47 protein-coding genes, 1 tRNA gene and 1 riboswitch (1 of these 49 running past the window's edge) are annotated in these 57,671 nt (G+C 59.2%); of the genes, 28 read left to right on the top strand and 20 right to left on the bottom strand.

Going from position 1 to position 57,671, the window contains the following annotated elements:
- The 3 genes in view from HK23_RS05315 to HK23_RS05305 are tightly spaced (at most 3 nt apart) and all read left to right on the top strand, a layout consistent with a single transcriptional unit that may run on beyond the window.
- A protein-coding gene (locus tag HK23_RS05315; protein ID WP_063906890.1) for a paraquat-inducible protein A crosses the window boundary here: on the top strand, positions 1 to 1,140 show its 3' portion. Its footprint begins 342 nt before the window's first position; 1,140 of the gene's 1,482 nt are visible here — the last part of the coding sequence; its start codon lies off the left edge, out of view; its stop codon occupies positions 1,138 to 1,140.
- Positions 1,137 to 2,840: a PqiB family protein gene (locus tag HK23_RS05310; protein WP_179193807.1), complete on the top strand. Its 1,704-nt coding sequence runs from the start codon at positions 1,137 to 1,139 to the stop codon at positions 2,838 to 2,840. The genes HK23_RS05315 and HK23_RS05310 overlap by 4 nt, the downstream gene beginning before the upstream one ends.
- Before the next feature lie 3 nt (positions 2,841 to 2,843).
- On the top strand, positions 2,844 to 3,551 hold the full coding sequence (locus tag HK23_RS05305; RefSeq protein ID WP_086653172.1) for a PqiC family protein: 708 nt from the start codon (positions 2,844 to 2,846) through the stop codon (positions 3,549 to 3,551).
- A 97-nt stretch (positions 3,552 to 3,648) separates the two neighbouring features.
- Here the strand turns inward: HK23_RS05305 and purF are convergent, their stop codons facing one another.
- The 5 genes from purF to metH all read right to left on the bottom strand — a co-directional run bounded on the left by purF (position 3,649) and on the right by metH (position 11,442).
- Complete coding sequence (purF, locus tag HK23_RS05300; RefSeq protein WP_063906889.1) at positions 3,649 to 5,127, bottom strand: amidophosphoribosyltransferase; 1,479 nt, start codon at positions 5,125 to 5,127, stop codon at positions 3,649 to 3,651.
- A gap of 46 nt (positions 5,128 to 5,173) precedes the next feature.
- The gene (locus tag HK23_RS05295) at positions 5,174 to 5,698 is read right to left on the bottom strand and encodes a CvpA family protein (RefSeq protein WP_063906888.1); all 525 of its coding nucleotides are present in this window, start codon (positions 5,696 to 5,698) and stop codon (positions 5,174 to 5,176) included.
- 15 nt (positions 5,699 to 5,713) lie between these two features.
- The gene (locus tag HK23_RS14505) at positions 5,714 to 6,154 is read right to left on the bottom strand and encodes a phosphoribosyl-ATP pyrophosphatase (RefSeq protein WP_179193806.1); all 441 of its coding nucleotides are present in this window, start codon (positions 6,152 to 6,154) and stop codon (positions 5,714 to 5,716) included.
- Positions 6,151 to 7,848, bottom strand: a complete 1,698-nt coding sequence (locus HK23_RS05285) for a Na/Pi cotransporter family protein (RefSeq protein WP_063906886.1) — start codon at positions 7,846 to 7,848, stop codon at positions 6,151 to 6,153. The genes HK23_RS14505 and HK23_RS05285 overlap by 4 nt, the downstream gene beginning before the upstream one ends.
- 87 nt (positions 7,849 to 7,935) lie before the next feature.
- Positions 7,936 to 11,442, bottom strand: coding sequence for a methionine synthase (metH, locus tag HK23_RS05280; protein ID WP_086653237.1), 3,507 nt, complete (start codon positions 11,440 to 11,442; stop codon positions 7,936 to 7,938).
- Between the two features lie 88 nt (positions 11,443 to 11,530).
- On the opposite strand from metH, the gene HK23_RS05275 reads away from it, so the two are divergent.
- From HK23_RS05275 to HK23_RS05245, 7 genes are all read left to right on the top strand, one after another.
- A complete protein-coding gene (locus tag HK23_RS05275) occupies positions 11,531 to 11,953 on the top strand; it encodes a hypothetical protein (RefSeq protein WP_143217490.1) in 423 nt (140 codons plus the stop codon).
- 141 nt (positions 11,954 to 12,094) lie between these two features.
- Entirely contained in the window at positions 12,095 to 14,350 is a 2,256-nt protein-coding gene (locus HK23_RS05270; RefSeq protein ID WP_086653170.1) for a peptidase domain-containing ABC transporter, read from the top strand.
- A gap of 3 nt (positions 14,351 to 14,353) precedes the next feature.
- Positions 14,354 to 15,808 (top strand): HlyD family type I secretion periplasmic adaptor subunit, encoded by a 1,455-nt coding sequence (locus HK23_RS05265; protein WP_086653169.1) that lies wholly within the window; start codon positions 14,354 to 14,356, stop codon positions 15,806 to 15,808.
- Between the two features lie 45 nt (positions 15,809 to 15,853).
- Complete coding sequence (locus tag HK23_RS05260; protein ID WP_086653168.1) at positions 15,854 to 17,641, top strand: tetratricopeptide repeat protein; 1,788 nt, start codon at positions 15,854 to 15,856, stop codon at positions 17,639 to 17,641.
- Between the two features lie 49 nt (positions 17,642 to 17,690).
- Complete coding sequence (locus HK23_RS05255; protein ID WP_086653167.1) at positions 17,691 to 20,786, top strand: glycosyltransferase; 3,096 nt, start codon at positions 17,691 to 17,693, stop codon at positions 20,784 to 20,786.
- A gap of 86 nt (positions 20,787 to 20,872) precedes the next feature.
- On the top strand, positions 20,873 to 22,120 hold the full coding sequence (locus HK23_RS05250) for a hypothetical protein (protein ID WP_086653166.1): 1,248 nt from the start codon (positions 20,873 to 20,875) through the stop codon (positions 22,118 to 22,120).
- A gap of 72 nt (positions 22,121 to 22,192) precedes the next feature.
- Complete coding sequence (locus HK23_RS05245) at positions 22,193 to 23,671, top strand: glycosyltransferase family 4 protein (RefSeq protein ID WP_086653165.1); 1,479 nt, start codon at positions 22,193 to 22,195, stop codon at positions 23,669 to 23,671.
- Between the two features lie 25 nt (positions 23,672 to 23,696).
- On the opposite strand, the gene HK23_RS05240 is transcribed toward HK23_RS05245, so the two are convergent.
- From HK23_RS05240 to HK23_RS05225, 4 genes are read right to left on the bottom strand one after another with little or no spacing between them, the layout of a single operon-like run.
- Positions 23,697 to 24,290, bottom strand: coding sequence for a PqiC family protein (locus tag HK23_RS05240; protein WP_063906881.1), 594 nt, complete (start codon positions 24,288 to 24,290; stop codon positions 23,697 to 23,699).
- Positions 24,287 to 25,243 carry an MlaD family protein gene (locus HK23_RS05235; RefSeq protein WP_086653164.1) on the bottom strand — a complete coding sequence of 319 codons (957 nt, stop codon included), beginning with the start codon at positions 25,241 to 25,243 and terminating at the stop codon, positions 24,287 to 24,289. The genes HK23_RS05240 and HK23_RS05235 overlap by 4 nt, the downstream gene beginning before the upstream one ends.
- A gap of 6 nt (positions 25,244 to 25,249) precedes the next feature.
- Positions 25,250 to 26,032 (bottom strand): ABC transporter ATP-binding protein, encoded by a 783-nt coding sequence (locus tag HK23_RS05230; RefSeq protein WP_086653163.1) that lies wholly within the window; start codon positions 26,030 to 26,032, stop codon positions 25,250 to 25,252.
- 2 nt (positions 26,033 to 26,034) lie between these two features.
- The gene (locus HK23_RS05225; protein ID WP_086653236.1) at positions 26,035 to 27,204 is read right to left on the bottom strand and encodes an ABC transporter permease; all 1,170 of its coding nucleotides are present in this window, start codon (positions 27,202 to 27,204) and stop codon (positions 26,035 to 26,037) included.
- Between the two features lie 218 nt (positions 27,205 to 27,422).
- Here HK23_RS05225 and truB point away from each other — a divergent pair, with 218 nt between their 5' ends.
- The 4 genes from truB to HK23_RS05205 all read left to right on the top strand — a co-directional run bounded on the left by truB (position 27,423) and on the right by HK23_RS05205 (position 32,545).
- Positions 27,423 to 28,340 (top strand): tRNA pseudouridine(55) synthase TruB, encoded by a 918-nt coding sequence (gene truB / locus HK23_RS05220; RefSeq protein ID WP_063906879.1) that lies wholly within the window; start codon positions 27,423 to 27,425, stop codon positions 28,338 to 28,340.
- Positions 28,341 to 28,364: 24 nt separating this feature from the next.
- Positions 28,365 to 28,634 (top strand): 30S ribosomal protein S15, encoded by a 270-nt coding sequence (gene rpsO, locus HK23_RS05215; protein WP_025825010.1) that lies wholly within the window; start codon positions 28,365 to 28,367, stop codon positions 28,632 to 28,634.
- Positions 28,635 to 28,940: 306 nt separating this feature from the next.
- A complete protein-coding gene (gene pnp, locus HK23_RS05210) occupies positions 28,941 to 31,091 on the top strand; it encodes a polyribonucleotide nucleotidyltransferase (RefSeq protein ID WP_086653162.1) in 2,151 nt (716 codons plus the stop codon).
- 35 nt (positions 31,092 to 31,126) lie between these two features.
- The gene (locus HK23_RS05205; RefSeq protein WP_086653161.1) at positions 31,127 to 32,545 is read left to right on the top strand and encodes an NAD(P)H-dependent flavin oxidoreductase; all 1,419 of its coding nucleotides are present in this window, start codon (positions 31,127 to 31,129) and stop codon (positions 32,543 to 32,545) included.
- 141 nt (positions 32,546 to 32,686) lie between these two features.
- Here HK23_RS05205 and HK23_RS05200 read toward each other — a convergent pair whose 3' ends face one another.
- Positions 32,687 to 32,872, bottom strand: coding sequence for a YqaE/Pmp3 family membrane protein (locus HK23_RS05200; RefSeq protein ID WP_062142215.1), 186 nt, complete (start codon positions 32,870 to 32,872; stop codon positions 32,687 to 32,689).
- Between the two features lie 209 nt (positions 32,873 to 33,081).
- Here HK23_RS05200 and gyrA point away from each other — a divergent pair, with 209 nt between their 5' ends.
- The 4 genes from gyrA to HK23_RS05180 all read left to right on the top strand — a co-directional run bounded on the left by gyrA (position 33,082) and on the right by HK23_RS05180 (position 37,411).
- Positions 33,082 to 35,928 carry a DNA gyrase subunit A gene (gene gyrA / locus HK23_RS05195; protein WP_086653160.1) on the top strand — a complete coding sequence of 949 codons (2,847 nt, stop codon included), beginning with the start codon at positions 33,082 to 33,084 and terminating at the stop codon, positions 35,926 to 35,928.
- Complete coding sequence (gene coaD / locus HK23_RS05190; RefSeq protein WP_063906875.1) at positions 35,925 to 36,458, top strand: pantetheine-phosphate adenylyltransferase; 534 nt, start codon at positions 35,925 to 35,927, stop codon at positions 36,456 to 36,458. Before gyrA ends, coaD begins: the two co-directional genes overlap by 4 nt.
- A 43-nt stretch (positions 36,459 to 36,501) precedes the next feature.
- Complete coding sequence (locus tag HK23_RS05185; RefSeq protein WP_063906874.1) at positions 36,502 to 36,996, top strand: peptidylprolyl isomerase; 495 nt, start codon at positions 36,502 to 36,504, stop codon at positions 36,994 to 36,996.
- A gap of 339 nt (positions 36,997 to 37,335) precedes the next feature.
- Positions 37,336 to 37,411 (top strand) — tRNA-Lys (locus HK23_RS05180).
- A gap of 80 nt (positions 37,412 to 37,491) precedes the next feature.
- On the opposite strand, the gene HK23_RS05175 is transcribed toward HK23_RS05180, so the two are convergent.
- Together HK23_RS05175 and HK23_RS14500 are read right to left on the bottom strand one after the other, a co-directional pair.
- Positions 37,492 to 38,415, bottom strand: coding sequence for a LysR family transcriptional regulator (locus HK23_RS05175; protein WP_086653159.1), 924 nt, complete (start codon positions 38,413 to 38,415; stop codon positions 37,492 to 37,494).
- A 138-nt stretch (positions 38,416 to 38,553) separates the two neighbouring features.
- A complete protein-coding gene (locus tag HK23_RS14500; protein ID WP_156508315.1) occupies positions 38,554 to 38,709 on the bottom strand; it encodes a hypothetical protein in 156 nt (51 codons plus the stop codon).
- A gap of 199 nt (positions 38,710 to 38,908) precedes the next feature.
- Here HK23_RS14500 and HK23_RS05170 point away from each other — a divergent pair, with 199 nt between their 5' ends.
- The 6 genes from HK23_RS05170 (at position 38,909) to gcvP (ending at position 47,723) form a co-directional block, all read left to right on the top strand.
- Entirely contained in the window at positions 38,909 to 41,278 is a 2,370-nt protein-coding gene (locus HK23_RS05170) for a hypothetical protein (RefSeq protein ID WP_218777691.1), read from the top strand.
- 157 nt (positions 41,279 to 41,435) lie between these two features.
- Positions 41,436 to 41,900: an adenosylmethionine decarboxylase gene (speD, locus tag HK23_RS05165; protein WP_025825026.1), complete on the top strand. Its 465-nt coding sequence runs from the start codon at positions 41,436 to 41,438 to the stop codon at positions 41,898 to 41,900.
- A 96-nt stretch (positions 41,901 to 41,996) separates the two neighbouring features.
- Positions 41,997 to 42,869, top strand: coding sequence for a polyamine aminopropyltransferase (gene speE / locus HK23_RS05160; RefSeq protein ID WP_086653157.1), 873 nt, complete (start codon positions 41,997 to 41,999; stop codon positions 42,867 to 42,869).
- Between the two features lie 61 nt (positions 42,870 to 42,930).
- A riboswitch (glycine riboswitch) is annotated at positions 42,931 to 43,020 on the top strand.
- Between the two features lie 170 nt (positions 43,021 to 43,190).
- A complete protein-coding gene (gcvT, locus tag HK23_RS05155; RefSeq protein WP_086653156.1) occupies positions 43,191 to 44,324 on the top strand; it encodes a glycine cleavage system aminomethyltransferase GcvT in 1,134 nt (377 codons plus the stop codon).
- A 57-nt stretch (positions 44,325 to 44,381) separates the two neighbouring features.
- A complete protein-coding gene (gene gcvH / locus HK23_RS05150; protein ID WP_063906870.1) occupies positions 44,382 to 44,747 on the top strand; it encodes a glycine cleavage system protein GcvH in 366 nt (121 codons plus the stop codon).
- A 57-nt stretch (positions 44,748 to 44,804) separates the two neighbouring features.
- Positions 44,805 to 47,723, top strand: a complete 2,919-nt coding sequence (gene gcvP, locus HK23_RS05145) for an aminomethyl-transferring glycine dehydrogenase (protein WP_086653155.1) — start codon at positions 44,805 to 44,807, stop codon at positions 47,721 to 47,723.
- Between the two features lie 82 nt (positions 47,724 to 47,805).
- On the opposite strand, the gene HK23_RS05140 is transcribed toward gcvP, so the two are convergent.
- From HK23_RS05140 to HK23_RS05105, 8 genes are all read right to left on the bottom strand, one after another.
- Complete coding sequence (locus HK23_RS05140) at positions 47,806 to 48,759, bottom strand: alpha/beta hydrolase (protein WP_086653154.1); 954 nt, start codon at positions 48,757 to 48,759, stop codon at positions 47,806 to 47,808.
- Positions 48,760 to 48,926: 167 nt separating this feature from the next.
- Complete coding sequence (locus HK23_RS05135; RefSeq protein ID WP_256940082.1) at positions 48,927 to 50,048, bottom strand: metallophosphoesterase; 1,122 nt, start codon at positions 50,046 to 50,048, stop codon at positions 48,927 to 48,929.
- Positions 50,049 to 50,090: 42 nt separating this feature from the next.
- Positions 50,091 to 50,660 (bottom strand): TetR/AcrR family transcriptional regulator, encoded by a 570-nt coding sequence (locus tag HK23_RS05130; protein WP_086653153.1) that lies wholly within the window; start codon positions 50,658 to 50,660, stop codon positions 50,091 to 50,093.
- Positions 50,661 to 50,665: 5 nt separating this feature from the next.
- On the bottom strand, positions 50,666 to 51,130 hold the full coding sequence (locus HK23_RS05125) for a nuclear transport factor 2 family protein (RefSeq protein WP_086653152.1): 465 nt from the start codon (positions 51,128 to 51,130) through the stop codon (positions 50,666 to 50,668).
- Between the two features lie 136 nt (positions 51,131 to 51,266).
- Entirely contained in the window at positions 51,267 to 52,034 is a 768-nt protein-coding gene (locus tag HK23_RS05120; protein WP_086653151.1) for a CHAP domain-containing protein, read from the bottom strand.
- Positions 52,035 to 52,337: 303 nt separating this feature from the next.
- Positions 52,338 to 52,688: a RidA family protein gene (locus HK23_RS05115; protein ID WP_063906866.1), complete on the bottom strand. Its 351-nt coding sequence runs from the start codon at positions 52,686 to 52,688 to the stop codon at positions 52,338 to 52,340.
- 84 nt (positions 52,689 to 52,772) lie between these two features.
- Positions 52,773 to 53,414 carry a nucleotidyltransferase family protein gene (locus HK23_RS05110; protein ID WP_086653150.1) on the bottom strand — a complete coding sequence of 214 codons (642 nt, stop codon included), beginning with the start codon at positions 53,412 to 53,414 and terminating at the stop codon, positions 52,773 to 52,775.
- A complete protein-coding gene (locus tag HK23_RS05105; protein ID WP_086653234.1) occupies positions 53,408 to 54,502 on the bottom strand; it encodes an XdhC family protein in 1,095 nt (364 codons plus the stop codon). The genes HK23_RS05110 and HK23_RS05105 overlap by 7 nt, the downstream gene beginning before the upstream one ends.
- Before the next feature lie 162 nt (positions 54,503 to 54,664).
- Here HK23_RS05105 and HK23_RS05100 point away from each other — a divergent pair, with 162 nt between their 5' ends.
- The 4 genes from HK23_RS05100 to HK23_RS05085 all read left to right on the top strand — a co-directional run bounded on the left by HK23_RS05100 (position 54,665) and on the right by HK23_RS05085 (position 57,468).
- Positions 54,665 to 55,078 (top strand): host attachment protein, encoded by a 414-nt coding sequence (locus HK23_RS05100; RefSeq protein ID WP_086653149.1) that lies wholly within the window; start codon positions 54,665 to 54,667, stop codon positions 55,076 to 55,078.
- Between the two features lie 156 nt (positions 55,079 to 55,234).
- The gene (locus HK23_RS05095; protein ID WP_086653148.1) at positions 55,235 to 55,909 is read left to right on the top strand and encodes an MBL fold metallo-hydrolase; all 675 of its coding nucleotides are present in this window, start codon (positions 55,235 to 55,237) and stop codon (positions 55,907 to 55,909) included.
- Positions 55,910 to 55,943: 34 nt separating this feature from the next.
- Positions 55,944 to 56,423, top strand: a complete 480-nt coding sequence (locus HK23_RS05090) for a DUF192 domain-containing protein (protein WP_062142198.1) — start codon at positions 55,944 to 55,946, stop codon at positions 56,421 to 56,423.
- 64 nt (positions 56,424 to 56,487) lie between these two features.
- Positions 56,488 to 57,468, top strand: coding sequence for an NAD-dependent epimerase/dehydratase family protein (locus HK23_RS05085; protein ID WP_063906863.1), 981 nt, complete (start codon positions 56,488 to 56,490; stop codon positions 57,466 to 57,468).
- Positions 57,469 to 57,671 lie beyond the last annotated feature (203 nt).

Here is a 57,671-nt window from a genome sequence, read left to right as displayed (position 1 = left end):
GAACTTTTGCATGAAGGCTGGGGCGAGGTGGGCGTGCTGGTGGCCATTGCCACCATTCTGGCCCCCGGTATCGTCATTGCCATGATGGGCATGATTTTGACCGCCGCCCTCCGGCCCAGTTTGCCCGCCTGGGTGCCGCATTTGATGAAGTGGTATGAGGCGCTCCGCCCATGGTCCATGGTGGAAGTGTATATTCTGGGCGTGTTTGTGGCCTACACCAAGCTGGTGGATCTGGCGTTTGTGGAGGTTGGGGCTGCCGTTTATCTGGTGGCTGGCCTGATGGTCTCCATGGCAGCCACGGACGCCACGCTGGATACGGAAATTATCTGGCGGCACCGGAAGATTGATGCCTTCATGCGCCCCATGCGTGGCCCGCGCCTGCCGCTCACCTTTGTGGCCGTAGGCGAGGATGACCTGCTGCTGCCGTCTGCCAACCGCGTCTCCTGCCTTTCCTGCGGGCTGGTGCTGGAGTTTGACCACCCGGTGCATCCCACGGAGCCTTCCGGCTATTGTCCCCGCTGTGGGCATGTCGTGCGGCATCGCAAGGCCAACAGCATGAGCCGTACCGTGGCGCTGCTTGTTTCGGCCATTGTTTTTTATCTGCCGGCCAATATTTATCCGGTCATGACCGTGATCCGCATGGGGGCCGGGACTGGCCACACCATTGTGGAAGGCGCGATAGAGCTGTGGGTGGACGGGATGATCCCGCTTTCCCTGCTTGTCATCTTTGCCAGTGTGACGGTGCCCGTGCTTAAAGTCATCGGCCTGTCTTATATGGTAGAGGCTACGCGGCGGAAGTCGCACAGGCATCTGCCATTCAGGTCCAAAGTGTATCGTATTATTGATATTATTGGCCGCTGGTCGATGATTGACGTATTTATGGTCTCTATTCTTGTCGCAATGGTACGTTTTAACCATATGGCAAGTATTACAGCCAACGGTGGTATGGTCTGCTTTGCCGCTGTTGTGGTGCTGACAATTTTTGCGGTCCACACATTTGACCCGCGTCTGATGTGGGATGCCGCAGGTAAAAATGGTGATGCGGCTTATGCCCGCACCTCAGGCAAAGGCCGGCGGCGTGGTCACACAGCCGTGCAGGCCAGTGCGTATCAGGATAACATGGAGCCGGACAGGGCGTGAACGGACAGAATCATTATCAGTCACCCGACGAGAATGACAGCACAATGCCAGATGCTGTCGTGCGTCGTATCCGGTTTTCCATCATCTGGATTATTCCCGTCCTCTCAGTGCTGATTGCGGGCTTTCTGATCTGGAAAAGCTTTGCCAATAACGGGCCGGAAATCACCGTTGTGTTTGACACAGCCGATGGTCTGACAAGTGGCCAGACGCAGGTGAAGAACAAGGCCGTGGTGCTGGGCACGGTGGAAGGCATCTCTCTGACGGATGACCTGCGGCATGTGAACGTGCGTATCCGCATGAATGCCGGGTCCGGCCCCATGCTGACGGACAAGGCGCGCTTCTGGGTGGTGCGTCCGCGCATCAACGGCGCCAGCATCACCGGGCTCGAAACCCTGATGTCCGGCGCATACATTGCGTTTGACCCCGGTCTGGAAGGGAGCGACCCGACCACAGCCCAGCGCAAGACGGAGTTCCGTGGTCTGGAAGCTCCTCCGGGGGTGCGGTCTGACCAGCCGGGGCGGACCTATACGCTCATTACGCCCACCATCGGTTCCATCGGGCAGGGCGCCCCCGTTTTCTTCCGCGATGTGGATGTGGGGGAAGTGCTGGGCTACACCATGCCGCCGGGCGGCCGCGGGCCGATCCTGATCCAGCTTTTTGTGCGTGAGCCGTATGACCACTATCTGTATCCGGATACCCGGTTCTGGAACGTGTCTGGCGTGCAGGTCGGCTTTGGGGCTGGTGGTCTGAAGGTGCAGATGCAGTCTCTGCAGGCATTGTTCTCCGGTGGTGTGGCCTTTGGCCTGCCGCGGGATAAGGACAGAACGCCGCATGATGAAGCCCCGGCGGATACCGTCTTCAAACTCTATGACAGTCAGGCCGATGCCGAGAGTGCGGGCTATCATGAGCGCGTGCCGCTGGCGACTTACGTGACCTCCTCCGTCAAGGGGCTGGCCCCGGGCAGTCAGGTCACCATGTTCGGCATTCAGATTGGCAGCGTGACCAGCGTGAAGCTGGATCTGGACCAGAAGGCTGGTCATCCGCGTGTCCGTATTGGCATGCAGATCCAGCCGGAACGCGTGCTGGCTGCCGACGAAATTCGTCATGGCGCTCTGACAGACATGTTCAAGACGCTGGTGGCCAACGGCCTGCGGGCCTCCACCGACAGCGCAAGCCTGCTGACGGGCGAGACCATGATCTCGCTGAACTTTGTGAAAAACCCGCCGCCAGCCACCACCACCATGGAAGGGCCGACGCTGGTTATCCCCAGTCAGGCCGGTGGCATGAGCGGGATTATGGACTCTCTCTCCACCGTGGCGTCTCGTCTGGCCGATATGCCGTTTGAACAGATTGGGGTGAATGCCAACAACCTGCTGGCCAATGCAGACAAGACGCTGACCAGCCCGGAAGTGAAGCAGTCTCTTTCCAGCCTGAAAGAGTCTCTCAAGAACCTTCAGGCCATGAGCACGCAGTTGCGGAGTGGGATGGGGCCGCTGATGCAGCGTCTGCCGGAAATGACCAACCAGCTTGATCAGACCCTGCAGAACGCCAACCACCTGCTGGCAGGCTATGGCGGAAACAGTGATTTCCACCGTAATCTTCAGGCCATGGTGATCCAGCTTGGGCAGGCAGCGCGGTCTCTGCGGTTCCTGTCCGAGTTCCTGACCAACCACCCCACTGCGCTGATATCGGGACGGTAAAGCATGACGCTCTCTTCTTCCTCACGCCGCCTTCAGGCTTCTCTCCCTCGTCGTAGCCTGTTGCTGGGGGCTGCCGGACTGGGTGTGATGGCAACGACGCTCACGGCCTGCTCCAGCGGGGCAGGGCCGACGCTTTACACGCTTTCCGTTGTGCCGGGGCAGCCTGCGCCGGGTGGTCCGCGCTTTGTGGAGGTGCGTCAGCCTACCATTGCTTCCGGGCTGGACCGTGATCGCATTGTGACGGCAGATACCGGCTACAAACTGACGGTTTCCCCGAATGACGCGTGGGGGGACTCGCTGGCCGGGCAGATCAGCCGCACACTGGCAGGGGATCTGGCCCAGCGTCTGCCGGGCACCAGCGTGTTTGCAGAAAATGATGCCGTTTCCACCGAGCCACAGGCTTACGTCGAACTTTCTGTGACGCGCTTCTCCACCGGCCCCTCCGGTGCGGTGCAGATTGAGGCCGCGTTGTCCGTCAAGGGTGCGCAGGCTGGCGCACCGGATACCAGTGGGCAGTTCTATATGCAGCGTGTGCTGGTGCAGGCACCGGCGGTCTCTTCCGGCACCATGGCAATGGTGCAGGTGCTCAGCCAGCTCCTTGGTCAGCTTGCCGATCAGGCAGCGGCACAACTGCGGATGATGCCGCCGGTGCCTGAAAGCCAGACGACGGATACCGGGGCTTCCGGGTCAACTGCTCATCATCGGAAATAAAATCCGGGGTTTCCCCGGTCGTGTCCGCTCTCTCAGAGTTCAGACAATAAAAAAGGCGGCCCCATTCCGGGCCGCCTTTTTTGGTCTCGGCTCAGCCTCAGGCTGAATCGGGGCCGAATTCCCGATCATGGTCGATCAGCGGAATGGGGTAATCCCCGGTAAAGCAGGCGTCGCAATAACGCTCACGGTAGGCACCACGGCTTTCATGACCCATGGCGCGGTAGAGACCGTCCAGCGAGATAAAGGCCAGACTGTCCACACCAATCAGTTCCGCCATCGTGGCAAGATCATGCTGGGCGGCCAGCAAGTGGCTGCGCTCAGGAGTGTCGATGCCATAGAAGCAGGAGTGCTTGGTGGGCGGGGAGGAGATGCGCATATGCACTTCCTTGGCCCCTGCCGCGCGCACCATGTCCACAATCTTGCGGGAGGTTGTGCCGCGCACAATGGAGTCGTCCACCAGAATAACCCGCTTGCCATCCAGCGCCGGGCGGTTGGTGGAGTGCTTCATCTTCACGCCCAGATTACGGATCTGGTCCGTGGGTTCAATGAAGGTGCGGCCCACATAATGGTTGCGGATAATGCCCAGCTCGAACGGAATGCCACTGGCTTCCGCATAGCCCATGGCAGACGGCACGCCGGAATCCGGCACTGGCACCACCACATCGGCATCTACGCCGCTTTCCTGTGCCAGTTCCTTACCAATCTGCTTGCGCACGGCATAAACGGGCAGGCCTTCCAGCACGGAGTCCGGACGGGCGAAGTAGATATATTCAAACACGCAGAAATGCGGCTTGGTATCGCCAAAGGGGCGCAGGGAGCGGATGCCGTTATCGTCGATAATCACCAGCTCGCCCGGTTCCACATCGCGCACGAATTCGGCACCAATGATGTCGAGACCGCAGGTTTCAGACGCCAGCACCCAGCTGCCTTCCTTGCCGTCTTCACCCGGCAGGCGGCCCAGCACCAGAGGACGCACACCCATCGGGTCACGCACGCCCATCAGGGCATCCTGAGAGAGCACGACGAGAGAATAGGCACCCGTTACGCGTTTGAGCGCGTCAATCAGGCGATCTTCCACCGTGGCGTAGAGGGAGATGGCAATCAGATGGACAAAAACTTCCGTGTCCATGGTGGACTGGAAGAGACAGCCACGGCGGATAAGTTCCTGACGCAGGGAATCAGAGTTGGTCAGGTTACCGTTATGGGCCACGGCCAGACCGCCAAAAGCGAATTCGGCAAACAGCGGCTGCACGTTGCGCAGCAGCGTCGCCCCGGTGGTGGCGTAACGGTTATGGCCAATGGCGCGGTCCCCTTTGAGGGTCGCCATGACGCGTGGGTCATTGAACACATCGCCGACCAGTCCCAGTCCACGGTGGGAATGAAAGCGGCCATCGTTGGAGACAATGCCGGCGGCTTCCTGCCCCCGGTGTTGGAGGGCGTGCAGGCCAAGGGCTGTCAGGGCGGCAGCATCTTTGGCGTTCCAGATACCAAAGACGGCGCATTCTTCATGCGGATGGTCGTCGTCATGGCAGGAGGCACCCGCAGGTGCTTCAGGAAGGGTCGGGTGGGAGAGCATCGGTGCGCAGGGCCTCCGCAAATAGCCGGCATAGGGCCGCAAGAGATCACAAGGTGGCGTCATGACCCGTGGAGAGATTCGGTGCAACCCCTTTCGCACTGAAAACCGGCAGGAATGGTTGGATATAGGCTGCGCCGAGGCGAATATAAGGGGTGAGTCGCCCATTTGCCTCAAGGCTGGCCATATCTTCCGGCATCATGAACCACTGTGCGGCCATAAACAGCAGCACAACAAGTAATCCACCACGTATGACCCCAAAGCCACACCCTAGCGTGCGGTCCAGACTGCTCAGCGCCGTCAGATGCACCAGTCGGACGATAAAGGCCGAGAACAGGGCCGCCGCAATCAGCAGCCCCAGCAGCAGGATAACAAATGCTGCGGCATGGGCGGCCAGAGGGTTGGAGAGGTAAGGGGTCGTCCAGGGGATGAGCACGGGATAGAACCGGCAGGCCAGCAGAATGGCCAGGATCCAGCCGCCAAGGCCCAGCGCCTGCCGGGTGAAGCCACGCCACAGACCATGCAGGGCTGAAACCCCCACAATCACAAGGGAAATGATGTCGATGGCTGCCATGGGGGCAAACGTCTCTCAGGGGAGCTTGCTGGTGGAAATCCGCCAGGGGCGGACGGCTTTGCCGTTCAGTTTCTTGCGGTGCGGCGGCTGGTTGAGGCGCAGAAAGAGATCGCCCACCTCAATCCGGCGGAGCAGTTCGGTCCACACATCTGTTGGGTCCAGACCTTCCTCCGCCCAGACGGCTTCCAGACTGCGCATGAAGGCAGCGCTTTCCCGGATGATATCGGGGTGGTTTCTGGCAATAAAGGCCGCTGTGCAAGCTGTGGCGTGCTGCCCCATCGTTTGACTGAGCCGCTTGATAACAGCCTGCTGCTCTGGCGAGGGCGCAGACTGTGCGGAAGCCGTACGGAATCCTGCCGGGGCAGGAGTTTTCCCGGAAGTCAGGGAGGGGCGAGCTTTAGGATCGGACACGTGCGGCATGTTGTCATGATGGGCGGGAGAAGGGAGGCTGGTCAACCTTCCTGCTCAGCGGGCCCCTGTACAAACAGCTCATCCTCGCCCGGCGTCATGGGATAGGTGGAGGCGGCGACAATATGTGTGTTCACGCGCCGCAGGTCACGCAGCAGGGTGAGCTGATACGTCACCTCTTCATCCTGCAGGGAGATGTCATGACCTTCGGTGGTGGATGAGGCGTCAGAAGTCTGTTTGCGCAGGCGCTCGAAATAGGCCGTGGTGGCCTCAATTTCCAGATCGCGGAAGAAGTCCTTCTGGCCGTTCAGCGGGTTGGGCATGCCGCGTTCCGTCCCCAGCAGCACGGTGGCGCAGACATTCAGATTGGTGGTCAGCTGGGTAGCCATGGTCAGTACCGGGGCCAGCAGAGTCTGCGGAAGCTGCAAGCGCTGACGGGCCATTTTCTGCACCATGGGCACAAGGCTGCGCTCCACAATATCCTCAGCGTGCAGGAGCTGGGTGGTGAACGCCAGAATATCTTCCGCCCGATCCATTTCCCGCTGGTTTGCCGTCTCCGGGTCCAGCCCGGCCAGATAGGAGCGGATGGCATTGCCCAGATCTTCCATAGCGTTGCCGAGCGGACGAGCCGCACCGGCGCGCGCCGGGTCGGAAGAAGTCAGCCCATCCCGCATGGCATCGAGCATGGCGGCCAGCAGGTCACACAGCCGCATGGCTTCCCGCGTTGCACTTCCAACAGCAAGCTGCGGGGCTTTGTCCAGCAACAGCCGGTCCAGATAGAGCGGGGTGCCGGGTGTTTGCCGGGCGGTCTGCGGTGGGGTGGGGATCAGACGCATCATCAGGCGGGCGTAGCTGTTGAGCAGCGGGATCATCAGCATGGCCAGCAGGATGTTGAACAGCGTGTGGAAGTCCGCCACCTGACGCGCCGCATCCGGTTCCATACGGGCAACAAGCGCACTCAGCCAGGGCAGGATGGGTAGTAGCAGGCCAGCCCCCACCACACGCACCAGCAGATTGCCCATAGAAATGCGGCGGGCTGTCAGGTCTGTCCGGCTGCCTTCCACCACGGGGTTGATGGACGTGCCGATATTAGCCCCCAGCACCAGCGCCAGCGCGGTTTCCACCGGAATGGTACCGCTGGTGGCAAAGGTGGTGATCAGCATGACTGTCGCCACGGAAGAGTGGCTGATCCAAGTAATGACGGCTCCCAGCAGCACGGCCGCCAGATCGTGCGAGCTCATGGCGCCCAGCACGGCGGTCAGTTCCGGCCGGTGTGTGTAGGGGCCAAGCAGCACGAGGAACTGCCGCAGGGAGATGAGGATCAGCCCCAGACCGATAAAGACGCGCCCGGAATCGCGCCATGTACCCTGCCCACGCCGGAACAGCATGACGCCTGTCAGCACAAAGACGGGGGCGATGGCAGCGACATCAAAAGAGAGTAGCTGAACAATCAGCGTGGTGCCGACATTCGCCCCCAGCATGACAGCCAGTGCCGGGGCCAGTTCCAGCTGCCCGCGGGCGGCCAGACCGGTAATCATCAGCCCGGTGGCGGTGGAAGACTGGAGAACCGCCGTAATGCCAAGGCCGGTCAGGAAGGCCTGAAACCGGTTGCCCAGCATACGGGAGAGCAGGCTGTTCAGCCGTGCGCCGCAGGCCCGCTGCACGCCGGTCTGCACCATATGCACGCCCCACAGCAGCAGGGCGACGCTTCCGGCAAGATCAACAAGTGTCAGCAGTTCCAAGGTGGCAGTTCCCTTCTGGTTCAGCGGTCAGGACCGGGGAGCCCGGCTTACCCCTGACCAGAGGGGTATTACAGACCCGGGCAGGTCTCAGATGGTGAAGTATTTCGCATGTTTGTTAAGGATAACAAGAGCGGAGGTGGACTGTTCCGGGTGGAGCTGATCCCCGTCCGTCAGGGAAACCCCAATACGTTCCGCATCCAGCAACCTCAGGATGGGGTGCTGATCTTCCAGCCTCGGGCAGGCCGGATAGCCGAAGGAATAGCGAGACCCACGATAGCCCTGCTGGAGCAGGGTATCCATGTCGCGCGCATCCTCTGCCGCAAAACCCAGTTCCGAGCGAATGCGCTTGTGGGTGTATTCCGCCATGGCTTCCGCCATCTCGACTGAGAGGCCATGCAGGTAGAGGTAGTCCTGATAGCGGTTTTCTTCAAACCAGTCGCGCGCAATGTCAGATGCCTTCTGGCCCACTGTGACGACCTGCAGGCCGACGACATCACGTTCAGCATCGTTGATATCGCGCACGAAGTCGGCAATGCACTCGCCATCTTCACGCGGCTGGCGGGGCAGGGTGAAGCGGGCGGCTTCCGTCGTGCCGTCTTCTTCAAACAGCACGAGGTCGTTCCCGTCCCCTGCGGCTTTCCAGTACCCATAGGAGGCCTGCGGGGACAGAATGTTTTCCTTGGCCGACAGGTCCAGCATGCGGCGCAGAATGGGGCGCAGATCCTGCTTGGCCCATTTCAGGAAGTCATCCAGAGAGCGGCCCTGTTTCCGGAAGCCCCACTGGAACTGATAGAGGGCGCGCTCATTCAGGAATGGCAGAATGGCTTCCGGCGTGGCAGTCAGGACGCGCGGCCCCCAGAAAGGTGGCGTCAGCTGCGTTTCATCTGCCGTCATCCGTTCGCGCCGGGCGCGGGCCGCAGCGGGATCGATGGGGGTAAAGCCGCGCGTTTCCGCCTGCTCCGGCGCACGGGCGTTGCGACGGGTGGTTTTGCCCTCGCGCTTTTTGCTGACAGCGGCCAGATAGTCATCAAAGCCGTTCTGCGCGATCTGATCCATCAGGGTCAGGCCGTCAAACGCATCGCGTGCATAGGCCACGCGCCCGGTGGGGGCGTAGGCGGCCACGCAGTCTTCTTCCACGTAATTGCGGGTCAGGGCCGCGCCGCCCAGAAGCACCGGCACATCCAGCCCCGCGCGGGAAATCTCTTCCAGATTTTCTCGCATGATGACGGTGGACTTCACCAGCAGGCCGGACATCCCAATGGCGTCGGCCTTTTCCTTGCGGGCTGACTCAATCATGTCCGCGACCGGCACCTTGATGCCCAGATTAACCACGCGGTAGCCGTTATTGGTCAGGATGATATCGACCAGATTTTTGCCGATGTCATGCACGTCGCCCTTAACCGTGGCGAGCACGATGGTGCCGCGCTGCTGGCCTTCTGCGCGTTCCATATGCGGCTCAAGATGCGCCACGGCGGCCTTCATGGTCTCGGCAGATTGCAGCACGAAGGGGAGCTGCATCTTGCCGGAGCCGAACAGCTCGCCCACCACCTTCATGCCGTCCAGCAGAACGGTGTTGATGATTTCCAGCGGCGGCATTTTGCCCATCGCTTCATCAAGGTCCGCTTCCAGCCCCTTGCGGTCGCCATCCACAATGCGGTCGCGCAGGCGTTCTTCCACGGTCTCTGCGCGTTTGCGCTTAACAGCTTCAGACGCCTTACGGTCCGCAAACAGAGCCAGCAGCTTTTGCAGCGGGTCATAATCTTCCGTCCGTCGGTCAAAGATCAGGTCTTCGGCAACCTTCACTTCTTCCGGGGCGATCATGTGCAGCGGGCGGATTTTGGACACATGCACAATGGCGGCGGTCATGCCGGCTTTCACGGCGTGGTCCAGATAGACCGAGTTCAGCACCGCACGGGCCGCCGGGTTCAGCCCGAAGGAGATGTTGGACAGACCCAGAACAATCTGAATATCAGGGAAGGCCTCGCGGATCATGCGGATGCCTTCCAGCGTCCACAGGCCCAGCTTGCGGTCATCTTCCGCACCGGTGGCGATGGTGAAGGTCAGCGGATCAATCATCAGGTCCGACTGCGGCAGACCGTATTTCTCGCAGGCAAACTCAACCAGACGGGTGGCAATACGCAGCTTGTCTTCCGGGCGGCGGGCCATGCCGACTTCATCAATGGTCAGTGCCACGACTGCCGCGCCAAATTTGCGGGCCAGACGCATACGGTCCGTGGCCGGGCCTTCCCCATCTTCAAAGTTGATGGAGTTGATGATGGGCTTGCCACCATGCAGCTTCAGGGCGGCTTCAATCACCGGTGTTTCAGTGGAATCGATGACCAGCGGCGCGTTGACGGAGGAGGTGAAGCGTTTGATGACTTCATCCATCTCTGCGCGTTCATTGCGACCGACAAAGGCGGTGCAAATATCCAGCGCGTTGGAGCCTTCCTTGGCCTGCTCACGGCCAAGGGCCACGCAGCCGTCCCAGTCATGCGCTTCCTGTAGTTCGCGCCATTTTTTGGAACCGTTGGCGTTACAGCGTTCACCAATGGAGAAATAGGCATTTTCCTGCCGCAGCGGCACCTGAGAATACAGGCTGGCGACGGAGGGAATCCACACGGATTTTTTGGGCACAGGGGCAGGACGATGCTGGCCGGTGCCTTCCGCGCGGCGGCGCAGCATAGCATCAAGCGCTGCAATATGCGGGGTGGAGGTGCCACAGCAGCCACCCACCATGTTCAGCCCGTCTTCCACAATAAAGCGTTCGACCCACGTCGCCATGTCTTCCGGGGAGAGGGGATAGCGGGTCTGACCGTCCACCAGTTCCGGCAGGCCAGCGTTCGGCTGGACGGAAATCAGGCGCGGCCAGTTTTCGGACAGCCAGCGGACATGCTCGGCCATTTCCTGCGGGCCGGTGGCGCAGTTCAGGCCCATCAGGTCCACATCAAGGCTGTGGATGACCGTGGCCGCAGCAGCAATATCCGGGCCGACCAGCAGCGTGCCGGTGGTCTCGACCGTCACCTGCACAAAAATGGGCGTGGTCGTGCCCAGTTCCGCGCGAGCAATTTTCATGCCGTTGACGGCAGCCTTGATCTGCAACGTATCCTGGCAGGTTTCAATCAGGATAGCGTCCACGCCGCCTTCAATCAGGCCGCGTCCCTGCTCGGCAAGGGCGGCTTCCAGCGTGTCATAATCCACATTGCCAAGAGACGGCAGTTTGGTGCCCGGCCCGACAGAGCCCACCACATAGCGGGTGCGGCCATCAGCAAAACTTTCCGCCGCTTCCCGTGCCAGAATGGCGGAGTTGCGGTTGATCTCACGCGTCTTGTCAGCCAGATCAAATTCGCTCAGAGTGATGGGAGAGCCACCAAATGTGTTGGTTTCCACCATGTCCGCCCCGGCCTCATAATAGCCGCGGTGGATTTCCCGGATCAGTTCAGGCCGCGAGAGTGTCAGGATTTCCGTGCAGTTTTCCTGCCCCCAGTAATCCCGTTTCAGATCCAGATCGAGCATCTGGATGCGCGAACCCATCCCTCCGTCACACAGCAGGACCTGATTGCGCAGAGCATCGAGAAGCGGAAGACGAGAAGACATGGCACCCATAAATCACAAAAAACGGGAAGAAGAGCCTCGGTCGGACGCCGGTCCGGAGGGTAGAGTGTTATTCCAGAGAGCGGCATCTGTGTCTACCAGTCCTCTGTCCTGGAAAGGTCCGGAGGACCGGCGGATCCGGTTGAAGCTGCTGTCCGTGGAGGATGCTGCGGGGCTGGCCCAGCCGGACAATCTGGCGGTCTTTCTCGCACTTCAGCCTTCCCCTTCGCAGCAGGCTGGATGGGGTGCCGTGCGGACATGGGCTCCGCAGGGAGATGGGGCCGACCATGGCAGTGGGTGCGTCTGCTGTCAGGGAGGCAGCCAGTTGGGACGTTTTCTGGCTGGCCTGATGCAGGAGCGCGCTCGCGGAGAATGTGTTTTTTTTCAGACCCTCTGCCTGATTTGTCCTGCACAGGATATGGCGGGTTTGACGCAGGCGTTGCAGTCTGATCCTCTGGTTTTTTCTCTTTATGGACTGGAGGCGGTTTCCAGCCGTTTTTCCTGTTATTGTTGAAGAAATAACGCGGGATGGCGGGATGAAGATCGAGAAACACTTTGAGGTCATCCTCACACCCTGTCATAAGAGCTTTTGTCCGGGAGCTGGCGATCTAAGGCGTTCGGACCGCGTATTAAGGTTTTGCCAAAAGGGTTGTTCGTGAACCAGACTGATCATGTGCCTGATGTTTCTGGCCCTTCTTCTGATCCAGGCCATGAGAGTGCCTCCCGCCTGAGCCCAGCCATCATTCGCCTGCGTGCGGTTGTTGCCGCTGCGCGTTTCCATGGGCTGGAACTGGATATCCGCGATTTTGCAGCAGAGCCGGGGGAAGAAAGCCCTTCGCCTGCTACTTTGGTGCGCTGGCTGGAAGAACAGGGTGCGGTCGCCAAGGGGATGCGCATCAAGTGGCGCTATCTGGTCAAGATGACCAACTCGCCGCCGATCGTGCTGATGTTCCGTGATGGTTCTGCGGCGATTATGGTTGGGGCAGACCCCGGTAAGGGTGTTGTCTGGCTGCGCGACCCGCTGAAAGATGAAGCCGCGGCTCCCGTGCCGGTTGATGAACTGCGCCTGAGCCGGATATGGACCGGTGATGTGCTGCTGATCAAGCGGCGACGGGATCAGTCTGAAGCAGAAGCGCCGATTAATCTGACCTGGCTGGCCAAGATGGTTCTGCGAGAAAAGCGGTCTTTGCGTGATATCGCCATTGCCTCGATGACGCTTAGTATTCTGCAGATTTTTCCACCACTTATTGTCATGCAGGTCATTGATCGTGTGGTGAATTATAAGTCCATGTCCACTCTGATTTCGATTAGTGGGATTATTGTTGTTTTTTCAGTCTATGAAGTGTTGCTGACGTATGGACGGCGGGAACTCTCGCTGGTGCTAACAACCCGTATTGATTCTCGTATTTCCCTGCATGTGTTTAGTCGCTTGGTTTCTTTGCCACTGGAGTATTTTGAAAGGCAGCAGGCGGGGAATATTCTTGGTCGTGTCATGGCTATCTACAAGGTACGTGACTTTCTGACCGGCAGACTGATGTCGACCTTTTTGGACCTGTTTACCTTGTTCGTTATTTTACCATTTTTGTTTTATCTCAGTTCCAGTCTTGCGTGGATGACGGTTGCTGCGGCGGGCTGTATTGGCTTGATCGTTGTGATTTTCATGGGGCCGGTTGCGAAGGTTATGACAAAGCAAATGCAGGCTGAGCGTGAACGAGGGGCAATTTTGTACGAAACGGTTGCGGGTATCCGGACTTTAAAGACGCTGGCATTGGAAAATATGCGCAAACAGGTCTGGGACGAATCAACCTCTATTGTAATTCGCTGGAAACTGGCGGTTGGGCGGATGTCTAACTGGCCGCAAACGCTGGTGATGCCGCTGGATCTGTTTATCAATCGAGGCATTATCATGATCGGCGCTTATTTGGCGCTGGTAAGTCCGTCGTCTGTTGGAGTGGGTGGGCTGGTGGCGTTTATGATGCTCGGGGGGCGCGTGGCATCCCCGCTTGTCGGGTTTGCTAAGCTTTTGGATGATTTTAACGAAGTTATGACCTCTCTGAGCGAGGCTGCCTCCGTATTGAATCAGCCGACGGAAACCAAGGCGTTGACCACGGGGATGCGACCTCCGATTAAAGGCGCTCTGTCATTTGATGGTGTGGATTTTACCTATCCGGGTTCGACCTCCAAAGCTCTGAATGATGTGAATTTTGAAGTCCCTGCCGGAACGATGCTAGGGCTGGTCGGGCGAAGCGGTTCGGGGAAATCCACCATCACCCGACTGCTGCAGGGGGTCAGCCGGTCCTATACGGGTTACCTGAAACTGGACGGAATTGACCTGCGTGAAATCAATCTGACGCATCTGCGGCGGTCTTTCGGGGTGGTGCTGCAGGATAACTTCTTGTTCCGGGGGACCATCCGCGAGAACATTACGGCTGGTCGTCCCGGCTATACGATTGACGATGTCGTGCGTGCGGCGCGTATGGCTGGTGCTGAAGAATTTATTGAACGTATGCCCGCTGGCTATGAGACCTTCATTGAAGAGGGTTCTACTAACATTTCGGGTGGTCAGCGTCAGCGTCTGGCAATTGCGCGCGCGGTGATTACCGATCCCAAGCTAATGATTCTGGATGAAGCGACATCAGCGCTTGATCCGGAAAGTGAAGCCTTGGTGAACGCCAACCTTGAGCGGATCGGCAAGGGCCGGACTATGGTCATTGTCTCGCATCGTCTGTCTTCTCTCGTAAATTGTGACCAGATCTGCGTGATGGATCATGGGTCTGTGGCGGATATTGCGCCCCATGACGTTCTGCTGGAACGGTGTGATATCTATCGCACACTCTGGATGCAGCAGAACCGTCATACAGAGGGGAAAGCAAAACCCGGCTCGTCTTCTCTGGTTGCGGAAGGAGAATAAGCCATGAGTGAACAGGATATTGTGCCCTCAGGGCAGCCGACTGGTTCCGACGTGAGCACGGAAAGCGAGCCTGATTTTCTGCGTCAGGCGGATGACCCATATGCACAGGGTGACATGCCTCCGGCCCTGCTGGAGTTCCATTCCCCGACGGCCGCCTTGGTCAATATGCCGCCCACGCCTTCAGCGCAGTATATTTCCTGGCTTGTTGGGGCGCTGGTTCTTTCATCCGTTACCGTAATGACCGTTTTTCCGCTGGACCGAGTGGTTTCAACACAAGGGCGTCTAGTTTCAACAGAACAGACTCTTCTAGTTCAGCCTTTGGATACGTCCATTGTTCGTTCTATTGATGTGCGGGAAGGAGATTTTGTTCATAAGGGGGATATTCTCGCGCATCTGGATCCCACGTCCTCGGGTGCGGATATTGAGAACATGCAGGCCCAGAGTGAGCAGTATCAGGCCGAGGTGGATCGCCTGATAGCAGAAACACAGAGCAAACTCTATTCTGTCGATCCCCGAAATTCGGCCTCTGTTCAACAGGCAGAAGCATTTCTCCGTCGTAAAGCTGAGTTTGATGCCAAAGTCAGTAATTATGATAAGCAAATTGCCAGTTTGCAGAATGACTTACAAAGCGCTCAGGCAAGTGCAGCCATGTTTGCTGCGCGGGCCAAAGTGGCGGCAGATGTGCATAAAATGCGGATGCAACTGCAGAAAGATCAGGTCGGGAGTAAGCTGTCTACACTGAGTGCACAGAATGAGTTGATGGAAGTCGAACGCTCCCAGATTGCCGCACAGCAGCAGGCCGGGAGTACGCGGAACAAGTTGGCTGCTCAGGTTTCTGAGAAAGAAGGCTATATCCAGAACTGGAAGGCCGAAGCGTACCGTGATCTGGTTACGGCTCAGCATCATCTGTCGGAAGCGAAAAGTGCCTATCAGAAGGCTGTGCTGCACAACAGTCTTGTCACGCTGAAAGCGGACGAAGATGCCATTGTGCTGAATATCTCCAAGGTCTCTGTTGGTTCAGTGCTGACGGCAGGCCAAAAAGTGATGACTCTGGTTCCTGTTGGTAAGGGGCTGGAGATTGAAACCGTCATGTCCGGTAAGGATGCCGGGTTTGTAAGGCTTGGGGACAAGGCACTGGTCAAGTTTGCGACATTCCCTTACCAGCAATATGGCGGTGCAGATGCCACTGTCCGGACGATTAGTGCGGACTCCTTTGTTGGCGGTCCTTCAGCTGGCGGTCAGCAGGATAATGATGTTACGCCGGACAGCAGCAGCAAGGAATTTTATCGTGTCCGCCTGCGTGTTGATCGCTACACGCTGCATGGCGTGCCAAGCTTCTTCCATCCCCAGCCAGGTATGCCGGTGAGTGCGGACATTCGCGTCGGTAAGCGGACGATTATGCAATATCTGTTGAACAGTTTCATGCCGTTGATGACGGATGGTATGCGTGAGCCCTAAGGGTGGTTTGCTGGACTCTGATCCTGTTCAGGGAAGGAGTGTGTTTTGCTAAAGAAGCTGATTAGCCGGCTTTTCGGACGGGGTAATGAAGCGCCTGTTGATGGCCGGCTTACCCAGGCAAAGACTTTGCTGGAGGAGGGAGAAGCCACAAAAGCTTTTGCCATTTTCACGGTCCTTGCCCGCGAAGGCTTGCCGGAAGCCCAGTATCTGGTTGGTCAGGCTTACCTGAATGCGCAGGGTGCGCCGCCTAACCTGATTGAAGGAGCCCGCTGGACCCGGCGCGCGGCCCTGAAAGGCTGGAACAGAGCTGCCTTCATTCTGGCGACATTGTATCTGCACGGTCTTCCCAAAGAAGTTGAAGAAGGGGAAAGCCTTTCTTCGGTCTTTGAAGATTATAAAAAGCGCGAAAAGCCACAGCCGGATTATCACAAAGCAGCCCGCTGGGCGAAGCAGGCGGCTGAAGCCGGTGATATGGATGCGCAGGCTCTGTATGGCTACATCCTGAGCGCAGGTCCTGATGACATTCGTGACCCGGCGCAGGCTTTGCTCTGGTATCAGAAAGCGGCGGATGCCGGATGTCTGCAGGGATATCTAGGGCTGGGGCTGGCAGCGCTCAAAGATGCGCAGACATATGACCAGTATGCTCAGGCAGCGGTCGAGCTACAGAAAGCCGCAGATGGCGGACTGGGCACAGCGCTGTATTTGATGGGCGTCATGACCGAGCGCGGCACAGGGGTCCCCCCGGATTATGTGCTGGCAACGTCCTACTTTGGAAAAGCTGCTGAGAAAAATGTCCGCGGCGGGCAGGCAAAATACGGTATTGCCCTCATGGCGGGCAAAGGTATTGAGCGCAATAGAGATCGCGGTGAAAGCTGGCTGCGTAAGGCAGCCTTGGCGGGCGATGCAGAGGCTGCGGCCATTCTTGGTGACTGGTATGGGCGCGGGATAGATCTGCCCCCCAACTATGCAGAAGCCATTTCCTGGTATCGTTTTGCCTCCGAGCTTGGTCACGCAGCGTCAAGCCACACGCTTGGTGCGATTTACATGGCAGGCGTCGGCGTTCCAAAAGATCCGGAAGCGGCTGCCTACTGGTTCAAGCTAGCGGCAGAGCAGGGCGACAAACACGCTACGGCAGATCTCGCTAATCTGGTGCTCGAAGGAGAGGCTCCCAAAGAAGACGGGCGCGCTCTCATGGAATTCTACAAGCATGCCGCCGAAGAGGGTGACCTGTTGGCGGCCTTCAATTTTGGCGTCTGTCTGGCACAGGGCGTCGGGGTCGAGCGTGACGAGGAAGAGGCCCTCCAGTGGCTGCATAAGGCGGCTGAAAAAGTCGTCAATGCCCAGTACTGGTATGGGAAGATGTTGCTGGAGGGACGTGGCGTTACACGGAACCCTGAAGAAGGTCGTGCATGGATCCAGAAAGCAGCAGAAGCGGGTATGGCAGAAGCCGAAACGGCCTATGCTGACTTGCTGGTTACCGGGGTAGGTGGTCCTAAAAATCATCCCGAGGCGCTGCGACTATACAAACAGGCTGCGGAAAATGGGACGGTCTCGGCTATGTTCTCCGTCGCCGCGTTGTATGGTGGTGGGCATGATGTGCCGGAAGATCGGGCGCTGGCGCGGGAGTGGTTCCTCAAGGCGGCAGAACACGATCATCCTGCGGCTCAGCTTATGATTGCGCGCTACTATGCCAATGGTCTGGGTGGGGAAAAGGATCTGGAGCAGGCACGCATGTGGTATCGGAAAGCAGAAGCCAGAAATCTGGCGCAGGCCAGTGCAGAACTGGCACGTATTGGCACAGGAGGCACAGCCCCTCTGCCAGCAGACAGCTGATACTCTGTTATAAGGAGTATCAAGTGGTGAGCAGAGAGCGGGGCTGCTGATGGCGCAGTCAGCTAAGACACAGGGCGCGCTCTCTGGTTTTGTTACGAAGGAAGACCGTGCCTCATTGGAGGCATGGGCCAGTGCACAGGCCCAAGAGACTTTTCAGCGCGGGAATGACGCCTGGCTGGCTGGCCGGGAGGCCGAGGCATGGGACTGGCTCGAGCGCGCTAACAGGCAGGCCCGGGATAACCCGCACGTTATGCTTGCCCTTGCTCTCGCGCGTCAGGCCGTCGGGGATGTTACCGGTGCCATTGATCTTCTGAATGCTCTGCTGAAACGCTTTGACTTTCGTGAAGGCTGGGTTCTTCTGGCAACGTTTCAGCAAGCGCTCGGGAACGGCGGCGCGGCGGTGTCTGCGCTGGGGCGGGTTTTATCTCAATTTGCCTGCACAGCTGACATTGCAAAACTGGCTGATAAAATCACGCGCCTGAATGGTCTTGCAGGGTGGTGTGGCTTGCAGGGGGATGGCACGCTTGTTCTGGGGGGTGCTGCTGCCCAGGAAACACCTGCGGTGTGGTTGGATGGTCAACCTGTAAAAGTGGTGCGTAAAAAAGCAGGCTGGCTTTGTCCGGCCGGTTGGAAGAAAGCCAGATCTCTGGAAATCCGTCTTAGGGATCTACCGTTTTTAGTAGGGAATCCTGTGCAGCCATGTGCTCTGGCACGGAGTGAGGGGCTGGTTGAGGCGGGGGCGGACAGGCTGAGTGGCTGGGTCTGGCTGCCGCATGATGCGGACCGTGTTCCTGTGGTGCAGATACAGGATATGCAGACCGGAAAGACCCTGCATACAATAAAGCCAGAGAGTTTCAGTAACTCTGTGAATTCCGACGTGCCTTTGGCGCGCTATCGCGCTTTGGCCTTTCCGGCAGAAGCGTTGCCGGATGGCCCCGTGAGGGTGGTGGGGCCCGATGGGCGCGATCTGGCGGGGAGTCCTTTGGACGTCGGGCTGGAGCAACGCTCAGCCAGACAGATTGTGCAGGCTCTGGCCCAAACCTTCTCCGTTGAGAAACAGAAAAAAATAAAAACGGGGCATGATTTTCCGGGCTTTGTTCCTGTTCCCGTGCAGGATGAGGTGACGGGGACGCCGCAGGTTTCCGGCCGGCAGGCAGAGGTGGCGATTGTCATTCCGATCTATCGGGATAAAACCCGCACGCTGGACTGCCTTGAAGCGGTAAAGCAGACCATCTCACCTCGTAAAATTCCTGTGGTTATCGTCAATGATGCCGCACCGGACCCGGATCTTGTTCTGGCTGTGGAGGCTCTGGCCGCGCAGGCTGGATTCCGTGTGCTGACGCATGCGCGGAACTGTGGCTTTCCCTCAGCGGTCAATACGGGTTTGAGAGCGGTGGCCGGGTATGATGTCATTGTGCTCAACAGCGATACACTGGTTGCAGAGGGCTGGGTGGAAGAGCTGCGACGCATTGCCTATGCGTCGGAAGAGACGGGTACCGTCACGCCATTTTCCAATGACGCCAGTATTTTGTCCTATCCTTCACCGGACAGGAAGAACCCTGTGCCTGACCTTGTCCAAACGCAGGATCTGATGGCGCAGGCACAAGCTGCCAATGCGGGGCAGGCTATAGAAATCCCGACGGCAAACGGCTTCTGCATGTATATCCGGCATGATTGTCTGGCGCAGACCGGGATGCTGCGAGACGATGTTTTTGCGCAAGGTTATGGCGAAGAAAACGATTTTTGCATGCGTGCGCGGGCTCTGGGGTGGCGGCATCAGGCCGCTCTGGGTGCGTATGTTGCTCATGTTGGTTCAGCCTCGTTTGGAGGCACCCGTACCGGACTGATGCGGCGCAACGAGGCAATCCTGAACCGCCTGCACCCCGGTTATCATGAGATGATTGCAGCATGGATTGAAAAAGATCCTCTGTTTAAGGCGCGCCGTCGGTTTGATCTTGTGCGCTTCCGGGCTGGTTCCGGGCAGAAGGCTTCAACACGCAAAAGTCGAAAACGGCGGGCCATGGTGCTGGTCACGCATGATTATGGTGGCGGGGTTGAGCGTGTGGTGGGTGAGCGGGTGAAAGCTCTGTCTCGTCAGGGGCTGCGTCCCCTTGTAGTGCGCCCTACAGGCGGGGGCTGCTTGCTGGAAGACGGGCTGGCCGATCCCGACGCCTATGCCTCGTTGCACTTCCGGCTGCCAGAAGAGTGGACATTGCTGACCCGTCTATTAAAGGCGGAAGGGGCTGAGGGCGTGGAGGTGCATCATATGGCCGGGCATAACCCGATGCTTTATGATCTGCCTGTGGCGCTGGGGTGCCCCTATACTGTCCATATTCACGATTATATGTGGTTTTGTCAGAGAATTTCTCTGATGGGTCTGAAAGACCGGTATTGTGGCGAGCCAGACGTTGCCGGGTGCGAGGCCTGTATCGCCCTTCTGGGTCGGAAAATTGAGGAAGACGTTCCTGTTGTGTTTTATCGCACACGGGCTGCTCAGTTTTTAAAAACAGCGCAGACGGTTTACGCGCCCTCACAGGATGCGGCTGAGCGCATGCAAAAGCAGTATTCTGGCCTGACCTGCCATGTCTGGCGGCTGGAAGATGATACGGCGCTGTGCGCAGAGGGCGAGGCGCGTCTGCAGGCTGCGCTCCCTGTGCCGGAAGAGCGTGTTCCCGGTGTGGCTGTTATGGGTGCCGGCCGGGGTGAGCGTGTCCGGGTGTGTGTCATTGGCGGGATCGGGAAGGAGAAGGGGTATGATGTGTTGCTGGGCGCAGCACGGGATGCCGCTCTGCGCGATCTGCCCCTCGAATTTGTGATTGTTGGGCACACGCCGGATGATGACGCACTGGTGCGCACCGGTCATGTTTTTATCACGGGGGAATATCAGGAGGACGAGGCCATTCCTCTGATAGCCTCTCTGCAGGCGGACTATGCTTTTTTGCCGTCTGTCTGGCCGGAAACCTGGTGTTTTACGCTGGGACTGGCCTGGAAGGCGGGGCTGAAGGTGGTTGCCTTTGATCTTGGTGCCCCGGCTGAGCGTATTCGGGCAACAAAACAGGGTATTCTCCTTGAGGCAGATCTTTTAGAAGAAAGTCTGAATGACGTATTGCTGCAACTCGGGCGCATTGGTGCGTTGAAGGCCTGAATGTGCCTGTCTAATAACCTTTTCTTTACTGGCCCATGATTTTTTGATTTACAGTTTACCTGTATCGTCACGATGGAAGAAATTGAATGTCACAGACTACCCAGGCGCCTGCTCCCCAGCGGATTTCTGATCTCAAGGTATCGGGCCATCTGATGACGCTCCAGACGGGCCTGTTCTGCGTGTTTCTGGCGCCAGGGCAGCAGCCGCCAACAGCAGCAGGTCTGCCGGGTGTGCGTCTTTCTCAGCCGCCGCTGCGGGATGAGGGCAACATCAACATCGTGACGTTTGATGAGGATGGCTGGCTGGGTGGCCAGAATGGCGCGGCGCTGATCCGTGTGCAGCAGGGTCCGGCTCAGGTGCTGGTCACCGTTTATCAGGAGCTTGGCTCCCCGCATGATGCCCCGCGTTTGCAGGTTGTGCAGCTGAGCCACAACGCCAATGCAGGCCCGGTTGCGCAGCATGCGCCTGTGGCTCCGCCTGCTCAGGCACCGGCAGCAGCTCCGGCTCAGCCGGCTCCGGCGCCCGCCGCCTCTAATCCGTATGCAGCAGAAATTGGTGCCCATATTCAGCGGCGCGGGGATGTGATGTCGCGCGTTGGGGAGTGGATGGGTGAACCCGGCAGCCACGCGTGGATTGAAGGCTTTGGTGTGGCACCGTCTGAGATGATTGGCGCTGATGACATTGAATATCAGGCTGTTCTTGGGAAAGGCTGGCTGTCTCCGTGGGTTGAGGGCGGCAAATATTGCGGCAGCCGTGGTATGGCGCTTCCTATTCTTGGCCTGTGCATTCGCCTGAAAGGCAAAGCTGCCAAAAAGTATATTTGCCGCGTGACGGCCACCTTTACCGATGGTACCCGCGTCGGGCCGGTCGAGACTGGTGAGCCGATTGAAACGGCAAGTCTGGCCCCGCTGGAAGCCTTCCTGCTCGAAATTCTGCCGCGTGAAGACGGTGGCCGAGGCAAAGGCCGTCGTGGTGGCAAGGGCCGGAATGCCGCGGCTGAAGCTGAGGCCGCAGCGGATCTCGCAGCCCTTCTGGAAGAAGAGCTGGAAGAGGTCGAGGTTCTGGAAGAGCTTGAAGAACTGGAAGCTGAGGCTGAGGGTTCTGAAGATTTTGAACTGTTTGTAGAAGAAGAGCTGCCGCCGGCGAAGCCCGCGCGCGCGCCGCGTCGTGGTCGTCCGGCAGGCAAAGTGCGTGTGGCTAAAGCGGCCTCTCCCGAGCGTGCCCCGGCAAAAGCAGCGGGTCGGCCCAGAAAAGCGGCTGCTGCACCAAAGGCACCTGCCAAGGCTGCCCCCGCAGCGCGAGGCCGTGGCCGCAAACCGACGTCCCGGCGTTAAAACTCCCCATGGCCCGGTTTAAAAAACCGGGCTGGTCCGGGAACGTGGTGGCATAACAATACAGGTAATCCCTTGAAGTATCTTTTTATTCACCAGAACTTCCCCGGACAGTACCTCCATCTCGTGCGTCATCTGGTTCAGGCCGGTGGGCACGAGATTGTTTTTATCAGTGAAGATAACGCCAATCTCATTCCCGGTGTCCGTCGGGTCATTTACCGTATGCCGCGTCATGCCACGGAGCAGACCCATCCGGGCGCACGGGAATTCGACCTTGGTCTGGTGCGGGCGGATGCCGTGGCAAAAGCAGCCACGACGCTCAAAACACTTGGGTTTGAGCCGGATATTATCATCGGTCATCATGGCTGGGGCGAACTCCTGAACATTCAGGACGTGTTCCCCGGTGTGCCGGTGCTGGGCTATTTTGAGTTCTATTACCATACAGAGCCGGGCTTTGATGTCGGGTTTGACCCGGAATTCCCCATGAATCCGGCCATGATGCCGCTGGTGCGCGCCAAGAATGCGATCAACCTGCAGGCGCTGACCTCTCCCGGTTACGGGCAAACCCCCACGGAATTCCAGAAAGGCGCTTATCCGGACTGGGCGCAGGGCAAAATTACCGTGCTGCGGGAAGGGGTGGATCTGGACCTGTGTTGTCCGGACCCCACAGCGCATCGTCGGAAGTTCAGCATCAAGGATGTGCATGTTTCTCCCAAAGAGAAGCTGATTACCTATGTCTCGCGTGATCTGGAGCCGTATCGCGGTTTCCATGTTTTCATGCGGGCTCTGCCGCGGATCCTCAAAGAACAGCCAGATGCCCGCGTGATCATGGTCGGAGGCGATGGCGTCAGCTATGGCGCACGTCTGCCGTCCGGTTCATGGCGGGAGAAGATGCTGGAAGAACTGTCCGGGCAGCTTGACCTCTCCCGTATCCATTTTGTGGGCAAGGTCGCCTACGAGGATTTTCTGCGTCTGCTCCAGCGGTCTGATACGCATGTCTATCTGACCTATCCGTTTGTGGCCTCCTGGTCTCTGCGTGAGGCTATGGCTGCTGGCTGCGCCATTGTGGGCAGCGCTACAGCGCCGGTTGAAGAATTTATTGAAGATGGCGTAACCGGGCGTCTGGTGCCGTTTACAGAACCAGACCGGATTGCCGAAGGTGTTCTGGAACTGCTGAATGATACCCGCACGGCGAAGAAAATGCGGCAGGCAGTGCGGGCTAAGGCCGAACAGACGCTCTGTATGAAGGCTTATCTGGCGCAGTATGAAGCGTTGATTGCCCAGTTGATTGCGGCGCACAAACCGGCATCTGTGCAGCAGGATGAGGCTGTTCAGAGCCCACCGCCTCGCAAAGCCAAAGCAACGTCTCGTAAGGCAAATGGTAAGGCCAAAGAGAGCGCCGTTCAGGCTGCTGCGGCTCAGAAGGTGGCTTCTGCAAAAAGGACAGGCGCGAAAAAGTCAGTTCCTGCGCAGGCCAAGGCCGCCAAAGTCACTCCAGCGCGTGCAACGCGAACGGGCAGCCGCAAGAAAAAAGCGGATCTGGTTTCATCCTGATCCGCTGGGGCCGCCTCAGCCAGTTTTAGGCGTGGGGCGGGACAGAGCGGTTCACGTGGTTGGCCAGCTCGATAATCATTTTGCGCATCAGGGCCGCAATGGCGGCATCATTGCTGACATCGCCCGTTTCAGACAGATGCACCCGGTCACGGATCAGCGGTTTGTTCGGGTCCTGCGGCAGGACGGCCCAGTTGGCGTCCAGCACGGCTGATCCATTTTCATCCACATCCAGACGCGAAATATTGACCTGCACCCGCAGCGTTGCGGCATCGGCCAGCGGCTGGTCGGTAATCAGCTCATTGGGGTGGGAGACGGCAATCTGGTTGGTAATCAGATCCGTAATGCCCAGAGAAAGTCGCGTGGCCCAGCGGGATTTAGGGCTGCGCACAATTTCTTCCCCGTTCCGCAGCACGATATCCTGCGAATCCAGATAATCGGGAATGACTGTGCGGCTGATTTCAATCGTGGTGGCGCGGGGGGACAGATGCGGCTGCCGCGCGTCCTGATCAGACGGCATGCCCAGCGTGTAAAGCCGCAGCGGGGGAGAGGCGCAGGAAGTCAGCAGCGCGCAGCCGGAAAGCAGGGCCGCGCAGGAGAGGCGGCGCAGAGTAAGCATCATGGACGGCGTCCCATCAGCAGGAGTTGCGGGTTGCGTTCAACATCGCTGGAGAACCCGCGCAGAGAGGCCGCAGCTGCGGCAATGTCGCGCAGGGCGGCGTCCAGATTGGCGCGGTCAATGGAACGCGGGGAAAGAATGGTCTGGAGCGTATCCAGCGTCTTGGTCGCGGCAACCAGAGTGGTATGCACATCCGCACCCCGGTTGGTCAGCTGGTCCGTGCTGGTTTGCAGCAGCTTGTCCATTTTCAGCAGCGTGACATCCAGCTTGGCCTGAAGGTCCCGAATAGCGTCCGTAGCAGCCTGAACGGTGTCATGCGAGCGGTCGGTGGTGACTTTCACGCTGGCAATCAGCGGCGGCAGGTCCGTATTCATCTTGTCGCTGAGCGTCTTGATGGACAGGAGCGTGGCATCGGCGTGGCTGGCAATGTCCTTTACCGGGAGGTCGCTCAGCGTATCTTTCAGCTTCTCCATGGTGGAGAGGCGGGCAGGAATTTCCAGCTCACCCGTAATGCGTGGATGCAGAATGGCAGGCGTGGATTTGTCAAAATCCAGCTCGATATTGGACTGGCCGGTCACAAAGCTCTGCAAATTGAGTTCCGCACGCAGGCCGTTGGCAATCATCTCCTGCATGCTGACCTTGGTGCCACCCGGCACGTCGCGCACGATATGGATCTGGTCCGGCTCCAGCGTGAGCTGAACGGGGATGTACGCCTTGCGGTCCAGCGGGTCAAAACGCAGGGTGATGCTTTTGACTGACCCCACCTTCACACCACGGAAATTGACAGGAGCTCCCACGGCCAGACCGGTAATGGAGTTCTGGAACACCACCACAGCCTCCCGTGAGGGCGCGAAGAAGCGCATATGCCCAAACAGCATGATCACGGCCAGCGCCAGCGCGCCACCACCCAGAACAAATGCTCCGATCAGGGTTTTACGATTTGTGCTTTCAGCCATGAACGTTCAGCCCTTCGTCTCATCCGTCGGGGAAATCTCCGCCTGACGGTTCATAAAAGCCATTACTTCCGGAATGGTGCAGTGGTCCCGCAAATCTCGGGGGGCCCCGCGTGCAATGGGTTTGTGGGTTTTGGCATCCAGAAAAATACCGTCATCTGCAATGGCAAACAGGCTTGGTAATTCGTGGCTGACAATCACAATGGTCGCCCCCAGCCCGTCCCGCAGGGTCAGAATCAGGTCATCCAGCCGGGCGGAGGTAATAGGGTCCAGACCGGCGGAGGGTTCGTCAAAAAACAGAATGTCCGGGTCCAGAGCAATGGCGCGGGCAAGGCCTGCGCGTTTGCGCATGCCGCCGGAAATTTCAGAGGGCATCAGGTCAATCGCCTGTTCCATGCCCACAAAGCCCAGCTTGAGTTCCACCAGACGGCGGATGACATCCGGCGGCAGGGGCGTGAACATTTCCATGGGCAGGGCGACATTTTCCCCCACCGTCATGGAACTCCACAGGGCCGCACTCTGGAACAGCACACCAAAGCGATGATTGATTTCCGTGCGCCGCTTGTCGTTCTGCGCCCAGTAATCCTCCTGCCCGACCAGAATCTGCCCGGCTGTGGGGCGTAACAGGCCGATCATGCTTTTCAGCAGGGTGCTTTTCCCGCAGCCGGAGCCGCCCATGACGGCAAAGATCGAACCGCGCTTGAGGTCAAAGGAGACATTCTGCTGGATGACCTTGGGGCCAAAGGACAGGCCCAGATCGCGCACGGAGATAATGGTGTCTGGTGCGTTCATCTTCAGATCCCCAGCACGGTGGCCATGACGGCAAATATGGCATCCATGGCGATAACGCCCACAATGCCAATCACCACGGCCCGTGTTGCGGCAATCCCGACATCTGCGGCACTTCGCCCGGCCCGCAGGCCAACCCGGCAGGCGGCCAGCGCGATAAAGCTGGCAAAGAAGAAGGATTTGACGAAGCCGAACACAAATTCGGTCAGGGAAACCCCTTCAAAGGTGGTGTTCAGATAGCCCAGGGGGGAGATGTCCATCATGCTGACGGACACAACAAACCCGCCGAAAATCGCAATGAGCGTGCCGTAGATATACAGCAGCGGCATCATCAGCCCCAGCGAGAGGATGGAGGGCAGCAGGATGTAACTGGATACCGGGATGCCAAACACCTGCAGAGCGTCAATTTCCTCATTGCCCAGCATGGTGGAAATGCGGGCGGCATAGGCCCCGCCGGTTCGTCCGGCCATGACAATGGCGGTCATGATGGCGGAGATTTCTCGCGCGCAGGCAATACCGACCAGATTGGCGACGTAGATTTCCGCTGCAAAGCGCCGCAGTTCCACCAGCCCGACAAAGGCCAGAATGGCGCCCACCAGAAAATTCACCACGCCCACAATCAGCAGGGCGGAGGGACCGGCGTTCCAGATATCGTTGGCCAGATCCTTCAGGCGCATCCCGCTTTTACCCGTCAGGGTTTTGCAGGCTCCCTGTGCGGTCTCCAGCGCCAGTTCCGTCACGGTGCCGGTTTCATTCAGCACATTGAGGCTTTTGTCCCCCACGCGCTCCAGCAGAGGGGGCTTTTTGCGGTCCGCCGCCTTATTGGGGGCAGGGGCATCCGGCAGCAGGGCCAGCAGACGCTGGGCGGATGCGGGCAGGCCTCGCGGGTCAAACTGCAACCCGGCATGGCTTGCGGCCTGCTTTACGTCCCACAGGAACGCAATAAAGGCGGAATCCCAGCCGCTTACGCCCTGACTGTCAAACGTCAGGGTGCCGTGGCTCTGCGCCTGTGCCAGTCCGTCCGTTGGGAAAGGGGTCATGCCGCCATCCTGCACGCTCCACGTGCCCCGCAGCACAAGGCGGGGGGCAGAGGTGTCCCCTTCCAGCGTCCAGACAGGTTTTTCAGGAGTTTGCGCCGGATGCGGAGGGGCAGCGTGGGGGGTAGGATCGGTCATGATGTGTGGCGACATTAGGGCACGGTTTCCGGGCTGACCAGCCCTGCCAAAGGGTGTGGCGGCCATGTTCTGTGGGAAGAGCTTGCCCGGGTCCGGTATACGGGACACCCCACCGGGCGCTGGGCCAGCCATTGCGGCGGGGCAGTGGGTCCGCTAGATGCAGCCATGCTTTACCGGCTTTCTGGCCGGATTTCTGAATTTTACGACGGGAGTTCTTCATGCGACGCAGACGCGGCCGCCCGCTGGATGGCTGGCTGGTGATCGACAAGCCTTCCGGGGTGACATCCACCCAGATGGTGGGTCGGGCCAAACGGATTTTTGATGCGCAGAAAGTCGGGCACGGCGGCACGCTGGACCCTCTGGCAACCGGCCTTTTGCCGCTGGCCTTTGGCGCAGCCACCAAAACTGTGCCGTACATCATGGACGGCACCAAAATCTACCGCTTCACGCTCAAACTGGGCGAAGCGCGCGACAGTGACGATGCCGATGGCAACGTGACGGAAGTATCCGACGTGCGCCCGACGGATGAGGAACTGCGCGCAGCACTCCCCGCTCTGACGGGTGACATCATGCAGGTACCGCCCGTGTTCTCCGCGCTGAAAGTCGCGGGGGAGCGGTCCTATGATATGGCGCGTGAAGGGCGTGCGCCGGAACTGCCGCCCCGCCCGGCGCGGGTGGACCGGTTTGAGCTGATCGAACGGCCCGATGCAGATACCGCGATCTTTGAGGTCGAATCCGGCAAGGGCGTGTACATGCGCGCGCTGGCGCGTGATGTGGCGCTGGCCTGCGGCACTGTTGGCCATATAACCGCGCTCCGCCGCCTGCGCGTGGGGCCTTTTACGGAGGCTGATGCGATTGTTCTGGACAAAATTGTCCTAAACGACGACAACCCCCATGCCTCACCGGAGCTGCTGCGTCCGGTCTCGACCGCGCTGGCCGACATCCCGGCGGTGGCCCTGACCAAAGACGAAGCAGTGTCCTTGTTGCACGGACAGGCGCTCAGCCTTGTCGATCTGATGGATCGTCTCCCTCAGATTGATAATGAGGACGCACCCATCCGGGCCATGGAAGGGGGGCGCGTACTGGGCCTTTGTCGTCGTGAAGACGGCTTCCTGCGCCCTGTGCGGATTCTCTAGAACCTTCTTTGTACGGAGACAGTGATGTCGATTACCGCAGAACGCCGCACGGCAGTTATCAGTGAATACCAGACGACCCCCACAGACACGGGGTCACCGGAAGTTCAGATCGCAATTCTGACCGAGCGCATTGTTAACCTGACCGAGCACCTGAAGACCCACGCGAAGGATTTCCATTCCCGCCGTGGTCTGCTGATCCTCGTTGGTCGTCGTCGCAGCCTGCTCGACTACCTGCGTCGTAAGAGCCAGAGCCGCTACGAAACGCTGATCGGTCGTCTCGGCCTGCGTCGCTAAGACCAGAGTTGAAGGCGAGAAGGGTGCGGTTGCCGGGTTATGCCGCAAGCCGCACCCTTTCCCTTTTTCGGGCTATTGTGTGATGATAGCCCTCCGCGCGGAGGCCATGCTGGTCCTCGCGTCTGAATAATAATGGCCACAGGTCTGAGTGCGGGATCATGATCCCGGCGGGCCACGGCGTTTCCGACCACATGGCGCCTGGGTGGTTTTGCCACCAGTCACCATGCCGTCCGAGGCGCTGTCCGCTCCTTCGGTTCTCCCCCCGCCTGTTCGTGTGGCCTTGAGTAAAATGTAAGGCAGAACTGTATGTTCAATTACTACCGTAAAGAAATCGAATGGGGCGGTCGTCCGCTGGTGCTGGAAACGGGCAAGATTGCGCGCCAGGCCGATGGCGCCGTGGTTGTCACCTATGGTGAGACCGTTGTGCTGTGTACCGCTGTTGGCGCAAAATCCGTTAAGCCGGGGCAGGACTTCTTCCCGCTGACCGTCAACTATCAGGAAAAAGCCTACGCTGCGGGTAAAATCCCCGGTGGCTTCTTCAAACGTGAAGGCCGTCCGTCCGAGAATGAAACCCTCGTCTCTCGTCTGATCGACCGCCCGCTGCGTCCGCTGTTCCCGGAAGGGTTCCGCAACGAGGTGCAGGTCATTGCCACCGTGCTGACGCACGACATGGAAAATGATCCGTCCATCCCGGCCCTGATCGGCTGCTCCGCAGCGCTCACGCTGTCCGGTATTCCGTTCTTCGGCCCGGTTGGCGCAGCCCGCGTTGGCTTCAAGGACGGTGCCTTCATCCTGAACCCCACGCTGGAACAGATGGCTGAAGCCGATCTGGATCTGGTTGTCGCGGGTACGGAAGAAGGCGTGCTGATGGTCGAATCCGAAGCGTCTGAACTGTCTGAAGACGTGATGCTGGATGCCGTGACCTTTGGCCACAACGCCTTCCAGCCGGTGATCGAAGCCATCATCTCTCTGGCTGAACACGCTGCAAAAGCACCGTGGGATCTGCCGGAAGTGTCCAAGGAAGCGCAGAAGCTCCGCACCCGCATCGACAAAGTGGGCCGCAAGCTGATTGTTGACGCTTACAAGGAAAAGAAGAAGCAGGCGCGCTACGAAAAGATTGGTGCCGCCAAGGAAGCGATTCTGGCCAAGCTGGCTGAAGAAGAGCTGGACGTGGATGCCGCCAAGCCGATGCTGAAGGATCTGGAAGCCGACGTGGTTCGCACGTCCGTGCTCAAGACCGGCATGCGGATTGACGGACGTGATCTGGTCACGGTGCGTCCGATTGTGTCCGAAGTTGGCATTCTGCCGCGTGCACACGGCTCTTCCCTGTTCACCCGTGGTGAAACGCAGGCGCTGGTTGTAACCACGCTGGGCACCGGGCAGGACGAGCAGGTGATTGACGCGCTGCAGGGCGAATATCGCACCAACTTCATGCTGCACTACAACTTCCCTCCCTTCTCTGTGGGTGAGTGCGGTCGTATTGGCTCTCCGGGCCGTCGTGAAATCGGGCATGGCAAGCTGGCATGGCGCGCTATCCACCCGCTGCTGCCGAGCCGTCAGGAATTCCCGTATACGCTGCGCGTGGTGTCTGAAATCACGGAAAGCAACGGGTCTTCTTCCATGGCGACCGTCTGCGGGTCTTCTCTGGCTCTGATGGATGCCGGCGTTCCGCTGAAGCGCCCTGTGGCCGGTATTGCCATGGGTCTGATCAAGGAAGGCGAAGACTTCGCCGTTCTGTCCGACATTCTGGGTGATGAAGATCACCTCGGCGATATGGACTTCAAGGTGGCTGGCACCGAACAGGGCGTGACCGCTCTGCAGATGGACATCAAGATTACGTCCATCACGCCGGAAATCATGAAGATCGCTCTGGGTCAGGCCCGCAATGGCCGTCTGCACATTCTGGGTGAAATGAGCAAGGCGCTGACGGAAGGCCGCACGGACGTGTCCTCCACGGCTCCGAAAATCACCACCCTGACCGTGCCGCGCGAAAAAATCCGCGATGTGATCGGTTCTGGCGGTAAAGTTATCCGTGAGATTGTTGAATACTCCGGTGCGAAGATCGATATCGGGGATGATGGCACCATCACCATCGCTGCAATGTCTGATGATCAGGCACAGAAAGCCATTGATCGCATCAACGGTATTGTGGCTGAGCCGGAACTGGGCCGCGTTTACAACGGTAAGGTTGTGAAAACGGCTGACTTCGGCGCGTTCGTGAACTTCATGGGCGCACGTGACGGTCTGGTTCACATTTCCGAACTCACGCAGGGCCGCGTTGGCAAGACGACCGACGTTGTCAAGCAGGGTGATGAAGTGAAGGTGAAAGTGATCGGGTTTGACGACCGCGGCAAAGTAAAGCTGTCCATGCGCGTTGTTGACCAGGAAACGGGTGCCGACATCACGGAAACCGTGGGCGCCAAGCCTGCGCGGGCTCCGCGTCGGGATGCTGAATAAGATCGGCGCTTGCCAGACAACACGATAGGACAGATATGAAGGCGATCAACGCAGTTCGCATGGGGGGCGTGGACGTCCTGCCGCTGGTAGAAGGCGGCAAGGGTGTTTCCGTTTCAACAGGCGTTTCAGCCGGAGCATGGGCTGCAGCGGGCGGGGCCGGTACGGTCTCCATTGTTAATGCGGACAGTTACGATGCAGCCGGAAACCCGGTCCCGCAGATCTATCATGGCCGGACCCGTCGGGACCGGCATGAAGAGCTGGTGGACTACGCCATTCGTGGCGGCATTGCGCAGGCTCAGATTGCGCATGACATCGCGGGTGGCCGTGGGCGTATCCATGCCAATATTCTGTGGGAAATGGGATCGGCAGAACGCGTGATCAGAGGCGTTCTGGATGGGGCCAAAGGCCTTATTCAGGGTGTGACCTGTGGCGCGGGTATGCCGTACCGGCTCTCTGACATTGCTGTGGAATATGGGGTTTACTATTACCCCATCGTGTCTTCCGCACGGGCGTTCAACGCGCTGTGGAAGCGGGCCTATAGCAAGACGTCCGACCTGCTGGGCGGTGTTGTGTATGAAGACCCGTGGCGGGCTGGCGGCCATAACGGCCTGTCCAACACGGAAAACCCGCTGAAGCCGGAAGACCCGTACCCCCGCGTGGCGGCTCTGCGCAAACTCATGCGCAGCTTCGGGCTGGATGAAACCCCCATTATCATGGCGGGTGGTGTCTGGTGTCTGGAAGAATGGGAAGACTGGATTGGGAACCCGGAACTGGGGCCGATTGTGTTCCAGTTCGGCACGCGTCCGTTGCTGACGCAGGAAAGCCCGATCCCGCAGGCGTGGAAAGACAGGCTGCTCACCCTGAAAAAGGGTGACGTCTATCTCAATCGCTTCTCCCCAACCGGCTTTTACTCCTCTGCCGTAAACAACAGCTTCCTGCAGGAGCTGCGGGGCCGGTCTGAGCGGCAGGTGCCATTCTCGCCGGAAGCGCTGGGTGCACATACTGCGTCCTATGGCGTGGGTGCCCGCAAGCGCGAAGTGTTTGTGACGGAGGAAGACCTCCAGCGCATTCATGGCTGGGAGGCTCAGGGCTTTACCGAAGCCATGCGCACGCCAGATTCCACGCTGATTTTTGTAACGCCTGACCGGGCGCGGGAAATCATCGCGGATCAGGTTGCGTGCATGGGCTGTCTGTCCGAGTGCAAGTTCTCCAACTGGAGCCAGCGTGCGCCGGATTACAGCAACGGGCACAAGGCGGACCCGCGGTCCTTCTGTATCCAGAAGACGCTTCAGGCTGCGGCCCATGCCAGCGGACCGGATGCGGCGGACATTCTGGACCATAATCTGATGTTTGGCGGCACCAATGCGTGGCGCTTTGCAACAGACCCGTTCTACGCCAATGGCTTTGTGCCGACGGTCGCACAGCTGATCGAACGGATTATGAGCGGGCGTTAAATCCTGTTTTCCCGAAAAGAGGGGCGGGCAATGCCTTCCTCTCTTTCGGGGGTTTCATAGTCCTCAGTGCTTACAAAAAGGCCCGTCAGAGACACTTTGGCGGGCCTTTTTGTTTCCGATTTTTCCAAAGAATAGCGCGTCTTACCGGCGGGAGCGGGCAATCTTCTGGTCGGTCTTATACTGGCTGAGCGCATAGACGGACCAGATGGCCGCAGGAATCCAGCCGATAATGGTCACCTGCAGGATCAGGCAGATAATGCCGGCAAAAGGCCGACCAATGGTGAAGAACTGAAGCCAGGGCAGCAGCAGAGCAAGAAGAAGGCGCATGAAAATCTCCTGTAGGCAGTATAAAAGCCAGTCAAAGGCAGGATGACGGGGCCGCAGGCGGAAAACAAGCCCGGAGCGCAGCCCTAGGTGCCTCAGCCTTTGTGTGCTAGAAGAAAAACACAGGGGAAACAGCCTGTTTGCCCTTAAGTAATTCTAAGGCGTGCCCCGCGTTTGGGCAGGGTGCGCGGCCATGACAAGACGGATGGACCTTGACCGAGATTTCTGACCAGCCGGGATCGCCGGTACCTTCTGACCTTCTCCCCGTCACCATTGAGGAGGAAATGCGTTCCTCCTACCTCGCGTATGCGATGTCGGTGATTGTCAGCCGCGCCTTGCCGGATGTGCGCGATGGTCTGAAACCCGTGCATCGGCGCATTTTGTACGCCATGCATGAGAGCGGCTTTACGCACGATAAAGCGTATCGCAAATCGGCCCGTGCGGTCGGTGAAGTGATGGGTAAATACCATCCGCATGGTGACGCCTCCATTTATGACGCCATGGTGCGTATGGCGCAGTCCTGGTCCATGCGCGTCAAGCTGATTGACGGACAGGGAAATTTTGGCTCCGTCGATGGCGATAGCCCGGCGGCCATGCGTTATACGGAAGCGCGTCTGGCCAAGGCTGCAACCTTCCTGCTGACTGATATTGACCGTGACACGGTCGATTTCCAGCCGAACTATGATGAAAGCGAGCATGAACCCACGGTTCTGCCTGCCGCTTTCCCCAACCTGCTCATCAACGGTGCCACCGGTATTGCTGTGGGTATGGCCACCAACATTCCGCCGCATAACCCGTCGGAAGTGATTGATGCGACACTCGCGCTGATCGAAAAGCCCGAGATGGAGCTTGAAGAACTGATGGAGCACGTGCCGGGGCCGGACTTCCCGACGGGCGGCATCATTCTGGGGCGAGCAGGGATTCGCAGCGCGTTCGCCACCGGCCGTGGTGCGGTGATTATCCGCGCCCGCGCCGAGGTTGAGGAAATCCGTAAGGACCGCAAAGCCATTGTGGTGACGGAAATCCCGTATCAGGTGAACAAGGCCACCCTGCAGGAGCGCATTGCCGATCTGGTGCGCAACAAGCAGATTGAAGGCATTTCCGATATCCGCGATGAATCTGACCGCTCCGGGATGCGTGTGGTCATTGAAATCAAGCGCGATGCCACGCCGGAAGTGGTGCTGAACCAGCTTTATCGCTTCACCCAGCTTCAGACATCTTTTGGTGTCAACATGCTGGCGCTGGATGGCGGCAAGCCGCGCCTGATGGGGCTGAAAGACGTTCTTCAGGCGTTCATCGCCTTCCGTGAAGAAGTTATTCTGCGGCGCTCCCGCTTTGAACTGAACAAAGCGCGGGATCGCGGGCATATCCTCGTTGGTCTGGTGATTGCCGTCGCCAATATTGATGCGGTAATTGCGCTGATCCGTGCCGCCCCGGATGCGGCCACGGCGCGCGAATCCCTGATGGCAGCAAGCTGGGATGCGGGCGATGTCGCTCCGTTGCTGGCGCTGATCCATGATGATGGCAACCAGATCATTGACGGCAAGGTCCGTCTGACGGAAGCGCAGGCGCGCGGCATTCTGGAACTGCGCCTGCAGCGGCTGACTGGCCTTGAGCGCGACAAAATTCAGGGCGAACTGTCCGACGTTGCCGTTCGCATTAACGAACTGCTGGAAATTATCGGTAGCCACATCCGCCGTATGGAAGTGCTGCGTGAGGAAATGATGGCGGCTCGTGCCGAGCTGGCCACGCCGCGTGCAACAGAAATTTCCGATTATGCTGGCGATCAGGATGATGAAAGCCTGATCGAACCCGGCCAGATGGTTGTCACCATCACGCGGGAAGGTTTCATCAAGCGTACCCCGCTGGATGTCTATCGCGCCCAGAACCGGGGTGGCCGTGGCCGTACCGGCGCCGGCACGCGTGGTGATGATATTCTGGTCCGCTCCTTTAACGCGCATACGCACCAGTGGGTGATGTTCTTCTCCTCCGGCGGCAAGGCGTATCGGGAAAAGGTCTGGCGTCTGCCGGAAGCCAGCCCGACAGCCAAGGGCCGTGCGCTGGTCAATCTGCTGCCGGATCTGGGGTCGGACAGCATTACGGCTGTGCTGCCGCTGCCGCATGATGAGGAACTGTGGGAATCCCTGCACCTTGTCTTTGCGACGGCAAGCGGTGGCGTGCGACGTAACCGCCTGAGCGACTTCCGCAACATCCGGTCTTCCGGCCTCATCGCCATGAAGCTGGATGAAGGCGATAGCCTGATTGGCGTTGCGACGTGTCGGGAAGGGCAGGATGTGTTCCTGGCTACCCGCAAGGCGCGCTGCATCCGCTTCCAGATTACGGATGAGACGTTGCGTGTGTTCGCGGGCCGTGGGTCTTCCGGCGTGCGCGGCATTCGTCTGGCGGAAGGCGATGAAGTCATCAGCCTCGCAGTCCTCAACCATGTTGAGGCGACGGTGGAAGAGCGCTCGGCCTATCTGCGGATGGCCAACGCCAAACGCCGTGCGGAAAGCGCTGCCGAGGGTGAGGACGAGTCCGAGAATGCAGTCGTTGCGACTGATGAGGATGAAGCCACATCTGGCACAGAACTGCTGACGCCGGAACGCTTCGCCCAGCTTGAAGCTGCGGAAGAAATTCTGCTGGTGGTGAGCGATGGCGGGTTTGGTCGCCGGTCTTCTGCTTACGATTACCGCGTGAGCGGACGTGGCGGGCAGGGCATTACCAACATGACCTTCTCCGCCAACAAGCGTGGGACGGAAGTGGCGGCAACCTTGCAGGTGCTGGATGGCACGGACGTCATGCTGGTGACGGATGCAGGCCGCCTGATCCGTGTGCCGGTTGATCAGGTGCGCGTCATGTCCCGTCAGGCCAGCGGTGTAACGCTGTTCCGCCTGAATGAGGATGAGCGGGTAACCAGCGTCTTCCCGGTGATGGATGATGAAGAAGAGGGCGATGCTGATGGTGTCGAGGGGACTGCTTCATCAGCCCCGGCGGCTGGTGACGCTCCGCAGGCTGGCCCCGCAGGGGAAGGCAGCGCACCCTCCGGTGACGACGCATGACTGAGACCGTATGTGCCGCACCCCGGCGCATAGGGTTTTACGCGGGGACGTTTGACCCCGTGACCACCGGGCATCTGGACGTGATTGAACGTGCAGCCCGGCTGGTTGATCGTCTGGTGATTGGCGTTGCAAAAAATCCGGGCAAGAATCCGCTCATGCCGCTGGAAGAGCGGGTGGCCTGTGTGGAAGAAGCCCTGCCAGCTATTGCCGAGCGGGTGGGGGGAGACCTGCAGGTGGTCTCCTTCGATTCCCTGCTGGTGGAAGCCGTCAGGGCGCACGGCGCGTCCCTCATTTTCCGGGGCCTGCGGGTGCTGACGGATTTTGACTATGAAATTCAGATGTCCGGCGTAAACCGCCGTCTGGCTCCGGGCATTGAAACCGTTTTTCTCATGGCGTCTGAACGAACACAGTTTATTTCGTCACGTCTTGTGAAAGAAATTGCCGGGTATCACGGGGATATTTCCGAATTTGTGACCCCCGGCACCCAAAAACGCCTGCTCGCCCGGCTCAAGGCGCGGGCGGCGGGGTAACGGGCCTCAGGCACTGTTACCAAAGTGTTCAAGGAGAAGTTTTATGACTGCCGACACAGATAAAAACGATCTGATTTATATGGATGTGCCCGAAGGCCGCGTGGTCATCCGCCTGCGTCCGGACATTGCTCCTCTCGCGGCTGAGCGTATCCGTACGCTGTCTGCTCAGGGCTTTTACGATAACGTGCCGTTCCACCGCGTTATTTCCGGTTTCATGGCTCAGGCTGGTGACCCGACGGGCACGGGCATGGGCGGCAGCGAACTGCCGGACCTGAAGGCCGAATTCACGCGGGAAGCCAAATTCCTGCGCGGCACGCTGGGGATGGCCCGTACGTCTGACCCGAACAGCGCCAACAGCCAGTTCTTCATCATGTTCGAACCCTCCCCGCATCTGGATGGCCAGTACACCATTGTGGGCGATGTGATTGAAGGCATGGAACATATCGACAAAATCAAGCGTGGTTCCGGTGGCTCTGGCATGGTGAAAGATCCCGATCGGATCAAAAGCATGCGTCCGGCTTCTGCTGAAAACGCCTGATTTCAGAACACTGTTTCTGATGTCTGAAAAGCGCGGCCTCTCCGGAGGTCGCGTTTTTTTATGCGCTGTTTGGCTGCCGGGTTGCTGAAATCGGACAGCCCCTTTTGCTGGTGGCTTCAGGCGTGGAAGCGGCAAAACCAGCCAAGGCAGGCTGGGCCGGATGATGTGGGCAGCATGGCCACATCACGGCATCACAGGCGCAAATGAGAGGAAAAATCCTATTTTCTTGCCAGAATAGGGTCTCATCGCTTGACACAATAGGAATGATCCGTTTAGACAGCCTCCAGCAAACACGTCCCGCAGCGCAGGCTGCCGCGATGGTTTGTGAACCAATGGTGTGAGCCGGTAGCTCAGTTGGTAGAGCATTCGACTTTTAATCGAATGGTCGAGGGTTCGAGTCCCTCCCGGCTCACCATTGCTTTTTCTTTTCAGAAAATTCCAAATATTATCAGGCAGCGTTGTAAAATACCTGTTCTTGGCCATGCGCTTGCTGGCTCAGGCTATTTCCTTGTCCCACGGCGGCACCGGGCCATACTGGGTAGCGAGGAAATCAATCATGGCCCGCACTTTCAGCGGTGTGGTCAGGCCGGGTGCATAAACAGCATGCAGCGGCGGCCCGGGCGTTGGGGGCACGTCCAGTGTCAGGGCTTTCAGGCTGCCAGCCTTCAGGGCGTCGGCTACAATAAAGGTGGGCTGGTAGACAAGTCCTTGCCCGGCAATGGCGGCCTCACGCAGCACATCCCCGTTATTGGCGCAGAGCGGCCCGGAAATGGTGACGGTTTCTTCCCCGTGTTGTCCAAAAGTCCAGCGTGAGGCGCTGGCCGTGGTCTCGCCCAGCGTATAGCCCAGACAGGCGTGCTGGCTCAGCTCTGCCAGTGTGGTCGGGGTTCCGGCGCGTTCCAGATAAGCCGGGGCTGCACAGACGACCATACGGATATCGGCCAGCTTGCGGACGCGCAGACTGCTGGGGGTGAGCGAGCGGATCCGCAGGGTCAGGTCCCAGCCTTCCTCAATCAGGTCAACCGTGCGGTCATTCACGCCCAGCTCGACCGTGACCTGCGGATAGAGACGGCTAAATTCCGGCAGGAGGGGTGCTACATAGCGGATAGCGAAGGAAACCGGCGCATTCAGCCGCAGGCGGCCACGCGGTTCGCGCCGCTGCTCGGTAACCGTTTGTTCAATTTCTTCCAGTTCAGGCAGAATTTTCTGGCAGCCATCCAGAAACAAACGTCCGGCTTCCGTCAGGGAGAGCTTGCGCGTGCTTCTGTGAAAAAGCGTGCTGCCCAGTCGGGTTTCCAGCGCATTGATATGCTTGGTTACCATGGTCTGGGAGAGGGAGAGGGCGCGCCCGGCTCCGGTAAAGCTGCCGGTTGCAACAACTTTTACAAAAACCTGCATGCTCGTAATGCGGTCCAGCATAAAAACTCACAGGTTAAAGGTCATCCTGTCCGTCACCCCACGTCGGGCCGGTCAGGGGAGTTTTCCCCGCCTGATGGTTTGGCGCAAGCCCCGGGAGCGCAGCAGAGCGCCGCCCGGGTGCAGGTTCGTGTTTAACCGTTAGCGCAGCATGGGGCGCGGTGGTGGGTGGTTATGGCTGTTGTTGTTCCAGTCCGGGCGTGGCCCATGGTCGTGGTGGTGATGATAATGGCCCCCTGCACAGCTTGTGAGCATCAGTGGAGCAATAAGACACAGCGTAAAAAGAAGATGTTTCATCAGACCCTCCATGCAGGGAGTATTCAAAGAGAATAAAGGCAACTGTGCGGCATTATTTTGTGAGGAAAAAACAGGGGAAAGCAAAACGGTTTTGTTTTGCCGGGCAATCACCTTTCTCTTTGTCAGCCCTACGGAATGATGCGAAAAAGAGGCGCGCCATGCCGTGGTGGCGCATTATGCAGGGAGTGGCAGAAAGCCCGTGTTGCGAAACAGACGGATGCGCAGGATTGCCGCCTGCCTTGTACTGACGCAGGCTCTTGCACCCTCCGCAGGTCTTCTTGCGCCCCGTGCTGTGTTTGCTGCGGTAGGCGGAGTGGATGGTCTGCATGCCGTCCCCGTTCAGCCGGTTGCGCGGGATGGACTGAACCAGCAAGGGGGCGATGCCTCTCATAACAATCTGTTTTTACCGTTTGACGCAAAAACAGGCGTGGCAGCGTTCTGGTCCGGCTCGGATTTTATAGTGGTGGCAGATCGGCCGGTCCCGGCTCTGGCGCACGCCTCTGGCGGCGGGGGGCTGTTCTCCAGTCTGGATGTCACAGTGCTGGATACCGCCACCCTGATCCGGCTGCATTTACCAGAGCACCCGCAGCTTTCGCTGTCGCACTTGTCCGATGGCTGGGTCTTGCAGGGTGTCACGCCGGGCCGGTCTGGCGCCTCGTCCAGCCCGTCCTCTCGCGTGGCGCAGCTGTTCAAAGTGGGAGCGGTGCTTTTCCCGCAGAGGCAGCCGGGGCGGATTATAGCCTTGCCTGACCCCGCATCCGGTGGCCGCTTGCTGATTGCGACCTCTCGGGTGGCGAGTGGAGGGGTGGCGCAGGGGCGGCAAAGCGTCGGGTATGGCGTGCGGCCTTCTCTGGAAGGCGTGGTGATCGCGGCCGATTCCCGACAGATCACGTTGCGCAGCACGCCGGAGGGGGCAGTGCTGGATGCGGTTGCCCTGCATCCTCTGCCGGTGGGGCAAGCGCCTGATCCCGCACAAACAGGGGCCCACGGACAGGACTGGGGCTGGCTTGGCTTCTCTCATACTGGAGGTGGTAAGTCCTCCACCCGTCTGGCGGCGGCACAGGCCGCGTTTGCCGCAGGTCAGCCCTGGCAGGCTTTGAAAAGTCTGGAGGCAGCCTCCCCGCAAAACGAACCAGCGGTGGATGACAAGACAAAAACAGCCCAGACATTTCTGCAGGCCGCCGCCGCTCTGCTGGCGGGGCGCACCTTGCAGGCGCAGGCTCTGAATGATGCGACGTGTGGCGATGCTCCGGCGACCCGCGTCTGGCGCGGCCTGTATCTGATGCAAACGGGCCAGAACAGTCAGACCGCCTCGGTTTTGCTGGCATCTGGCTTTGCGCAGTTACAGGCTTACCCGGCAGCGGTGCGTGCACTGATTCTGCCGCAGGTCGCGACTTATGTGGTACGGTTTGGCAATGCAGCTGCCGTGAACCTGCTGGGAACCCTGCCAGATGATCCGGGCTATGATCTCGCCCGGGCGTTGTTAGAGGCACGCGCAGGGCAGACGGAAACGGCCCGTGTGGCGCTGGAAAATCTGACGGCCTCTTCGTCCAGCCAGACTACGGCCTATGCCCGTGCGGCGCTGGTGGCGTTGATGCTGGATAAGGACATGATTGCCCCCTCCATGGCGGCGGAAGCCTATGGCAAATTGCTGGATAATGATGGACAGCCCGCAGCACTCCCCACCGGGCCGAAAGCGACCATCAGGCTGGGGCAGGCGCATGCGTTGATACTGGCTGGCCAGCCACAGGACGCACTGGCTGCGCTGGATAGCGTGCAGGCCGGACCGGACGTCCCGCAGGATGTGCTGGCTGCGGCGTATCAGGTAGCGCTGAAGGCCCTGATTTTCCCGGAAGCAGCGCCAAAAAGCCTCACCGCACAGGCTGCACACTCTGCGCCGTTAAGTGCGGCGGCCCGGTTTGCGCTGGTGGCGTCGCATCTGCGGTTTGTGGAAGATGGAGCCGGCAAGGCGAAAGTGCTGGTTGGCTATGGTCGTCTGTTGCTGGACGCCGGGCAGCCCGAGACCGCTGTCACGGCTTTTGCGCAGGCTGCTGCCATGCTGGCTGACCCGGTTGCGCGTGCCGAGGCGGAAGATCTGCTGGCGCAGGCCGCCTTGCAGGCGCATCGTTCTGAGCTGGCACAAAGAGCGCTGGACCGCGCAACTGCGCCCCTCCTGCCGGATGATCTGGCCACCCAACGCGCTTATGACGCTGCCCGTCTGGCCGCTGAGGGCGGAGACACCGCCAAAGCCCTGACCCTGCTTGCGCGGGATGAAACCGATGCCGGGCTGGATCTGCGCGGAAAACTGTATGAGTCCGAAAAGCGCTGGCCGGAAGCGGTGCTGGTCATTGGCCGTCTGGCCACGCGAGGCCTGCCGGAAGAGGGTGTTCTGACGGACCCGCAGCGTGCTCTGGCCCTGCGTCTGGCGACCGATGCTGCGGCGGCGGGGGATTCGGAAACGTTGCTGCGTCTGAAGGACTGGCTGGCTGGCCGGACGCTGGGCCGGGAGCGGGATGCTTTGCTTGCCATGCAGATACGGAGCATCAAAGGCCATAGCCCTGCGCATTGAGAAGGGCTTGAGCCGTTTTGTGACGGTTTTTAGAAAAAAATCGGATGTGAACGAGATAAAGCTTGTCATGGGGGGCACGAGTCCTTAGTTACTCGCGCTCTTGGCCCAAGGGGGCGATCCCGCCCAACAGGCTATCTACTGGTTTGGGGGTACGTCGATGAACGCACTTGCTCAACTGGGGATGGTCTCGGAACACCCGAGCAATAACCAGGCAATTTCTGTTCCGGTCTCGTCTGACGATGATCGTAAGGATTACTTCGTCGTAAAAGATGGCGAGAAGTTTGCAGGTACACACCTGCTGGTTGATTTGTGGGATGCCACAAATCTGGACGATCCTGAAAAGATCGACCGCACTTTGTGTGAAGCAGCGCTTGCTGCAGGTGCGACCATTCTGCACAGCCACTTTCACCATTTCACGCCTAATGGTGGCGTGTCTGGGGTGGTTGTGCTGGCCGAAAGCCATATTTCCATCCACACATGGCCGGAGCGTGACTTCGCCGCCGTGGATATCTTCATGTGCGGGGCATGTGACCCCAATCTGGCGATTCCCGTGATGCAGCGCCTGTTTCAGGCAAAGCGTCTGGAAGTGGATGAACAGCGTCGCGGACGCGTCGCCCTGTAAACACGGCACAGCCCTGTCTGTGTGATGTGTTTTTCCGGCAGGGGCCAGAGCATGCGTTCTGGCCCCTGACCGCTGAATCAGGACTTTAAAAAAATTATGGCCGATCAATGGATTGAAGAAACCCTGTATGACAACTGGGGCCAGCGCTTCCGTGTCAAACAGGAACTTGCCCGCACCACCAGCCCGTTTCAGGACATTGTGGTGTTTGAAAGCGAGTCGCACGGGCGCGTGCTGCTGCTGGATGGTGTAGTGCAGATTACTGAAGGCGATGAGTTCGTTTATCAGGAAATGCTCACCCACGTGCCACTGTTCACACATGCCGCTCCGCGCAACGTGCTGATTATCGGCGCGGGCGATGGTGGCGTGCTGCGCCGGGTGCTGGAACATCCGGGCGTGGAAAAAGCCGTGATGGTGGAAATTGATGGCGCTGTCATCGAACTTTCCAAAAAATATCTGCCCAATATTGCCGGTGATGCGTGGAATGACCCGCGTGCTGAGGTGATTGTGGGTGATGGAATCGACTACGTGGCCCGTGCGGCTGATGCGTCTTTCGATGCCATTATTGTTGATAGCACTGACCCGATTGGCGTGGGCGAAGTCCTGTTTACAGACTCGTTCTATGAACATTGCGCCCGCGTGCTGACGGCCGAAGGGCTGATCGTCAATCAGTGTGGCGTGCCCTTCATGCAGGCGGATGAACTGCATGAAACCAGCCTGCGCCGCGCCAAGTTCTTCCCGCATGTATCTGCTTATGTGGCGGCTGTGCCGACCTACGTTGGCGGATTCATGACGCTGGGCATCGCCTCCAAGGGCAAAAGCCCTGCCGGGCAGGATGTGGCAGCTGTGCGCGCCCGTGCGCAGGACGCCGGCATTTTGGGAAAAACCCAGTACTGGACGCCGGAAATCCACGTCGGTGCGTTCAATCTGCCGCCCTATATCGCTAAGCACCTACCTGCGGATAAGGCGTAAAACATTACCAGAGACTCACGGGAACCTTGATTGACTTGCTAACGCAATGATGTCACGGTTCTAACCGCGCAGAGGGAGAGACCGGTCCAGCACCGGCGCCGAAGGAGCAACCGCCCCGGAAACTCTCAGGCAAAAGGACCCTGCGCGGTTAACTTCTGGAGAGAGACGCCTGTGCGTCCGCCGACGGGATAGCGATCTCAGGCAAAAAAACAGAAGGGGCAGACGGATTATCCTGGTCCGGGGCCCTTATGTTGTCTTGCGTCGTTAGTCTCTTTACAGCGTATGAAAACCGGCCTCGTCCTCTTACGGAAGGCTGCGGCCATGAGCGCTGATACTCTCCTTCACACTCCCCTCTTTACTCTGCATGAAGAAGCTGGCGGCAAGATGGTGCCGTTTGCAGGCTATGCCATGCCGCTGAATTATGCCGATGGCATTATGGCGGAGCATCGGCATGTGCGGGAACATGCTGGCCTGTTTGATGTCTCCCACATGGGGCAGGTTCGTCTGCGTGCCCGGTCCGGGGATGGAGAGGCCGCAGCCCACGCGCTGGAACGCCTTGTTCCGGCCGACATTGTCGCCCTCAAAAATGGCCGGCAGCGTTATACGCAGTTCACTAATGAAAAAGGCGGCATTCTGGATGACCTGATGGTCGCCCGCATGGGGGAATCCCTCCTGCTGGTCATCAACGCCGCCTGCAAGGATGCCGATATCGCGCATCTTCAGGATGAGCTGGCCGATTGTCTGGTGGAAGTTCTGGAAGACCGCGCGCTCCTCGCCCTGCAGGGGCCGGCAGCGGAAGATGCACTGGCTGCACTCGCTCCTGCCGTGCGCGACATGAAATTCATGGATGTGCGGGACGTGGATGTGGATGGCGCGCTCTGCATCATCTCCCGCTCCGGCTATACGGGCGAGGACGGGTTTGAAATTTCGCTCCCCGCCATGGATGCCTCCCGTGTGGCCCGCAAGCTGCTGGAACAGCCTGCCGTCAAACTGATCGGCCTTGGTGCGCGCGACAGCCTGCGTCTGGAAGCCGGGATGTGCCTGTATGGCTCCGATATTGATGAGACCACGACCCCGGTTGAGGCAGCCCTCGAATGGTCCATCCAGAAAAGCCGCCGCCGTGGTGGCGCGCGGGAAGGGGGCTTCCCCGGTGCGGATGTGATTCTGGCGCAGCTGGAAGAGGGCGTGTCCCGCCGCCGCGTTGGCCTGCTGCCCGAAGGCCGCGCCCCTGTGCGGGGTGGTGCCCCTCTGTATGCCGACGTTGAATTTGCAACGCCGCTTGGCAAGGTGACGTCCGGCGCCTTTGGCCCGACGGTCGAAGCCCCTGTCGCCATGGGCTATGTCGCCACGGATTACGCTACGCCGCAGACGCCGATTGTGGCGGAACTGCGTGGCCGCGCCGTGCCGGCTACGGTCCATGTCCTGCCGTTTGTTCCCGCCCGTTTCAAACGGTAAGGGCAACGTTTTTTCCTCAGGTTTTTTAAATTATCCGTTTTATGGAGTGCTGACCCAATGACCCTGTATTTCACCAAAGACCATGAATGGCTCCGCGTAGAGGGTGAGTCCGCCACTGTTGGCATCACCAAACATGCAGCCGAAGAACTGGGTGAGCTGGTGTTTGTTGAAACCCGTGATGCCGGCACCGTGGTGCAGGCTGGCGAGTCCATCGCGGTGGTGGAATCCGTGAAGGCGGCTTCTGACATCTATGCGCCGGTGGATGGGGAAGTGCTGGACAACAACCCGCAGCTGTCTGATGACCCGGCCCGCGTCAGCTCCGACCCGGAAGGTGAAGGCTGGATTGTCAAATTCCGTCTGTCCAACCCGGATCAGCTGGCTTCCCTGATGGATGCAGACGCCTACGCCGCCTTTATCGCCTGATAAGACGGTCTCGGGAAACGTCATTACTACTGCTTAGCTTTTTCAGGATACCCCCGCATGTTTTCCATTGCTTCCGGTCCGGGCCGCGCGACTGGCCCTTCTGTTGACACTCTGCCGGCCTTCGCGGGCCTTCAGCCGGAGGCAGGGTCCTTCGTTGGTCGCCATATCGGCCCGACAGAGGCTGATCTGGCCATCATGCTCAAAACTGTGGGGGCAGCCTCTCTGGAGGCTCTGACGGAGGAAACCATTCCGTCCGCCATCCGCGCCACCAAGCCCATGGGCATTGGCGCAGGCTGGAGCGAAAGCGCTGTCCTGGACCGCCTGCGGGAACTGGCCGGGCAGAATCAGGTCATGACGTCTCTCATCGGGCAGGGCTATTACGGCACCATCCTGCCCGCCGTGATCCAGCGGAACATTCTGGAAAACCCGGCCTGGTACACGGCTTACACGCCGTATCAGCCGGAAATCAGTCAGGGCCGTCTGGAAGCACTGCTGAACTTCCAGACCATGATTACGGAAATGACGGGTTTGGATATTGCCAACGCCTCGCTGCTGGATGAAGCCACAGCAGCGGCGGAAGCCATGGCACTGGCGCGGCGTGTGGCTAAATCCAAAGCCAAAGCCTTTTTTGTGGATGCCGACTGCCACCCGCAGACCATCGCTGTTCTGAAAACTCGTGCTCTGCCCATGGGCATTACGCTGGTTTACGGGAACCCGCTGACGGATCTGGTGCCGACGGAGGTGTTCGGCGCGCTGTTCCAGTATCCCGGCACGTCCGGCACGGTGGCTGACCCGCGCAGCGTTATTGAAGCACTGCATGCTGCCTCCGGCATTGCCGTCATGGCGGCTGACCCGCTGGCGCTGACTCTGCTGACGTCTCCGGGTGAACTGGGAGCGGATATCGCGATTGGTTCCACGCAGCGTTTTGGCATTCCCATGGGCTTTGGTGGCCCGCACGCCGCCTATATGGCAGTGCGCGATGCGTGGAAGCGCAGTATGCCGGGCCGTCTGGTGGGTGTGTCGGTCGATAGCGCAGGCCGTCCTGCCTATCGTCTCGCACTTCAGACGCGTGAGCAGCATATCCGGCGTGAAAAAGCGACCTCCAACATCTGCACCGCACAGGTTCTGCTGGCTGTTATTGCCGGGATGTATGCGGTCTATCATGGGCCGGAAGGTCTGCGCGCCATTGCCCGCCGCATCAACGGCCTGACCGCCACGCTGGCTGCCGGCCTGCGTGCGCTGGGTGTGACGGTGGAAACCGAAGCCTTCTTTGATACGATCACGGTGCAGGCCGGTGCTGGTGTGCAGGACATTCTGGCCCGCGCCCGCTCCGCTGGCATGAACCTGCGCGATGCAGGTAATGGCCGCATTGGCATCAGTCTGGATGAAACCAGCTCCGCGCAGACGGTCGCTTCTGTCTGGTCCGCCTTCTGTGCGGAACAGGGCCGGGTTGACCAGATGATGGCGGCATTGGTTCCGGCTGGCAGCGTCATTCCGGAAGCGCTGGTTCGTAAAAGCGCCTTCCTGACGCAGCCGATTTTCAGTGCATGTAGTTCCGAGACGGATATGCTGCGCTATCTGCGCCGCCTGTCTGATAAGGATCTGGCGCTGGACCGCACCATGATCCCGCTCGGCTCCTGCACCATGAAGCTGAACGCCACGGTGGAGATGCTCCCCATCACATGGCCGGGCTTTTGTGATATTCACCCGTTTGCGCCGAAAGACCAGACGGAGGGATATCAAACCCTGTTTGCTGATCTGGAAAAATGGCTGTGTGCCATTAGTGGCTATGATGCCGTGTCTTTCCAGCCGAACTCCGGCGCGCAGGGTGAATATGCCGGCCTGCTGGCCATCAGCGCTTATCACCGTGCTCAGGGCAACGCCCACCGCACGGTCTGCCTGATCCCGGCATCTGCCCACGGCACCAACCCGGCGTCTGCCCAGATGGCGGGCATGAAGGTGGTTGTGGTGAAGTGTGATGCAGGCGGCAATATCGACCTTGAAGATATGCAGGCCAAGGTGAAAGCCCACGCAGCGGATCTGGCTGCGGTGATGATCACCTATCCCTCCACCCACGGCGTGTTTGAAGAAAGCATGCGCGAAATCTGTGATCTGGTGCATGAAGCCGGTGGTCAGGTTTACGTGGATGGCGCGAACATGAACGCACAGGTCGGTCTGGCCCGCCCGGCGGATTACGGCGGGGATGTCAGCCACTTCAACCTGCACAAAACCTTCTGCATTCCGCATGGCGGCGGTGGCCCTGGCATGGGTCCGATTGGTGTGCGTGCGCACTTGACGCCCTTTCTGCCCGGCAACCCGGCGGATGCAAATACCGAACTGGCTGTGAGTGCGGCCCCGTTTGGCTCTGCGTCTATCCTGCCGATCTCCTGGGCCTATATCCGCCTGATGGGGGATGAGGGTCTTCAGCGCGCCACGCAGTTTGCCATCCTCAATGCGAACTACATCGTCAGCCGTCTGGTTGAGGCCTATCCGGTGCTGTATCGCGGGGCCAAAGGGCGGGTTGCGCATGAGTGCATTCTGGACCTGCGTCCTCTGAAAGAGGTTGCTGGCGTCACGGTGGATGACATGGCCAAGCGTCTGGTGGATTACGGCTTCCATGCGCCGACGGTTAGCTTCCCGGTGGCCGGCACGTTCATGATCGAGCCGACGGAATCCGAAAGTAAAGCCGAACTGGACCGCTTCTGTGATGCCATGCTGGCGATCCGTGAAGAAGTCCGGGCGATTGAAGCAGGCAAGATCACGGCGGAAGAGTCCGCTCTGCGTCATGCTCCGCACACGGCCAGCGTAGTCACGGCGGAACCTTGGGCGCATGCCTATGCCCGTCAGGATGCCTGCTTCCCGCCGGGTGTTAAAGCCGCCACCAAATACTGGCCGCCGGTTGGCCGTATTGATAACGTCCACGGGGACAAGAACCTGATCTGCTCCTGCCCTGATATTGCGGAGTGGATGGAATAACCCCTGTTCCGTACAGCAGTTCTAAAAAAGGCGGCGCCATACAGGTGCCGCCTTTTTTATGCGTAAGTGTCAGCGTGGTTTTTCAGGATTTGGCCAGAAGCCGTCGCACGCCTTCTGTTGCGTCCCGCTTTGCTCTGTCCGCCAATGGAGAGGCAAGCATGTCAAAGCCATGCACCGCACGGGCGTAGACAATCAGGTCTGTCGGCACCGCCGCCTGCCAGAGGCGGTGGGCAAACGTGACATCTTCATCCCGAAAAAGATCAAGCGAGCCTGTGGTGATGATTGTTGGCGGCAGGCCGGATAGATCCTGCATGAAGGCGGGTGATAAATAGCCAAACATGGGGTCATCTTCAGCAAGGTTTCCACGGACGGCAGCCCATGCGTGCCGGTTTTGCGCACGCGTCCAGACAAACTCTCCGGTTGTCGGGTCATCCGAGGGGGCGTCTGGTCCGCCAGTGCGCAGGTCCAGCATGGGGTAAATCAAAAACTGCCCACAGAGTGGGATCTCTCCACGGTCCCGCGCCAGCAGAGCCGTCGCCGCAGCAAGGCATCCCCCGCCACTATCTCCCATGACCATGATCCGGGAAGCGTCCACGCCCAGCGCGCTGGCCTGATGATGCAACCAGACAAGGGCTGCATAGACGTCTTCCAAGCCGCCGGGGAAAGGGGCTTCCGGGGCAAGCCGGTAGTCCACAGAAACTATCAGCGCTCCCGTTTCCTGCGCCAGTTGGCTGAGTGTTCCGGCCTGCATCTCTGGCGTGCCCGCAATCATCCCGCCACCATGGATATAGAGAATGGCTGGCATCGGCAGGTCATTTTCCGAAGGACGGAAGAGAAGAACACGCACATCAGGAGCGTCTTTCGGTCCTGCTATCTGGCGCTCCTCGTAAGAGACTGCGTCAGAGTGCACAAGGCTGATCGTGCCTTCAACCAGCGTGCGGCGAAAATCGCTCAGGTCGTCATGGTCTGGATCGAAAGCCGGGAAGGACCCCACTCTGTCGCGTTGTGCGGCGTCAACCAGATGAAGGGTTGTCATGCAGGCCTCTCTTTGTGTCTCTTAAAGGATATTTCAATGAATTTCTGAATGGATGCGTCTAATAAACACCGCAGTCTCTTTCATTGTAAGCGGTGAGAGGCCGGAAGAAGTGTCACAAATCTGTGTCTGGGGTTTGATGGTCTGTTGTCCCGTCTTGATGATCATTGCTATTGCGCCGGTCCTGCTCGCAGGCAGAAGCGGGTGATTTCTGGCGGGCAGAAGAGGCGTAGCGCAAAGCCCGGCCATAAGCCTGTGCCGTTGCTGACATAGAGCGTCATATTGCCCACACTATAGCGACCAGAAACAAAGCCATTATTGCCACGCGCGACAAGGCGGGCGAGGCCCGGCAACATCCCGCCGTGCGTATGGCCGGACAGTTGCAGAGCTACTCCCCGATCCGCAGCAGTCTGTGCGGTGCGCGGTTGATGGTCCATGAGAACAATGGGTGAGTTGGGCGGGCGGCCAGCAAGGGCTGCTTCCAGATCCGGGCCTGTCTGGCCGTGGGCCGGGGCGGAAAGGTCTGTCACGCCAGCAAGAACCAGATGCGCGCCGTTGCGGGTCAGAACGGTATGAGCGTTGAGCAGCATGGTCATGCCAAGGTCTGAGAGATGCTGCATCCACTCGCGATAATCGAAGAAATATTCGTGGTTGCCAGGGATCGCGAACACGCCATCCGGCGCGTGCAGATTTTTCAGCGGCGCAATATCAGCCCGGCGCATGGCGACGGAACCATCAATGAAGTCGCCAGTCACGACGATCAGGTCAGCCCCGGCAGCATTGGCGCGGTCCACAACGGCCTGTGTCCAGCGCGTCGGGAACAAGCGGCTGATGTGCAAATCACTCAGCTGGAGCAGGCGATAGCCCTCAAAAGCAGCTGGCAGGCCGGGTATGGTGACCGTGACGTCCCGCACCGTGGGAACCCGAATCGCTCCAGCAACCCCAATGGCCGCCAGCAGCCCCGCCACACCTGCCGCAGCAAGGCGCACGGAATCGGGAATGGAGACAAACTGCCAATGCACCAGTGCGTCAGCCAGCGCGCCCAGATACAGCGCGATTTGCAGGAGCGCTAAAAACAGGATGGCCCCAAAAGCCCAGTTGAACAGGATAATCACCGGGCGCGGGAATTGCGGTACAAACACGGAGCCGGAAGAGAGTTTGCACCAGTAGAGATATTGGGATGCCCCCAGCATGAGCAGGCCCAGAGGGATTTTGAACGCCAGAGGCAGAGAGAGCGGCCAGAGCCAGGTCAGGATAACAATCAGGCACGGCAAAGAGGCAGTCAGCAGCAAGACGATTGGTGTCCTTAACGAGCGAGGCAACAGAGCAGGGGATTATCCCCCGCTTTTGCCCGGCTGTCTGCCTTTCATCTCATCCAGAACACGATCAAACACATCAGGTCTCCCCAGCGCGCGGGCCAGTACAATCGCACCCTGAATGCCTGCCACACTCTGCTCGGCGTGGTCCCGCGCAGCCTGTTCTGTCTGGTGCGTATGCCGCAAAGCGGTCGTCAGGGCCTGAACCCAGCGGGCAAAATAATCGCGGATTGCTTCGGCAAACTGGTCCCGACTGTCACTCAGTCCCAGCAGTCCCACCAGACAGACTCTCTGGCCAGACGCAAAATAAGTGCGCACGGCTTCAAACATGGCCTCAATCGCCGCAGCCGGGTGGGCGGAGGTGAGGAGGGGTTGGAAAATCTCCGTTTCAAACCAGTGGTCAATACTGGCCAGAACAGCAGTCATCATCTCCTCTTTACCACCGGGAAAGAAGTGATACAGGCTTCCTTTGCCCAGCCCGGTAGCCTGAGAAATCAGGCTCAGGCTCGCCCCCTCATAACCATGCTCCCGAAAGACTTCCGCCAGAAGCGGAAGAATATCGGCTTTTTCTGTCACCGTGCGCGCCATGGGTCTTAAAGGCCCAGTTCAGTCAGAGATGGGAAATCATCCGGGCGGCGTGAGCCGGTCCAGAGCAGTTTCCGGTCTGTCTGAAGGATCGGCAGGTCATTGATGGAGGCGACACGTCTGCGCATCAGGCCGTTATCGTCAAACTCCCATAGCTCATTGCCATAGGAGCGGAACCACTGGCCTGCCTTGTCGTGCCATTCATAGGCAAAGCGCACAGCCATGCGGTTCAGCCGGAAGCCCCAGAGTTCTTTGACCAGCCGATAGTCCTGCTCCTGTTGCCATTTACGGGTGAGGAAGGCGATAATTTCCTCACGTCCCTGAATGAAGTCGGTCCGGTTGCGCCAGAAACAGTCCGGCGTATAGGCCTGCGCCACATGCGCCGGGTCCTGACTGTTCCAGGCATCTTCCGCAGCGCGGACTTTCTGGGGGGCGGTCTGTTCGGTGAAGGGGGGAAGGGGAGGTTTGATCATCTGTGCGACTCTGTACCGTTTGGTTAAGAGTTTACCTATCAGTACAAAATCCACTTAAGCAAGTAAAATGCAGGCACAAAAAAACCGCCGCCGGAGAACCGGGGCGGTTTCAAAGAATCTGCGGTAAGGAGAGACCTTACTGCTGGCCATCAAACGTAATGGAGTTGTCCTGCGCACCGCTGGTGATGGGGTGTGCATTTTCCGGAGCCTGAGCCAGCTGGGTTTCGCTGCCCTGCGTCTGCGTCTTTTTGGCCCATGCGGTCATGACATCGTTGCGGCTGTTGCCCCGCCGTTCACCGGGAGAGCGAGCATAGATAAAGCCGTATGTCGGGTAGATGGAGCCGTAGGTGCCGGAGCGGTTGTTGAGGGCCACACGCACCGCAGACCAGTCATTGTTCGGGGAGACGTCAATGACCGGCGTATTGTGGCTGATGCCAGCCTGCGCCCAGTGAGACTGATCAATGATGATCGTGCGGCTGTTCACCACGTGGCGCACCACAGCCACATGGCCCAGCGGCATGCGACGAATACCGCGGAAGTTCAGCACGCTGCCTTCTTCCGGTGCGTTGCCACGTTCATACACGCCAGCGGCATTATGCCACCAGTCCCGCGCATTGCCATGCAGCACGACGGCGGAAGCGGATTTGGCGTACGCGACACACTGAATGACGTGGCCACCACCATACCGACGGCCAGAAACCGGGTGCCAGCGGCCACCGGCATAGCGGCCTGCTGCGTGGTAGGATGCAGTGGAAAAAGTGATTTTATGAACGGAACCATTCCGGTGCCCGTTGCTTACAGTATGACGAGCCTTGGCAGAGGCAGGCTGTATGAAGGCAGATAACGACAGAAGAGAAACAACGGCCATCGCGAGGTTGAATTTTCCGGGCCGTCTCTGTCGCATTTCAGCGTGCCTTCCCTGCATCACGGTTCAGTCAATGTGGAATTCAGGTATAAACATCTGCGCAAGTCAGGCAAGCGCTCATTGCGGGGCAAATTCGCATGAGGTTGGGTTTGCTGAATCCATGGGCCTAAAAACAGAAAAATAGGAATAAAATCCTATCACATGCCACGACATTGCCTGATTTTCTTTATTTTGGGGCAGAGGTGCGGAAAGTTGCTGATCTGTTCCAGCCCCGTGGATTCGGCCGTGCTGTGGCACAGATGCCACGCTAAGCCGTCCTCCACGGAGCCGGAAAAGGCAGGCTTATTTGGTTGTCACAACCATGATTTCGACCAGAATGCGCGGGTCAGCCATCGTAGCCTGTACGCAGGCGCGGGCCGGGGCAGCGTTTTCCGGCAGCCATGCGCTCCACACCTTGTTCAGGGCGTCACGGTCCTTGATGTCTTTCAGCCAGATCTGGGCCTGCAGCAGGCGGGTGTTATCCGTGCCGTGCTGTTCCAGCAGGGTGTCCAGCTGTTCCAGAATGTCACGGGTCTGGCCTTCTGCATCGGCGTCCAGATTACGGGCCACAACGCCCTGCGTGAAAATAAAGCCGTGATACTCAACCGCGGCAGACAGAATCGGGTTGGGATTGGTGCGCAGAATTTTGCTCATAAGGATCTCTTCAGGTTCTCAGCGCGTGCGCTGGCCGGCTCCGTGCCGGCAGACCGTCAGTTTTCAGGGTGTGGACCCGTGCGGTCAACCGGGGGCCTGTGCAGAGCGTGCATAGGCGGCCAGTCGTTCCGGGGTGTCAAAATCCACCAGTTCGTCCGCGCGGGCCAGAACCCGATGCACGGCAGGGCCAAGAGCGCGCAGAATTGCCCGGCCTCCCTGATCTCCCTGAACTGCGGCAAGGGCGGCAAACTGCGCAGCGTCCCACACAACCGGGTTGCCCGGTTTGCCGTCGCCCCGGTCTGGCGCGGTAGCCGGCGCTTTGAAGTGGGCGTGGTCCCGCAGCAGCGCATTCAGCAGCGCGACAGAAACCAGCGGCATATCGCCCAGACACACGAGCAGCGCTGACGCATGCTCTGCCTGCGCGACCTGCACTCCGACTCGCAGGGAGGCAGAAAGTCCGTCCCGCGCGTCCTGCGCAATGCGGACCTCCAGCCGGGGTGTGTCGGGGAAGGCGTCATGTATAAGAGAGAAAAGGTCAGGTCGGTCCGGCGGCAGAATCACCACGACCGTGCTGACCGCACTGGCCAGAACGGTGGCGGTTGTGCGCACCAGCATCGGCACGCCTTGTGCATCCCGGGCCAGCAACTTATGAGCTGGTGCCGTGCGGGAGGAGCGCCCCGCTGCCAGAACAATGGCGAGAGGGCCGATTTGCGGAGGTGTTACCACCCCGGAGTGTCGGCAAGGGCCGCTTTACGTCGCACCGCGACAATCTGGGCCAGAATAGACAGCGCAATTTCCTCAGCGCCAATCGCGCCAATTGCCAGCCCGACCGGGCCGTGGATTCGGCTGATTTCCAGTTCGGAGAACCCAATTTCCCGCAAACGCTCAACCCGGCTGGCCTGGGTTTTGCGGGAGCCAAGGGCACCTATATAAAAAGCGGGGCTGCGCAGAGCCACTTCCAGCGTGGGGTCATCCAGCTTGGCGTCATGCGTCAGGGTGACAATAGCCGTCATGGTGTCCACGCCCAGCTCTTCCAGAGCCTCATCCGGCCATTCGGTCAGCAGCGTTTCCCCCAGAATAAAACCGGGGAAGCGTTCCGGCGTGGCCAGCGCAGTGCGTGGGTCAATCACCACGGGGGAAAAGCCTGTCATCCGGGCCAGAAGCGCAAGGTGCTGGGCAATATGCACAGCCCCCACAATCAGCAGGCGCGGGGGCGGGGTGAGCGGTTGCAAAAACCAGTCCTGCCCCTGTGCGTCCGGTTCATTTCTGCAGCGGCCAGAGTCGAGGCAGGCCAGAGCAGCGGGACTCAGCTCAGCCGGAAAGCCGGCAGGCGTTGTTTCTGCTGTCACGTCAGAGATTAAAAGATGTTTTACACCATCCAGCGTGCGGGCCAGCAGCGCGCCGGTGCGGGCGTTCTGTTTAGTGCAGGCGCCGGCCAGCAAAGTCTCGGGGAGCGTGCCGGAGGGGCAGGCGGGGGAGCGCACGGCTTCCACCAGCACATCCAGCTTGCCGCCACAGGCCAGCCCGACTTCCCACGCGCGGGCGCTGCTCACGCCGTAAGACAGAACTTCGGGCGCAGCCCCCGCCATAATGGCCTGCGCAGCCGTAATCACGTCGGTTTCCACGCAGCCGCCACTGACGGAGCCTTCAACCCGGCCTGTGTCACTAATCGCCATCAGGCTGCCTGCCGGGCGGGGAGAACTGCCCCATGTGCCCACCACAGTCGCAAGAGCCACAGCATGGCCTTCCCGTGCCCATAAAAGAGCGTGGTCCAGTGGGGTCAGCGGCTGAGGTGCGGAAAGAGGGACAGTCATAAAACCCAGTCTATACCAGCCCTTGCAGGCTGTGCCCACGGAAGGAACGTGGGGGCAGGCCTGTTTTTGCGGAAGGTTTCCCTCAGGCGGGGGCCTTGATACGCAGAGAAGGAACACCCATGTCATAACATGAGTGATATTAAGAGACTGAGGAGTGATTTCATGATCGAATCAAGAGACGGACGCGTTATTTACGTTGTGGCTGATGGCGGGAAAGTCCGTTTCCTGCATGATGGCGAAGGCAAAATGCACGATGTGCAGGACTTCGACAGCGAAAAGCATGAAGCCACTCCGGGCAAGATGCCCACGGGTGCCACGCCGAAAGATGCTGCCAAAGACGGCTTTGCCCGCGTTGTGGCTGATCGTCTGAACGCGCTGGTTAACAGCAGCGAGAAGATTGACGGCTTCGTACTGGCCGCTCCGGCCCCGGTGCTGCATGAAATCCGCCAGCATCTGAGCAAGCCCGCTGCTGCCAAGCTGATCAAGACCTTTGACAAGGACTTCACCAACATTCCGGCACACGATCTGCGCAAGCATTTCGATATCCCGGCAACCGGCTGGGTTCTGCCGTCCTGATTTCTTAAGTCAGGATTCAGGTCTGAAAAAACTGCCCATGCTCTGCATGCGGCAGTTTTTTTATGGGAAAACCATTTTAAAGTAAGGGGAGAGGCCGCGTGCAAACCGGCGTGGGTCCCCATAGAGGCGCATAGTGACAAGAAGGAGCCTGACGTCTTGCATTTAGTGTATCCCGACATGCAATTGCAGGTTCTGCCTGTGACTCCGTTCCGCCAGAACTGTTCCCTGTTGTGGGATGAAAACACCCGGCACGCGCTGGTGGTAGACCCCGGAGGGGATGCGGACTTCCTGATGGACGTCATCCGCAAACGGAACCTGACGGTAGATGCGATTCTCCTCACGCACGGTCATCTGGATCATGCCGGTGGTGTCGCCCCTCTGTGCCGCGCTCTGGCTAAAGAGCAGGGGAAAGCGCCCACGGTCATTGGCCCGGACAAGCGGGATGAATTCCTGTTGTCCTCCATTGTCGATCAGGCGCGCCATTTCGGCCTGCCCGGTCTGGAAAACGCAACAGTGGACCAGTACACGCAGGACGGAGACCGTCTGGAACTGCTGGGCCGCACTTTTTTAGTGCGCCATATTCCCGGTCACACACCCGGCCATGTGGTGTTTGTTGATGAAAAAGCCCGTTTTGCTTTTGCGGGAGATACCTTGTTTCGTGGTACAATTGGTCGCACGGACTTCCCTTATGGAAATAGTTCCCTCTTAATATGCAACCTAAAGGAGAAATTACTTCCCCTTGGGGACGATATCGTCATTATGCCCGGGCACGGTGGCTCGACCTCGTTAGGAGAGGAACGCGCGAACAATCCGTTCCTCCGTGCCGGCTAACAGGAGTTTGTGAGTGAAACAGGGTATTTGCGGCATGCTGGCCGCCTGCCTGACAGCGGGTGTGCTCTTAGGAGCCAGCCCGGTTCGGGCCGAAGATATGGGGGAGCCGACCCAGGCTCAGGCAACGCTGCCGAAAGAAAACCTCACAATCGCCTCGGCGAATGGTCGTCACGTCTTTTCGGTAGAGCTGGCCACAACGCCGCGCCAGCAGCAGGTGGGGGAAATGTTCCGCACCACCCTGCCTGCGGATAACGGCATGCTGTTCCTGTGGGCAACCCCGCAGCCGAGCGATATGTGGATGGAAAATACGCTGGTCCCGCTGGATATCGTCTTTATCGGGACGGACCACCGGATTCAGGCCATTGCAGAAAATGCCGTGCCGCGCAGTCTGGCTCATATCAGTAGCCACGGTCCGGTGGGTGCAACGCTGGAACTAGCAGGCGGGGTAACCGCTAAGCTGGGTATTACTGTGGGCGATAAGGTGGAAGCACCGTCTCTGGAGAAAAAATCCTGACGCAAAGCGTTCTGTCCGGGGGGTGCGCACAGCCCCGGCAGCGGGGGTGTAACGGGGCAGTAACGTGACGTTTTTAGTAACCGGAGCAGCCGGGTTTGTTGGCTACCATGTCAGCCAGGCGCTTCTGGAAAGAGGGGAGCGGGTTATCGGAATCGATAACCTCAACTCGTATTATAGCCCCGCTCTCAAGCAGGCCCGTCTCGGGCGGCTTGGGCAGGCGCCGGGCTTCGTATTTCATCAGCTTGATCTGACACAGCCTGACGCGCTGGACACTCTGGCCGCGCAGGAGCCCGATATTCGGGGTATCTTCCACTTCGCGGCACAGGCTGGCGTGCGCTATTCCATGCGGGACCCGTATGTGTTTGCAGACAGTAATGTGCTGGGCCACGTGGCCGTGCTGGAATTTGCCCGTAAACTGAAGCGGCTGGACCATCTGGTCTATGCGTCGTCTTCCTCCGTCTATGGGCGGAATACCAGCATGCCGTTCCGGGAGACAGACCGGGTGGATGAGCCCGGTTCTTTCTATGCTGTGACCAAACGGGCCGGAGAGCTGGCCTCGTCCACCTACAGTCACCTCTATGGTCTGCCGCAAACCGGTTTGCGCTTCTTTACGGTCTATGGGCCGTGGGGGCGTCCGGATATGGCCTATTACAGCTTTGCCCGTGCCATTGCGCAGGGGGAAGACGTCACGCTCTATGAGGGTGAGGGGCTGGCGCGAGACTTCACTTACATAGCTGACGTGGTGGCAGGCGTTCTGGCGGTGTTTGAAAAACCGCCAGCCGCCGGTGAGGCGCGGGTGCTGAATATCGGTAACCACAGGCCGGAATCTGTGCGCTACCTTGTGTCTCTGCTGGAAACGGAACTGGGCCGGAAAGCAAACCTGCGCCTGTTGCCGCGTCCGCAGGCGGATGTGGAGAAGACGTGGGCGTCTATTGACGCCATTCAGTCTTTAACCGGCTGGCACCCTACAACCGTGCTGGAAGAAGGCGTGCAGCGCTTTGTCTCCTGGTTCCGCACTTACGAGAAACTCACCATAAACGCTTAAATCCTAAAGATGGATTTTCTTTAATGATTAAAAGGGGCCCCGTAAGGGGTCTCTCCGGTGGGGTAAAAACCGATTCAGCCCCGGTTTCCCGCCATTTTGAATAAAGTTTCAAAGCGTGTTGACAGGGTCGGCTCAATCCCTTAGAAACCGCTTCACCGGACGAGATGACGGTTGGCAGCGGCCTCTGGTTCTGCTAGATTGTT

Source organism: Acetobacter malorum (genome assembly GCF_002153605.1).
Classification (GTDB): Bacteria; Pseudomonadota; Alphaproteobacteria; order Acetobacterales; family Acetobacteraceae; genus Acetobacter; species Acetobacter malorum_A.
This window is presented reverse-complemented; position numbering and strand designations above follow the sequence as displayed.

What these genes read in the sequence shown, in the direction of transcription:
- gcvP (WP_086653155.1), top strand. Translation starts at nt 44,805, where the DNA reads ATGTTTTCCATTGCTTCCGGTCCGGGCCGCGCGACTGGCCCTTCTGTT.
- HK23_RS05120 (WP_086653151.1), bottom strand. Translation starts at nt 52,034, where the DNA reads ATGCGACAGAGACGGCCCGGAAAATTCAACCTCGCGATGGCCGTTGTT.
- HK23_RS05255 (WP_086653167.1), top strand. Translation starts at nt 17,691, where the DNA reads ATGGCGCAGTCAGCTAAGACACAGGGCGCGCTCTCTGGTTTTGTTACG.
- HK23_RS05200 (WP_062142215.1), bottom strand. Translation starts at nt 32,872, where the DNA reads ATGCGCCTTCTTCTTGCTCTGCTGCTGCCCTGGCTTCAGTTCTTCACC.
- HK23_RS05130 (WP_086653153.1), bottom strand. Translation starts at nt 50,660, where the DNA reads ATGGCGCGCACGGTGACAGAAAAAGCCGATATTCTTCCGCTTCTGGCG.
- HK23_RS05265 (WP_086653169.1), top strand. Translation starts at nt 14,354, where the DNA reads ATGAGTGAACAGGATATTGTGCCCTCAGGGCAGCCGACTGGTTCCGAC.
- HK23_RS05115 (WP_063906866.1), bottom strand. Translation starts at nt 52,688, where the DNA reads ATGAGCAAAATTCTGCGCACCAATCCCAACCCGATTCTGTCTGCCGCG.
- HK23_RS05250 (WP_086653166.1), top strand. Translation starts at nt 20,873, where the DNA reads ATGTCACAGACTACCCAGGCGCCTGCTCCCCAGCGGATTTCTGATCTC.
- HK23_RS05235 (WP_086653164.1), bottom strand. Translation starts at nt 25,243, where the DNA reads ATGGCTGAAAGCACAAATCGTAAAACCCTGATCGGAGCATTTGTTCTG.
- HK23_RS05090 (WP_062142198.1), top strand. Translation starts at nt 55,944, where the DNA reads ATGCTGGCCGCCTGCCTGACAGCGGGTGTGCTCTTAGGAGCCAGCCCG.
- gcvH (WP_063906870.1), top strand. Translation starts at nt 44,382, where the DNA reads ATGACCCTGTATTTCACCAAAGACCATGAATGGCTCCGCGTAGAGGGT.
- speE (WP_086653157.1), top strand. Translation starts at nt 41,997, where the DNA reads ATGGCCGATCAATGGATTGAAGAAACCCTGTATGACAACTGGGGCCAG.
- HK23_RS05105 (WP_086653234.1), bottom strand. Translation starts at nt 54,502, where the DNA reads ATGACTGTCCCTCTTTCCGCACCTCAGCCGCTGACCCCACTGGACCAC.
- HK23_RS05175 (WP_086653159.1), bottom strand. Translation starts at nt 38,415, where the DNA reads ATGCTGGACCGCATTACGAGCATGCAGGTTTTTGTAAAAGTTGTTGCA.
- gcvT (WP_086653156.1), top strand. Translation starts at nt 43,191, where the DNA reads ATGAGCGCTGATACTCTCCTTCACACTCCCCTCTTTACTCTGCATGAA.
- HK23_RS05240 (WP_063906881.1), bottom strand. Translation starts at nt 24,290, where the DNA reads ATGATGCTTACTCTGCGCCGCCTCTCCTGCGCGGCCCTGCTTTCCGGC.
- truB (WP_063906879.1), top strand. Translation starts at nt 27,423, where the DNA reads ATGCGACGCAGACGCGGCCGCCCGCTGGATGGCTGGCTGGTGATCGAC.
- purF (WP_063906889.1), bottom strand. Translation starts at nt 5,127, where the DNA reads ATGCTCTCCCACCCGACCCTTCCTGAAGCACCTGCGGGTGCCTCCTGC.
- HK23_RS05140 (WP_086653154.1), bottom strand. Translation starts at nt 48,759, where the DNA reads ATGACAACCCTTCATCTGGTTGACGCCGCACAACGCGACAGAGTGGGG.
- speD (WP_025825026.1), top strand. Translation starts at nt 41,436, where the DNA reads ATGAACGCACTTGCTCAACTGGGGATGGTCTCGGAACACCCGAGCAAT.
- metH (WP_086653237.1), bottom strand. Translation starts at nt 11,442, where the DNA reads ATGTCTTCTCGTCTTCCGCTTCTCGATGCTCTGCGCAATCAGGTCCTG.
- HK23_RS05205 (WP_086653161.1), top strand. Translation starts at nt 31,127, where the DNA reads ATGAAGGCGATCAACGCAGTTCGCATGGGGGGCGTGGACGTCCTGCCG.
- pnp (WP_086653162.1), top strand. Translation starts at nt 28,941, where the DNA reads ATGTTCAATTACTACCGTAAAGAAATCGAATGGGGCGGTCGTCCGCTG.
- HK23_RS05100 (WP_086653149.1), top strand. Translation starts at nt 54,665, where the DNA reads ATGATCGAATCAAGAGACGGACGCGTTATTTACGTTGTGGCTGATGGC.
- HK23_RS05230 (WP_086653163.1), bottom strand. Translation starts at nt 26,032, where the DNA reads ATGAACGCACCAGACACCATTATCTCCGTGCGCGATCTGGGCCTGTCC.
- coaD (WP_063906875.1), top strand. Translation starts at nt 35,925, where the DNA reads ATGACTGAGACCGTATGTGCCGCACCCCGGCGCATAGGGTTTTACGCG.
- HK23_RS14500 (WP_156508315.1), bottom strand. Translation starts at nt 38,709, where the DNA reads ATGAAACATCTTCTTTTTACGCTGTGTCTTATTGCTCCACTGATGCTC.
- HK23_RS05225 (WP_086653236.1), bottom strand. Translation starts at nt 27,204, where the DNA reads ATGACCGATCCTACCCCCCACGCTGCCCCTCCGCATCCGGCGCAAACT.
- HK23_RS05305 (WP_086653172.1), top strand. Translation starts at nt 2,844, where the DNA reads ATGACGCTCTCTTCTTCCTCACGCCGCCTTCAGGCTTCTCTCCCTCGT.
- HK23_RS05125 (WP_086653152.1), bottom strand. Translation starts at nt 51,130, where the DNA reads ATGATCAAACCTCCCCTTCCCCCCTTCACCGAACAGACCGCCCCCCAG.
- HK23_RS05185 (WP_063906874.1), top strand. Translation starts at nt 36,502, where the DNA reads ATGACTGCCGACACAGATAAAAACGATCTGATTTATATGGATGTGCCC.
- HK23_RS05295 (WP_063906888.1), bottom strand. Translation starts at nt 5,698, where the DNA reads ATGGCAGCCATCGACATCATTTCCCTTGTGATTGTGGGGGTTTCAGCC.
- rpsO (WP_025825010.1), top strand. Translation starts at nt 28,365, where the DNA reads ATGTCGATTACCGCAGAACGCCGCACGGCAGTTATCAGTGAATACCAG.